We start from the raw sequence: 54,573 nt of genomic DNA on the forward strand, positions 1-54,573 counted from the left end.
GCGAACCGAACTTCAAACTCGAACGTGCCGCCGAATTCATCCGCCAGCGCTGCACCGACCTGCTCAGCCTGGACGACATCTGCGCTGCCGCTGAACTGTCGCCGTCGTACCTCATCCGCGCTTTCAAACAGCATTTCGGCATGACGCCTCATGCGTTTTTGGTCAACCAGCGCATTCAGTTTGCCCGAGAGTGCCTGAGGCGCGGGCAGTTGATTGCGGATGTGGCGCTGGAGGCGGGGTTTGCCGATCAGGCGCATTTTCAGCGGGCGTTCAAGCAGCATCTGGCGGCTACGCCGGGGCAGTATCGGGGTTAAACGAAAAAACGGCCCGCATTGGGCCGTCTCGGTTTGGAAGGGACGCGGAGCGTCCCGGGCTGCATTCCCACGCAAAGCGTGGGAACGATCAGGTTACAGAGGCGCCTCGGCCTTCAACTCCAGATTATCCAGCGCCCGATTCACCGCCAGTTCACCCAGCATGATCAATTGCGCAATCCCCAACAGCACATGCCGATTCGAGCCGTCCACCAGTCCGGCGAAGTCGGTGGCCATGGTTTTGGCCGAGGTCAGGGTTTCGCAAGCGTCGGCCAGCAGTTCTTCGCTGTCGATGCCGGGGGCGATGAGGTAGCGGGTGTTGGGTTTGAGCATCGGTTTTCTGGGGTGGAACGGATTGAGGTAGTGGTCGAGGGCGCGGTCGGCGGCTTCGTGGAATTTCTTGGAGTCGAGGGTTTCGTAGGGCGAGGTCGGGTCGGTTTCGGGTGGGTTTGGTGTTGGTTTGATCATGATTGAATTTCCAGAGTCATGGAGCCGCCACGATTCGCTGCGATACGAAGAGGTGGCAGCTATACGCGGGTCGCAGACCGGGACTCTAGAACCGGCAGACCCGAGGGTCTCCCACGTACAGCCGCCATAAAACTGGAGGGTGTTGTGCGTCTAGAGATCGCGGGCTGCGAGACCCGATCGCTGATTCGTCAGCGACCGGCAAACAATAGAACCCGCCCCCAAGGCGCACAAGCCGGCGGATTCTGGCGGATGCGTAGGCAATGGCGCAAGTTCGCGTGGTTTGTCGGACCCATCCTTAAACACCTTTAAACCCAAGCCCCGTCACACTCACGGCAGCAACAGATACCCCGCACTCACCGCCAACAGCAACGCCATCACCCGGTTGAACAAGCGCATCCCCGCCGGGTTGCCAAGATAACCGCGCAAGAACGTCCCGGCATACGCCCAACAGCCGACCGACAGATAACAGATCACCAGATACACCGCCGCAAACTGCCACACCAGCCGCGCCTCGCCATCGGCGACAAACGCGCCCATCCCCGCCACGCAGGCCAGCCAGGCCTTGGGATTGAGCCACTGCATCACTGCGCCGTAGAGCATCGACGGCGCCCTGCCCGATTCTCCCGCATTCAACTGGCCGTCATCCGTGGCCAGTTTCCAAGCCATGAACAGCAAAAACGCCACCCCGGCCAGTTGCACCACGCGGGTCAGCGCCGGCCACAGCTTGAGCACTTCGTGCAGCCCCAGCCCCATCAACACCAGCAACAACACAAATCCCAGCGTCGCCCCGGCCACATGCCTCTGACTGGCGCGAAAGCCGAACTGCGCCCCCGAGCTCAACGCCACGATATTCACCGGCCCCGGGGTAATGGACGCGGCCAGGGCAAACGCCGCCATCGACACAATCAGACTCATCGCACACCTGCTTCAAATCGAGGAACAAGGCGCTCACGGTAGCCGGCGCACGGCAGGCGGTATTGAAGGAAATTACCCCCGCACGCGCAGACCCACTACGCTCTGGCTATGCGATCACTTTTGACCAGGAAGTCTGCCCTCGATGATCTTGATTCTGCTGCCCTGCGCCGATTACGACCCCACCGAAAGCAGCGTGCCCTGGCAGGCCATGCGCGACGCGGGGATCGAGGTACGTTTTGCCACCCCCCAAGGTTTGCCCGCCCACGCCGATCCACGGCTGGTGGATATCGGCTTCGGCCTGTTGAGTTCGATGCTGATGACGCGCAAGGCCGATCTGGACAGTTACACGCAGATGATCGAGTCCGAAGCGTTCAGGCAGCCGCTGGCGTATGCCGATGTCGACACGAATCGATTCGATGGTCTGCTGATCCCCGGCGGGCATGCCAAAGGCATGCGCACGTTGTTGGAATCCACGCAGGCCCAGCAGATTGCCCTGCAATTTTTCAAAGCCGAAAAACCCGTGGCGGCGGTGTGTCATGGAGTGCTGTTGCTGGCGAGGACGCTCGACCCCGATACCGGGCGCTCGGTGTTGTTCGGGCGCAAGGTGACGGCATTGCTCGCGGCAACCATGGAGTTGTCGGCGTGGCTGATGACAGCTGCGTGGCTGGGGCGCTACTACCGCACCTACAAGCAGACCGTCGAAGCGGAAGTGAAAACCGCGCTGGCCCGCAAAGCCGACTTCAAACGCGGACCGCTGATCGCCAAACGCGATTGTGTGCAGAAACTGCAAACAGGATTTGTGGTGCGCGACGGCCAACTGCTGACGGCGCGCTGGCCCGGCGATTGCCATCGATTCGCCGCCGAGTGGGTGGCCATATTGCAGCCACCCGAGCGCTGATCCGCGTTTCAGTCCAGACGCGGCACGGTGAAGCGGAATTCACTGCCCTGCCCCGGCTCACTCTCGGCAACGATCTGCCCGCCATGGGCCTCGACGATGCCCTGCGTGATGTACAGGCCCAGCCCGGTGCCGGTCGGATTGCCTTCCTTGACCGTCCAATAACGGTCGAACACGTGCGGCAAGTGATCCTTGGGAATGCCTTCGCCGCTGTCGCGCACCGTGAAGACGATGTCGTCACCGACCGATTTGGCATACACGTCGACCGTACCCAGGCGCGGGGTGAATTTGATCGCGTTGCCGACCAGATTCGACAGCACCTGAAACAACCGCTCGGGGTCGGCATGGATGCTCAGGTCGGGATCGGCCTCGAACGAGATGCTGATGTCCTTGTCCAGCGCCAGCGGCGCCAGCAGCGATTGCGCCTCCTCGAACATCTGCGCGACATCGAGTTTCTGCGGCGCGATGGTGTAGCGACCGGCGTCGATTTTCGAAGTGTCGAGCAAGTCTTCCAGCAGCGTGTTCATGCGCCCGGCGGCTTGCTGCATGGTGTCGATGGCGGTCGAAATGCGCCGCGAAGTGTGCGGCCCGTCCGAGCTGAAGGCCTTCTGCATCATGCCGCAGAGCATCGAGATCACGGTCATCGGGTTGCGCAGATCGTGGGAAACCACCGCTACCAGCTCGTCGCGGGCACGCACTGCTTCCTGCTCGCGGCGTACCTGGCGGGCCAGATCGTTTTCCAGCGCCGAGCGACGCAGGTCGTTGGCGGCAAACAGATCGCCGTGGCTCCATTTGGTGGAAATCCCGGCCATCTCGACCTTCCAGATTTCGAACGAGGTACGCGGCCGCAGACGAAGGCCGGCGTCAGAGTTTTCCAGATCCAGCGGCTTGCGCGGGTCGCCGCTCCAGTTGATGTTCTCTTTGACTTCGGGGCGGAACCACAGCACGCCGTTGTCCACCGGTTTGGGCAGGCTCATGGCGAGCACGCCGCTGGCGACCTGCTGATAGTGCGCGGCCGGCGGGTAGACGCTGGCCAGGTGATGACTGGCAAACACCGGCTCGCCACGCTCCTGCAGCCATTTGTGCAGGGCACGGATCTCTTCCGGCTCCGGGCAATTACCGTAACGGTGCAATTGCTTGTCTTCGATGATCGCGATGCCGCCGGCATTGGCCAGCGCCATCAGAACCTGTGGCTGATTGGCCAGGCCATCGAAGACGTTCTGTGGCGAGTCGATCATCGCCTGATTGAGCAGCGCCAGCGCCTCGACCTTTTCCTCGCGTTGACGGCTGACTTCCAGCGCTTCCATCGCACTGATCTGCAACGACAGCACCTGGCCGATGGTCTGGCATGCCGTGCGCAACTCGTGCGGCACGTGCAGCGGCTGACGATTGCCGCAACTGATCAGGCCCCAGAGCTTGTCGCCCTTGAGCAGGGAAATGCTCATCGAGGACAGCACGCCCATGTTCTTCATGTACTGGCAGTGGATCGGCGACACGCTGCGCAGCGTCGCGAAACTCAGGTCCAGCGGGGTCTGGGTGTCCGGGCGCAACTTGGGCACCAGCGGCACCGGTTGGTAGTCGGCATTGGGGATGATCCGCAGCCAGTTGGTGCGGTACAGCTCGCGGGCCTGCTCGGGGATGTCCGAGGCCGGGAAAAACAGACCGTTGAAGACTTCCATCGACGGATCGGACGCTTCGGCGATGACCTGACCGTGGCCCTCTTCCTCAAAACGGTAGATCAATACCCGGTCGTAACCGGTCATGGCCTGGATTTCCTTGACGCTGATGTCGTAAAGCGCCTGCAGGCTCTGGGCCTTTTGCAGGCGCGCGAGCATCCGCCCGAGGTGAGTTTCGGTGCCGGCGACATTGCGCGGCTGGAAATTTTCGACGTGGATTTCCAGCTCCAGAATCAGCACATCCTGATGCCGGTGCACCAAGCCCTCGAACGCGGTGCCGTTGAGGCGAAAGTGCAGCGGCGGCGCATCGGACAAGGCCGGTTGCTGCAAGGCCTCGCGAACCTGCGCGGCATGGGTATCGCCGATCAGGCTTTGCAATGGCTGGCCGATCAGTTCTTGTGCCGGTCGGGCGAGCAAGGTCTCGACGTTGGCGCTGATCTGAATGATCGAAAGGTCCGGCTCGCTCAGGGTCAGCAGCAAACCGTGCGGCTGGATCGCGCCGGGAAAGCGGATCGGCTCGTCGGCGCAGTTGGCCAGCAACTCTTCAAAGGCTTCTTTGTCTTGCGGGTTCATACCAGAACCTCCTGACTTTCGAGCCACTGCTCGAAACAACTGAATGTAGTGTGGGCCGCCGCCACGACGGTTTTACGCTCGTCGGCGTCCATCGGGCGACTGCCCAGGTATTCGATGAAATCGCGCCAGCGCCGGCCGGTGGCAGCGCCGTAGATGTCCAGAAACGCTGCGCCGTTGTCCGCGCCAAGGCTCAACCGCGTGGCGATCTCCCGGCGCAGGATTTGCCCGCCGAGGGTTGCACCTTCCAGTACGTACAGCACACCCAGGCACGCGGCGGCGGAGTCGATGACGGGCAACCGGCGGCAGATCGGAAAATCGCCACCATTTGCGCCCAGCGCTTGCAGATCGCGTTGCAGGGTCGGTGTCTTGAGGCGGGAAGCCAGATCAAAATCAGCGGGAATCGCGTCGCTGTCCTGCAGCACGGCTTCCAATGGCTGATAGAAGCCGTAATAGGCGCGCATCAGTCGCTCGAAAGCGTGCAGATCAAGGGTATCGGAGAAAAAAGGAAGGCGCTTTTCAAGTGCAATGTGCAGTTCGGCCGTGCCGGCGCGCAGATCCTGCAACACCGGTGGTACATGAATCTCGCGGGCCTTTGCTTGCATGTAGTCGCTCGTACAGTGGGCCGCCTGGGGCCATGGGGGAATGGAGAAGCATGGCGCGAAAGCTTACACGGCAATGGTAGTTTCTGACCCGGCAGATGGGATTCTCTGATGAATTCATCAACCTGTGAAGGGTTAAGAGCTGACCGGACGGCAGAAAGTTCGAAGGAATTCACTGCCGATAGTCGCTGTACCGCGACACTGGCGCCTGACTGTACGGTTCAGGCCCGCACACCCGCGTGATAAAAATAACCCTCCCGTCACCGGAGCCCGAGCCATGGATATCGCCACCCTCTCCCTGTTTCTGCCCGCCTGTTTCGCCCTGAACATGGCACCGGGGCCGAACAATCTGCTGTCGGTCAGCAACGCCACCCGTTACGGCTATCGGCGCGCCTGCGTGGCCGGGATCGGGCGATTGCTGGCGTTTGCCGGGATGATCGCCCTCGCGGCGGCGGGGCTTGCGGTGGTGCTGCAAACGTCCCAGCTGTTGTTCTACGGGATCAAGATTGTTGGCGCGGGGTATCTGTTGTATCTGGCGTGGCAACTGTGGCGGGCCAATCCTGCCGCCGAAGACGCGGTGACTGCGCCGACGAGCGGGATTCTGGCCCTGGCGCGTCAGGAATTCCTGGTGGCAGCGGGAAATCCAAAAGCAATCCTGATCTTCACCGCATTCCTGCCGCAATTCGTCGACCCGAACCGCGCCATTACTCCGCAGTTCATGCTGCTGGGCGTGCTGTTCCTGCTGCTGGAATGGATCGCCATCAGCGCCTACGCGTACATGGGGCTGCACATGCGCCGCTGGTTCGCCGAGCCGCGCGGCAAGCGGATTTTCAACCGTTGCTGCGCGGGGTTGCTGTCGGCGGCGGCTTCGGTGTTGCTGATGGCCAAACGGGCCTAGGCTTCGGACGGGCCTTTGAGTTCGACCTGATTGCCGTCCGGGTCGAAGCAGTACAGCGACAGGCCGTAACCCTCGGCGCCAAAACGGGTGGCGGCTTTTTCGACGCTCAGGCCGCAGGCTTGCAAATGACTGATCAGCGCCGCTTCATCGAACGGCTCGATGCGCAGGCAGAAGTGATCGACATTGCGCCGTTCGCTGCCGGCAGCGGCGCCGCCCTTGCGGCCGATTTCGCCGTCGAGGTCGACCAGATCGATCATCGACGTGCCGGCGCGCAGGTGCACCAGACCGAACTTTTCGTTGCGCTTGACCACTTCGGCGCCGAAGACCCGGTCGTAGAAATCAATGCTGCGTTGCAGATCGGCGACGCGCAGCACGATGTGATCGATGTGTTGAATCGTGAACGGTGGCATACCTTCATTTCCCGAGTTGTAGCGACCCGATCACTGTAGTGCAGCGGCCCGAAAATTCACTGTCGATTTTTCGGTGGAGCCATCGAATAACTGGTTTTATCCTCGGCCCATGAACATACAGACCGCTGTCCTGCCCCCTCACGCCGAAATGGTCCGCGCCATGCTCGCAAGCGACACCGCCTATGAAGGCGTGTTCTTCACGGCCGTGAAAACCACCGGGATCTTTTGCCGCCCGACCTGCACGGCGCGCAAGCCGAAACCGGAAAACGTCGAGTTCTTCGCCCACGCTGACGACTGCCTGTCCGCCGGTTATCGCGCCTGTCTGCGCTGCAAACCGCTGGACGCTGCGGCCATCGCTCCGGACTGGGTGCAGCGACTATTGAAAGCCGTCGACGCCGATCCCGAGGTGCGCTGGAGCGATGCGCAATTGCTCGCCGAGGGCATCGAACCGTTGAAGTTGCGGCGCTGGTTCAAACAGCATTTCGGCATGACCTTCCATGCGTGGCTGCGCACGCGCCGGCTCGGTGTGGCATTGGGCGGGATCAAGCAAGGCACGTCCATCGACCACGCGGCGTTCGACTCCGGTTATGAATCCCTCAGTGGTTTTCGCGATGCGTTTCAGAAGTCGTTCCACATCACGCCGGGACGCGCAGCGGCCAGTGAACCGCTGCTGTTCACCCGCCTGACCACGCCATTGGGTCCGATGATTGCCATGGCCGAGCGGCGCGGGCTGGTCTTGCTGGAGTTTCTCGATCGCCCGGCGCTGACCCGCGAAGTCGAGGAACTGCAAAACCGATACGGCTACGTGGTGGCACCGGGGCAGAACGCGCATTTGCAGCAGATCGACAACGAGCTGGCGCTGTACTTCGCCGGCAAGCTGAGCGAATTCAGTGTTCCACTGCACCTGCCCGGCAGCGAGTTTGCCCGGCAGGTCTGGAGCGAACTGCGGCAAATCCCCTACGGCCATACCAGCACTTACGGCGCCATCGCCGCACGCTTGGGCAAACCCGGCGCCAGCCGAGCAGTGGGGCTGGCCAACGGGCACAATCGGCTGTCGATCGTGGTGCCGTGCCATCGGGTGATCGGTGCGGACGGCTCATTGACGGGCTATGGTGGTGGGCAACCGCGCAAGGCGTTTTTGCTCCGGCTGGAAAACGCCGCCGTGCAGCTGACGCAACAACTGGCTTTCTGACAAATCGACACCCACGCCCCTCCCGGCTTTCAAATCAACGGATCACCGAAGTTGCCGATACCCGATCCCTATCAACCGGCCAGCGAGTTTCTGGCCAGCCTCGACGCCGACTGGCAGCGCCACATTGCTGCGGTTGGCCCCTGCCTGCATCAGCCGCATCCGGCGCGCGATCCCTATGAGTCGCTGGTGCGGGCGATTGCCTATCAGCAACTGCATGCCAAGGCTGGCGATGCGATTGTCGGGCGGCTGGTGGGGTTGTTTCCCGGGCAGACGTTTCCGCGTCCGGAGCAGGTTCTGGCGACGGACTTCGACCGATTGCGCAGTTGCGGGTTTTCGGCGGGCAAGATTGCGACGATTCAGGGGATTGCCCAGGCGACTCTGGACGGCGTGGTGCCGGATTACTCGACCGCGCTGGCGATGGAGGATGAGGCGCTGATCGAGCGGTTGGTCAGCCTGCGCGGGGTTGGGCGCTGGACGGTGGAGATGTTGCTGATCTATAGCCTGGAGCGGCCGGATATTCTGCCGGCCGACGATTTTGGGGTGCGCGAGGGGTATCGGCGGTTGAAGGGGCTGGAGGTGCAGCCTGCACGCAAGCAGATGATTGAGATCGGGTTGGCGTGGAGTCCGTTTCGGACGGTGGCGGCGTGGTATTTGTGGCGGGTGCCGAAAAGCCCCTCACCCTAACCCTCTCCCGGAGGGAGAGGGAACCGATCGGGGGATATTGGAGAGCTCCGCCGACCTGAAACATCAACTCTGAATCCATAGGCGCCAAGACGTGAGCGAACCCATAGTTGCCAACACGTTGGTGAATCCATAGTCGCCTCGGTGTTTCAGGTCGATGTGTAGCGTAAGACACCTCGGTCGGCTCCCTCTCCCTTTGGGAGAGGGCTGGGGTGAGGGGCTTGGGCTACAGACCGGATTTCAACCGACTGAACGCGCGAATCAAAGCCCGGTTGAACGCCTTGCCATTGTCATTCTTGCTGTACAGCGAAGCCCTCACCGCCTCCGGCGGATAAGTCCCCGGATCATTGCGTATCGCCGGATCAACCAACCCGTCCGCCGCCGTGATCGCATTGGCGTAATGAATCGTATCGGTAATCGGCGCGATCACCTCGGGCGTCATCAGGTAATCCATCAGCGCCAATCCGGCCTCGGGATGCGGTGCATCCTTGGGTATGACCATCGCGTCGAACCAGATCAACGTGCCCTCCTTCGGAATCCGGTAATTCAACTTGAACGGCTTTTTCGCCGCTTCAGCCTGACCTGCCGCGATGGCAACGTTGCCGTTCCACGACATCGCCACGCAGGTGTTGCCGTTGGCCAGGTCGCTGATGTTCAGGTCATTGTCGAAATAGCGGATGTACGGGCGGATCTTCGCCAGTTGCTGCTCGGCGAGTTTCAGGTCGTCGAGGCTCTGGCGGTTGATGTCCAGGCCCATGTACTTCATGACTGCCGCGAACACTTCGTTCGGGTCGTTGAGCAGGCTCACCCCGCAATCGGCGAATTTCGACACCACTGCCGGATCGAACAGCATCGCCCAACTGTCCCTCGGCGCGTCCGGCAGGCGCTGCTTCACGGCCTCCTCCTGATAGCCGACGCCAGTGGTACCCCAGGCGTAGATCCCGGCGTAGCGGTTGCCCGGATCGAACACCGCCATGTGCTGACGGAACTCCTCGCCGACCCCGGCAAAGTGCGGGAGCTGCTGCTTGTTCAGGGTCTGGATCGCGCCGCTCTCGATAGCCCGCGACAGGTGCTGGCCGGCGGTCAGCACCAGGTCGTAACCGCTGCGCCCGGTGAGCAGTTTGGTCTCGACGGTTTCCAGCGAATCGAAGTGATCGGCGACCACCCGAATCCCGGTTTTCGCCTCGAAATTCTTCAGGGTATCCGGGGCCAGGTACTCGCCCCAGATGTACAGGTTGACAACCGGTTTCGCCGTTTCGGCAGCCTGCACACACAGGGGTGCAAGCACCAGCAATAACGCTTTACTCAGTTTGTGCAGGCCCATGGTCAGGCTCCTTTTTTCTGGCCGGCGTATTGCGGCATGGTGATGCACGCGACGTTGCCGCCACCGAGCAGGATTTCCCGGGAGTTCTCGATGCCGACGATCTTGTGCTGCGGGAACAGTTCGGCGAGGGTCGCCAGCGCCACCTGATCGTTGCGATCACCGAACAGCGGCACCACGATCGAGCTGTTGCCGGCGTAGTAGTTGATGTACGACGCACAGATTTTCGTGCCGGTCTGACGGGTGTGGGTGCTGTCCTGCTGATCGAGGCCTTCGGCTTCTTCAGCGGTCCACTCCAGCACGTCCGGTTGCGGCAGTTTGTGCACGATCAGCTCGCGGCCACGGCTGTCGCGGGTGCTGCGCAGGATGTCGTAGGCCTCTTGATAGATTTCCCATTGCGGATCGTCGCGGTTGTCGGTCCATTGCAGCACCACTTCGCCGGGGCGCACGAAGCACGCGAGGTCGTCGACATGGCCGTCGGTTTCGTCAAACTTGCAACCGCGTGGCAGCCAGATCACTTGCTCGGCGCCGAGGTAATCGGTCAGCCGGCGGGTGACTTCGTCCTTGCCCAGGTGCTGGTTGCGATTGCGGTTGAGCAGGCATTGCTCGGTGGTGAGGATGCTGCCCTGACCGTCACTCTGGATACCGCCAAGCTCGGCAATCAATGGCGCGCGATAGCGGTCGAAGCGTTCGATTTCGAGGATCTTGCTGGCGATCTGATCGTCCTTGTCCCACGGGTAGTAGAGCCCGCCGTCGAGGCCGCCGTAGGCGTTGAATTCAAAGTCGACACCACGCACTTCACCGCTCTGGTCGTTGACCACGAAGCACGGGCCGCTGTCGCGGAACCAGGTGTCGTTGCAGGTCATTTCCACCACCCGCACTTGTGGCGGCAACTGGCGGCGGGCCGTGGCGAACTGGGAGGCCGATGCGCAGACCGTCACCGGCTCGCTCTGGGAGATCGCGGTGACAATCTGCACCCAGACTTTCTGTGCAGGCTTGGCGCCGTTGCGCCAGACGTCGGTGCGCTCCGGCCAGCCGAGCCAGCAGCCGGACTTGGCTTCGAATTCGCCGGGCAGACGGAAGCCGTCCTGTTTCGGGGTGGTGTCGAGCAAACGTGCCATGGTCAAACCTCGTCGTCGGGATGGGAATGACCTCAGGCTACGGTCGCGGGCAGTCGGGCCGCCAACGATGATTATTTCGGAACAGTTGAATTCAACTCATCAATCCGCCAGTTGATCGTTGAACCATTCCAGCATCTGCGCCACCGCCGGACGCTCCAGCCGCACCCGCTCGCAGACCAGCGCGTATTGCCCCAGCGCGGTCATGCTGGAGGTGAACGGGCGCACCAGACGCCCGCTCTGCAAATCCTCCTGCGCGGTGAGGTTGTCGCCCATCGCAACGCCCTGCCCTTGCGCCGCCGCCTCCAGCGCCAGACCGGCGTGGGCAAAATACAACTGGCGCTCCGGACGCAGGTCGCCGGCATGGCTGGTCAGCCACGCGGTCCAGGTCTTGCCGTCCTGATCGTCGTGCAGCAGGCAATGGCGGGCCAGGTCCTTCGGGGTTTTCAGGTTGCCCTGGTTGAACAGGCCGGGGCTGCACACCGGAAAGAACTGCAACGCCGGCAACGGGCGGACGAAGTACGCGCTGCTGTCCACCGGACCGGTGCCGTAGGTGATCGCCAGATCGATGTCTTCGCCGGGTGCGGTGGCGTCGATCGGTTGTTCGTAGAGGTGCAAGGTGATGTGCGGATAACGCGCGTAGAAATCGGTGAGACGGCTCATCAGCCACTTCTGCGCCAGCTCCGCCGTGACCGCCAGCCGCAACACGGCGAGCGAGGACGGATCGCGCAACTCGTCGCAGGCATCGCCGATCAGTTCGAAGGCCTGTTGCAGGCTCTGCATCAGTCGCCCGGCGGCGATGGTCGGGCGAATCTGCCGGCCCTCGCGGATGAACAGCGACACGCCCAGTTGCTCTTCGAGCTGGCGGATCTGATGGCTGACGGCGCTGTCGGTGACACACAGCTCAGCGGCGGCGCGGCCGAAATGCGCGTGGCGGGCGGCACACTCGAAAGTTCGCAGGGCGGCCAGGGAAGGTAGTCGGCGCATGGGTGTGGATCCCTTTTTTGCGGACATGCTGACCGGGCTTTTCGCAGGCGTCCATAGCGGCGGCACAGGCAAGAGATCTCTTCTAGGCTGAATCGCACCAACAAAAAACACCGGAGGCCACTCATGCACCTCGAAGGCTCCTGCCACTGCGGCGCGGTTTCATTCACCCTCGACAGCGCCCACCCCTACCCTTATCAGCGCTGCTACTGCTCGATCTGCCGCAAGACCCAGGGCGGTGGCGGCTTTGCGATCAACCTCGGCGGCGACGCAGCCAGCCTCAAGGTGCGCGGGCGCAAACACATCACGATCTACCACGCGAAAATGAAAGACGAAGGCGATGCCCGCGCCCACCGCAGCAGCGCCGAACGGCACTTCTGCTCGCAGTGCGGCAGCGGCCTGTGGCTGTTCAGCCCGGAATGGCCGGAGCTGATCCACCCGTTCGCCTCGGCCATCGACACGCCGCTGCCGGTGCCGCCGGAACACACTCATTTGATGCTCGGTTCGAAGGCACCGTGGGTCGAAGTGCAGGCGAGCAAGAAGGATCAACAATTCGAGGTCTATCCCGAAGAATCCATCGCCCAATGGCACGAACGGCTGGGACTGAGCCGATAACCGCCTTCACAGTCTTTGACAGTTTCCCGACAAAGCTGCCAAAGATTGCCGGCCGCCCCCTCACTAGCATGGGCGCATCCAATCTCCCCTCGGGTGCCCCATGTCGGTTTCGCTACGCACATTTTCGCTGTCCCTGACTTCCCTCTGCCTGCTGCTGCCGGGCGATTCGCTGCGCGCCGAAGACTGGCACGCCACCCTGCGTGCCGGGGCCGCCAGTGCGCCGCGTTACAGCGGCAGTGATGAACGGGTAGTGGCGCCGTTGGTGGGCGTCGAAATCGTCAGCCCTTACGGCGTGTTTCTCGACAGCAGCCGAGGCCTCGGCTGGGGCTTCGACGAGGAGGACTTCGGCCTCAGCGTCTACATCGGCGCCAGCGACGTGCGCAAGGATCGCAAGACCGGATTCAAAGGTTCGGACGAGCTCAACGGCATGGGATCGATCAAGTCGCGCCCGGTGATCGGGCTCGACGGCACGTATCACATGGGCCCGATCATCCTCGGCGCGAGTTTCGAGCATGCGCTGGAAAAGGACGACGATGACCACGACACCGGCTCGTCGTGGAACCGCCTCAAGCTGAGCATCAGCGCGCCGTTCTACGAAGGGCGTTACGGCAAGGTTACCGGCGGCCTGAACAGCCAGTTCGGCGACAGCAACTACATGCGCACCTGGTACGGCGTCAGCGATGCCCAGGCCTCGCGCAGCCAGTTTCGCGCGTATAAGGCCCGGGCCGGGTTGGTCAGTCGCGGTGCGGATCTGACCTGGTCATTGCCGCTGGATGAACAATGGAGCGTGTCGACCGTTCTGGCGGTGCAGTACCTGAGCCACGAAGTGGCCGACAGCCCGATAGTCGAGCGCCGCTTGCAGACCTCACTCGCCGGGCAAGTGGTCTACACCTTTTGATCGCGCTCAGAACAGCTCGCTGAACGGGATAAAACGCAGCGGATCGCCAATCTGCAAGGTGCTGTTCTCGGGAATTTCCACCAGCCCGTCGGCCCAGGTCGCCCCAAGCAGAACCCCGGAACTCTGGTTCGGATACAGCGCCGCCTGCCCGCCCTCCAGACGCACGCGCAGGTATTCGCGGCGGCTGCCGGGTTTCGGCCAGTCGAACCCGGCGTTGACCGTGAAGCTCAGCGGCATCACCTCTTCCACGCCTTGAACGCGCAGCAAGTACGGGCGCGCCAACAGGCCGAAGGTCACCAGCGCCGAGGTCGGGTTGCCCGGTAGGCCGATCACCGGCACCGTGCCGAAATGGCCGACTGTCAGCGGTTTGCCGGGTTTGATCGCAAGCTTCCACAGCAGCGGTTTACCGTTGTCACGCAGCACCTGACCGAGGCAGTCGGCATCACCGGCAGACACGCCGCCCGTAGTCAGAATCAGATCGGCTGCCACTTGCAGTTGCTCGAGTTTGAGCCGGGTCTGCGCCGGGCGATCAGGCAGGATCCCGGCGTCGATCACCTCGCAACCCAGTTCGCGCAACCAGTGATCGAGCAAGGTGCGGTTGCTGTTGTAAATGCTGCCGGGACGCAGCGGTTGACCCGGTTCCACCAGCTCATCCCCAGTCGACAGCAATGCCACGCGCGGACGACGCACCACCGGCAAATGGGTCATGCCCTGCCCAGCGGCGACGGCCAGTTCGAACGGGCCGAGGCGTTTGCCGGCGCGCAGCAAGGTGTCGCCGACGCGGTTCTCCTGGCCTTGGGCGCGGATGTTCTGGCCGGCCTTCAGCGGTTGCAGGAAATGTACGCGACCGTCCTCCAGCACTTCGACGTTTTCCTGCATCTCTACGCAATTGGCGCCGGGCGGCAACGGCGCACCCGTGAAAATCCGTGCGCAGGTGCCGGGCAGCAAGGCGTCCGGCGCCATCCCGGCGTAGACCCGCTGTGACACGCTCAACGGCTGGCGATGCAGGTCGGGGAGGTTCAAGGCATAACCGTCCATGGCGCTGTTCGGCCACGGCGGCAGATCAAGTGTGGCGACCAGATCGCTCGCCAGCACCCGCCCGCGCGCTTCGTTGAGCGGCACCGATTCGCTGTCCGGCAGACGTTTTTCATCAGCCATCGCCAACAGTTGGTCGAGGGCGTCCTCGACCGGCATCAACCCCGGCTTGCTCATCCGCGCGGCCCGCAGGCTTGCACCGGCTTGAGGTGCGGAACGAAGTTGCACGGGCGGTGACGGTTATCCAGTTGTTCAGCGAGGATGCCTTCCCACGCTGTGCGGCAGGCGCCGGTGGAACCCGGCAGGCAGCACACCAGCGTGCCGTTGGACAGGCCGGCCAGCGCGCGGCTTTGCACGGTCGAGGTGCCGATATCGAGAATCGAGATGGCGCGGAACAGCTCACCGAAACCGTCGATCTGCTTGTCCAGCAGGCAAGCCACGGCTTCCGGGGTGCTGTCACGCCCGGTGAACCCGGTGCCGCCGGTGATCAGCACCACTTGAATGCCGTCGTCGGCGATCCACTGCGCGACCTGGGCGCGGATCTTGTACAGGTCGTCCTTGAGCAGGTTGCGTTCGCTCAAGGTGTGGCCGGCCTCCAGCAGGCGGCTGACCAGCAACTGGCCGGAGGTGTCGCTGGCGTAATCGCGGGTATCGCTGACCGTCAGCACGGCAATATTCAGGGGAACGAACAAGGCATCCGATTTAACACTCATGGCACTCTCCGGCCGTCGTCAATTCAATGGATGACGAGCCTAAGTGCCGCTTGTGAGGACTGTCTAATCACTCTGGCCAACCACACTATCGACCTGCTCTATCGGTGAATTTTTTCAGCTCCTCGACCGCTGTCCGGCCCAATGAAACCGGGGGTCATCGAAATCCTCGATAGGCTCTTAGACACTGCCGATTGGACGAAAAAAGCCCTCGGTGGGATCGTCGCTTGCAGCGCTTTCCGTGCGCCGTACGCATCTGCGTCAATACTCAATCAAAATTCCTTATCGAGCAGGTGCCGTCGTGGACATCAAACAACTCAAGTTCCTGATCGCGCTGGACGAAACCCGCCACTTCGGCCAGGCCGCCGCGCGCTGCCACATCACCCAGCCGACCCTGTCGATGCGCCTGCGCAATCTGGAAGACGAGCTGGATCTGGTGCTGGTCAATCGCGGCCAGCGCTTCGAAGGGTTCACCCAGGCCGGCGAGCGCGTATTGGCCTGGGCCCGCACCCTGCTGGCTGCCCATGACGGGTTGTTTGCCGAAGCCGCGGCTTGCCGCGGACAATTGGTCGGTAGCCTGCGCCTGGGGCTGGTGCCGCTGAGCAACTTCAATCCGGTGAATTACATTCAGGGTTTGTCCGGGACTTACCCGGAGCTGAAATACAGCCTGTCGTCGCTGAGTTCGGACGAGATCATCGAAGGCCTGGGCAACAATCAGCTGGACCTTGGCGTGTGTTATCTGGATCACGTCAACCCGAACTATTTCGAGTTTTTCGAGATCGGCGAAACCCGCGTCGGCCTGCTCTATGACACCCGTCACTTCCATTTCGAAGGCCCGGAAATGAGCTGGGAAGACGCCGCCGAACTGCCGCTGGGGATGATCACCACCGGCATGCACTACCGCAAATCCATCGACCTGAGCTTCCGTAGTCGCGGGCTGAATCCGCAACCGATATTGGAAAGCGACTCGACCTATCAACTGCTGCAGGCGATTCACCAAGGCTTCTGCTGCTCGATCATGCCGCTGGACAGCGGGCTGGAGGAGCCGATCGAACATCTGGCTTTCATCAACCTGCCGGATGCCAGCGTGCTCGCGCCGCTGGGGCTGGTGATGCGCAAGACCGAACCGCGCTCGGCGATTGCCGAGAAGTGCTTTGCCGAGGCGCGCAAGATGTTCGGGGTCGAGGCGCCTGCCGAATAAATGTGTTGAATGTCAGGCCGCCATCGCTGGCAAGCCAGCGATGAGGCCTTATCAGTCAACACCTATTCTCGGCCTGAAAGCGGTCATCGACCAATCCAATCACTGCATCGGAACAAGCGATTGGACGCACTTTTCCCTGCCCCGTAGCCTGAACCCACTTCAGCGCTTCGGGGACTTTCAGGATGCTGTGCCAAGTTGAACAACTCATCGAACCGGGCGACGCCAACGCCCCCGCGCCACAACCGGCGCAAGTGGCTTATCGCGAATACCTGGACGACGCGCCAGTGTCCCACGCGGCGCTGGCGGCGGAAATCGCCCTGGCCATCAGCTACAACGGCCTGAATCAGGCGGTGATGATGGTCTCGCCGGGCAACATCGAGGACTTCATTCGCGGGTTCAGCCTGAGCAACGCCATCGTCGACCGCCTCGACGATATCCACGACATCCGCCTGACCCATTTCGACCAGGCCTGCCAGGCCGACGTGCAGATTTCCAGCCGTGCGTTCTGGGCCCTGAAAGATCACCGGCGGCAGATGGCGGGCACCAGCGGCTGCGGCCTCTGCGGCGTGGAAGCCCTTGAGCAGGCGCTGCCGCAACTCGAGATCCTGACCCCGACACCGTTGCCACCTGCCGCACATTTCGAGGGGATCCGCCAACGCATCGAACAGGCCCAGCAACTGGCCCGCAGCAGCGGCGCCCTGCACGCGGCGTTGTACTTCGACGCCGACGGCGAAGCGCTGCTGTGCCGCGAAGACATCGGCCGCCACAACGCCCTCGACAAGCTGATCGGCGCACTGCAGTTCGAAGGCCTCGATGCGCGTCAGGGTTTCGTCGTGGTCACCAGCCGTTGCAGCCTCGAACTGATCCACAAAGCCGTGCGCGCCCGCCTCGGCACCCTCGTCAGCCTGTCCGCCCCCACCGCGCTGACCGTGCGCTGGGCGCTCAAGCACCGCCTGAACCTGATCCACGTCCCGCACCGCAATGCCCCGCGAATCTACAGCCCGATCCAGGAGCAAACCCCATGAGCAACACCCTCACCCACCTCGACGATCAGGGCCGCGCCAACATGGTCGACGTCAGCGACAAAGCCGCGACCCGCCGTGAAGCCACCGCCCAGGCCTGGGTGCAGATGCGTCCGGAAACCCTGCAAATGATCCAGTCCAACGGCCACCCCAAGGGCGATGTGTTCGCCGTGGCGCGGATCGCCGGGATTCAGGCGGCTAAGCGCACTCATGAGTTGATTCCGCTGTGTCATGCGCTGCTGCTCAGTTCGATCCACGTCGAGCTCGAGGCCTGCGAGCCGGACCGCGTGCAGATCACCAGCACCTGCCGCCTCACCGGCCAGACCGGCGTCGAACTCGAAGCCCTGACCGCCGCCAGCGTCGCCGCGCTGACTATCTACGACATGTGCAAGGCGGTGGACCGGGCGATGGTGATCGGCGACATCCGCCTGCTGAGCAAACAGGGCGGCCGCTCCGGCCACTTTCAATGGGAGAACCCGCAATGATTCTGATCAACTACTTCGCCAGCTACCGTGACCGGCTCAATCTGGGGGGTGAAAAGATTCCGGCCAGCGACACCCTCGCTTGTGTTGAAGACGTGCGGCAGATGCTGATGCAACGTGGCGATGTGTGGCGTGAAGTGCTCGGCGCCGGCAACCTGATGTGCGCGGTGAATCAGGAGCTGTGTCAGCCGGATCAGACGATCGAGGATTTCGACGAGATCGCGTTTTTCCCGCCGGTCACGGGGGGTTGAGGCATGGGTGTTCGAGTCCAGCGTAAAGGCTTCGATGCCGGTCAGTTGATTGCCGACCTGCATGCGCGCAATCCACGGGTGGGCGCGGTGGTGAACTTCATTGGTTATGTGCGGGATCTGAACGTCGGGCAGTCGGTGACCGAACTGTTTCTGGAGCACTATCCGGGCATGACCGAGAAGGCTCTGGAGCAGATTGCCGAACAGGCCCGCGAGCGTTGGCCGTTGCTGGCTGTGGAGATTGTGCATCGGGTCGGTGCGCTGTCGGTGACCGAGCCGATCGTGTTTGTTGGCGTCAGCAGCAAGCATCGGCATGCGGCGTTCGAGGCCTGTGCGTTCATCATGGATGTGCTGAAGACGCGGGCGCCGTTCTGGAAGCGTGAGACTACGCCGGAGGGTTCGCATTGGGTCGAGGCGCGGGAGAGTGATCAAAATGCGGCGTTTCGCTGGAGTCTGGCGCATGCCTGACCGGGTACTGTCGAATGCGACAAAAGCCTGATTAGATAGCAGCTCCCGCCGATTCGAACGTGGAGCCACACTTGAGCCAAACGCCAAAAGACTTGCCCCGTCCTCAACCCATCACCCTGCGCCAGGCCTGGCCGTTCTGGCTCAAACTCGGCTGCATCGGCTTCGGCGGCCCTGCCGGGCAGATCGCGATCATGCATCAGGAACTGGTGGAGCGCCGGCGCTGGATCTCGGAGCGACGTTTCCTGCATGCGCTCAACTACTGCATGTTGCTGCCAGGCCCCGAGGCCCAACAACTGGCGACTTACATCGGCTGGCTGCTGCACCGAACCCGTGGCGGCGTGCTAGCCGGTGCGCTGTTTGTGTTGCCTTCGCTGCTGATCCTGATCGCTCTTTCCTGGATTTATATTGCGCTTGGCGACGTGCCGGCGGTGGCCGGGGTGTTTTACGGAATCAAACCGGCGGTGACCGCGATTGTGCTGCACGCGGCCCATCGCATCGGCTCCCGAGCCTTGAAGAACAGCTGGCTGTGGGCGATCGCCGGGGCAGCGTTCGTGGCGATTTTTGCCTTCAACCTGCCGTTCCCGCTGATCGTGCTCGGCGCAGCACTGATCGGCTATTTCGGCGGACGCTGGGCGCCGCAGCGCTTCAGCAACGGCGGCCATCGCGGCGGCGAAAAATCCTTCGGCCCGGCGCTGATCGATGACGACACACCGCCGCCCGAGCATGCGCGGTTCCGATTGCCGAGGCTGCTGCGTCTGGCGCTGATCGGTGCGTTGCTGTGGTGCCTGCCGATGGCGTTGCTGACCGCGTTGTTCGGCTGGGACGGCACCTTCACGCAGATGGGCTGGTTCTTCACCAAAGCGGCGCTGCTCACCTTCGGCGGCGCTTACGCTGTGCTGCCTTACGTGTATCAGGGCGCGGTCGGGCATTACGGCTGGCTGACGCCGACGCAGATGATCGACGGCCTGGCCTTGGGCGAAACCACGCCGGGGCCGCTGATCATGGTCGTGGCGTTTGTCGGGTTCGTCGGCGCTTACGTGCAACCGACGTTCGGCCCGGAACACGCATTCGCCGCCGGTGCATTGGCCGCGACGCTGGTGACCTGGTTCACCTTCCTGCCCTCGTTCCTGTTCATCCTCGCCGGCGGGCCGTTGGTGGAGTCGACGCACAACGAACTGAAATTCACTGCGCCACTGGCCGCGATCACCGCAGCGGTGGTCGGGGTGATCCTCAATCTGGCGTGTTTCTTTGCCTGGCACGTGTTCTGGCCCAATGGATTCGCCGGGCAACCGGACGTTTTCTCGATCCTGCTGGCCCTGGCTGCCGCCGTCGCCCTGTTCTTTTTCAAGCGCGGCGTGATCGAGGTGTTGATCGTTTGCGCCCTCGTCGGGCTGGGGTTTTACCTGCTGCGCTGAACCGGGGGGCACGCCACCGCTCGCGGAATCAGGCGTTTACTTATCCGGGGATTCCCCCTTACTATCCAGCCACACCGGCAGGGCGGGACTCTCCCGCCGCCGACGTTTTCCGCCAACGGAAACACGCGTCATGAGCACGTCACTCCAACAATCAGAATCGTTGAACGTCTCTGCACTGTGCGCCCTCCTTCACAGGGGCCGCGCATGAATCGCATCGTCAATCTCCCCATGGCCCTGAGCCGTTCCAAGCTGCGTCACTCCGCACGCCCGCCGGATATCTGCCTGCCCGTCTGATCGCGCCGGTAAAAAATCGCGACAGCTCCCCCTCTTTTTTCGATATCCCTGCCAGGACGCCCGCGCCTTTTGCCGAGCTGCGTCCGGCCCGAATCTGCGCGCCTGTGCGGCGCCATCGTGAGTGATTGATTATGAAATTCGCAGCCATTGAAGACGCTCGTAACTTTCTTGAGCAGAACCCCGACATCGACATGATCGAGCTGTTCATCCTCGACGCCAACGGCGTGCCGCGCGGCAAGCTGTTGCACCGCGAAGAACTGCTCGCCGTATACGAAAGCGGACGCCCGCTGCCAAGCACCATTCTCGGCCTGACGGTGCACGGCGAAGACGTGGAAAACTCCGGTCTGGTGTGGGACGTCGGCGATATCGACTGCCGCGCCTACCCGCTGGAAGGCAGTCTGGTGCGCTTGCCGTGGCGGCAGATTCCGACCGCTGCAGTGCAGGTCAGCATGCACCCGGAACAAGGCATGCCGGCGAGCATTGCCGACCCGCGTCACCTGTTGATCAAGGTCATCGACCGTTTGAAAGCCGAGGGATACCACCCGGTAATGGCCTGCGAGCTGGAGTTCTATCTGCTCGACGCCAAACGCGATCACAACGGTCGCCCGCAACCGGCGCTGGATGCCGACGGTGGTCGACCGAGACACACGCAGGTCTACGGGTTGCGTGAGCTGGAGCAGATCGAACCGTTCCTCGCCGACCTCTACAGCGCCTGCAAGCTGCACGGCATTCCGGCGCGCACGGCGATCTCGGAATACGCGCCGGGCCAGGTGGAAATTACCCTCGAACACGGCGATGCACTGGAGGCGATGGACCAGGCCGTGCGCTACAAACGACTGGTCAAAGCCGTGGCGCACAAGCACGGGATGCAGGCGACGTTCATGGCCAAGCCGTTCGATCACCTGGCTGGCACCGGCATGCACATGCACGTCAGTCTCGCCGATGCCGAGGGGCGCAATCTGTTTGCCTCCGAAGATCCGGCAGGCACCCCGCTGCTGCGCACGGCGATTGGCGGGATGCTCGCCTCGTTGCTCGATTCGCTGCTGCTGTTCTGCCCGAACGCCAACTCCTACCGGCGTTTTCAGGCCAACAGCTACGCGCCTCTGGCACCGACCTGGGGCGTCGACAACCGCACCGTCAGCCTGCGCGTTCCGGGCGGCCCGGCCAACACCCGACACATCGAACACCGCATCTGCGGCGCCGATGCCAACCCGTATCTGGCAGCGGCGGCGATCCTGGCGGGCATTCATCGCGGGATAAAAGAAGACATCGATCCGGGTGAGCCGGTGGAAGGCAACGGTTACGCGCAGGCGAAAGAATTGCTGCCGACCGACTGGCTGACGTCGCTCACAGCACTGGAAAATTCGGTGTGGGCGCGGGACGCGCTGGGGCAGGAATTCCTCGGGGTGTATCTGGCGGTAAAACGTGCGGAATACCGGCAGTTCATGGCCGAAGTGGGTGAGCAGGACTGGCGCTGGTATTTGACCGAAGCCTGATCCTTTTTTCCTCTTTTTGCCTTGGATACTGAGATGACTGAACGCAGCAATTCCTACTACACCGCGACCCTCAACCGCGACACCGACTACCCGACCCTGCAAGGCCGGCACAAGGTCGATGTGGTGATCATCGGCGGCGGTTTCACCGGCGTCGCCACCGCCGTCGAGTTGGCCGAAAAAGGCCTGAAAGTCGCCATCGTCGAAAGCCACAAGATCGGCTGGGGCGCCACCGGGCGCAATGGTGGGCAGGTCACCGGCAGCCTGTCCGGCGACGGTGCGATGCGCAAACAGATGCGCAACACCTTGGGCGATGAGGTCGATGATTTCATCTGGCACCTGCGCTGGCGCGGCCACGAAATCATCAAGCAGCGGGTCGAGAAATACGCCATCGATTGCGACCTCAAGCACGGCCACTTGCACGCCGCGTACAAGCCGAGCCACATGGCCGGTTTGCGCAGCGACTACGACGAAGCCGTGCGCCGAGGGATGGGCGACGAGGTAAGCCTGCTCGACCGCAGCCAGGTACGCGATCTGCTGCAAAGCGATCTCTACCACGGCGCAATCAAGAACACCCGCAACATGCATTTGCACCCACTCAACCTGTGCATCGGCGAGGCGCGGGCGACGGAAAGCCTCGGCGCGCTGATCTTCGAAAACAGCGAAGTGCTGGAAATCATTCACGGTGACAACCCGGGCGTGCGCACGGCCCACGGCCAGATCGACGCCAATCAGGTGCTGCTGGCCGGCGACGTCTACCACAAGCTCGAACCGGGCCAGCTCAAGGGCAAGATCTTCCCGGCCATGGGCGGCATCGTCACCACCGAACCGCTGGGGGATCTGGCCAAGCAAATCAACCCTGAAGACCTCGCCGTTTACGACTGCCGTTTCGTCCTCGACTACTACCGCCTCACCGCCGACGGTCGCTTGCTGTTCGGCGGCGGCGCCAACTACAGCGGCAAGGACTCACGGGACATCGCCGGCGAACTGCGGCCGTGCATCGAACAGACTTTCCCGGCGCTCAAAGGGGTGAAGATCGATTACCAGTGGAGCTGCGCGATGGGCATCGTCATCAACCGCATCCCGCAACTGGGCAAACTCTCGGACAACGTCTGGTATTGCCAGGGCTACTCCGGCCACGGCATCGCCACGACCCACATCATGGGCGAGATCATGAGCCGCGCGATCACCGGGCAGATGCAGCAGTTCGACACGTTTGCCGCGTGCACGCACATTCGCGTGCCAATGGGCGATCTGCTGGGTAATCCGATGCTCGCGGCCGGCATGTGGTACTACCAGATGCTGGAAAAACTGCGCTGATCGAACAGGCCCCATCGCCAGTGATGGGGCCTTTTTTTGCCACAAATCCTCAGTCGGGCAACTGCTCCACCTCAATCCCCAACCGCCGATAATCCTCGACACTCCCCGACGCCACATGCCGCTCGGTGATCAGCGTGTGCAAGCGCTCGCACGGCGCCACCACAAACGGCTCCACCGCGCCGAGCTTGTCCGCCGTGGTCACGGCAATCACCCGCGCCGCACAGTCGAGCAGCGCCTGCTTGACCGGCACCTCATCGAAATGCAGCGAGGTGATGCCCACCTCCGGATGAATCGCGCAGACCCCGGTGATCGCCAGATCCGCCTTGATCCCCGACAGCAGCCGCAGCGCCTCGTGACCGCCGGCGGCCATGGTTTTCGGATTGAGCTGCCCGCCCGCCAGAATCACCTTGATGCCCGGGTATTCGGATAGCGCGATCGCCGTCATCGGTGACGCCGTGACCGCCGTGAGGCTGATGTCCCTGGGCAACGAGCGCGCCACCTGCAACGAGGTGGAACCAGAGTCGAACATCACCGTTTGCCCATTCCGAATCTGCTGCGCCGCCAATTGCGCCAGACGAATCTTCACCTCGTCGATCTCGTCCAGCCGGGTGAAGTAATCCTTGCCAGTGTCCTTGGGCCTCGGCAGCGCGCCGCCGTGCACTCGCTGCACCAGTCCGGCGTTGTCCAGCTCGGCGAGATCGCGGCGGATGGTGTCTTCGGACACCGCAAAATGCTGGCTCAACTCGGACGCCATGACCTTGCCGTCACGTTCGAGGATCAGAAGGATTTTCTGCCGGCGCAGGGAGGGAAGCTCGGATGCGGAATGATCGTGCATGGTTTTGCCTGTTTGTGCTTGTCGTTGCAGGTTTGGCGAGATTAGCCAAGCCGGTCGGTAAACACAACGCAGGTATCAACGGCTTCGATCATTGGAATCACGAAGCCGAATTTTTTCTTTTGACCCGCCCCCGGCAGAATGGCCCCACTTTCAAAAGGACCAGGATCAACACCCCATGAACCTCAATTTCGCTTTTGCCTGCATGGTCGTCGTATCGTTTGCCATCGCGCTCGGGCACGCCTGATCGAAGTCAGTGCTCAGTTGGCGGTCATTCCGCCACCACCCGCGCCTTGCGCACGAACAACGCATGAACCTTGTCCCAGAAATTGCCGCCCAGCACAAAAAAGCTGCCGACGAACATCAAGTCGCCCAGCGCCTGCATCTGCCAGAGGTTGGGCCGCACGCCCGGGAAGAAGTTGTCGAAATACGGCTCCAGGAATGACGACAGCAGCGGCAGGCAGAACATCACCACGCCGATCTTGTGGCGCAGCGGGCTGACTTCGGTCACCGGGGTCGGAATCACGCCGGAAATGTAGTGGCCGATCGTGCGCTTGAGTTCGGCGAACCCGGCCTTGCCCATCACCGCGATCACCAGCAGCAACAGCACTTTATTGCTGATGAACAGCACCCCGGTCAGCGCCGCGACTTTCGAGCCCGGCACGTCGAGGGCGGCGGCAATCGGCACCATCAGCCATGAACCGAGCATCAGGCAGATGATTGCCACGCCGACCTTGAAACGCCAGCTGGCGCTGGTGGGGACAAGCGGTTCTTGAGCAGTGTCCATGGCTTCCTACCTTTTCGTCGGGGGCGGTTCAGGGGAGTTCGCCTGAAAAAGCGTAGCAGCTGATTGCTTCGATCAACCCGCAATCTGCGGTCTATGCTCCAGTGACATTTCCCGCTGGGGCCTCCCGGTATGCCTGCAACGCCAGCCCTGCTGATCCGTCCCGGCCACCTGCTGCTGCTCGGTGCGCTGAGCCTTGGCGGCTGCCTGCGGCTGGGCCCGGATTTCCAGCCACCGGCCGAAGCCTGGAGCAAGCAGTGGCAAAGCCCGGCACTGGAGCAGGCCAGCGAACGCGGCACCGTGCCGGATCTGCGCCAGTGGTGGCAGGTGTTTGCCGACCCGATCCTCGACCGTTTGATCAGCGACGCCGAAGCCCGCAACAGCAGCCTGAAAATCGCCGGCCTGCGGGTGCTCGAAGCCCGTGCGCAACTGGGCATCGCCGACAGCGGTCGCTACCCGCAACTGCAACAGGCCAGCGCCGACAGCCTGTACATCGACCGCCACCAGTCCGGCGGCAGCAATCCGCAGGACTTGCACTTCTGGCAGCACAGCGCCGCGTTCGATGTCGGCTGGGAACTGGATTTCTGGGGGCGCTTCAGCCGTGCCATCGAGTCCGCCGACGCCAGCTACTTCGCCGCCCAAGCCAACTACGAAGACGCCCTCGTTCTATTACGCGCTCAAGTGGCTGACACCTACTTTGCCCTGCGCACCACCGAAGCCCGGCTACGGGTCGCCCGGGAAAACGCCGCCCAGCAAAAGCGCAACTTCGAGATCACCGAAAAGCTCTTTCGCAGCGGCCAGACCGCCGAACTCGATTTGCAACAAGCCAGAACCCAATACCTCGGCACCCTGAGCAGCATTCCGGCGTTCGAAGATCAGTTGCTGCGCACCCGCAATGCGCTGGCGGTGTTGGTCGGCCAGCCGCCCGGTGGCGCGGCGTTTCTGGCGGAACAACCGGGGCTGATTCCGCTGGTGGATCGCGCCGTGTTGCAGGACGTCCCGGCCAACCTGCTGCTGCGCCGTCCCGATGTGCGCGCGGCGGAGCTGAACGTGGCCGCGCAATCGGCGCTGGTCGGCGTGGCGGAAACCGATCTGTACCCCTCGCTGACTCTGCTCGGCAGCATCGTCTGGTCCAGCGACACCCTCGGCGCCACCCCGCGCAGCTTCGACCTGATCGGCGGCCCGAGCCTGCGCTGGAACCTGTTCGACTACGGCCGCATCCACAACAACATCCGTGTGCAGGACGCGCGCTTGCAGCAACTGATCGAAGCCTATCGCGACAAAGTCCGCCAGGCTGCCCGCGAGGCCGACGACGCCGCCAGCGGCCTGACCAAAGCGCTGGAACGCGAGCGCATTCTCGGCGAGGCCGAAGGTGCGGCGCGGCGTTCGCTGGTGCTGGCCAACACCCAATACCGCGAAGGCTATTCGGACTTTCAGCGGGTGCTCGATGCCCAGCGTGCGTTGCTGGAGCTACAGGACAACTATCTCGTCAGCCGCAGCAACGCCGTGAGCAACCTCATTGCTTTGTACCGCGCCGTCGGTGGCGGCTGGCAAAGCGCCGGGCCGCAGATTGATTCAGCGACCCAGCAGCAGATGCAGCAACGCACCGACTGGGGCGATCTGCTGAGCGCCCCGCCGCCCCAACCGACCTATCCGATTCCCTCGCAGGTAGACCGCCATGAGTGATGAAGCGCCGCCGGATCCGGCGAAAAAAGGCATCCGCTGGGTGCTGCTGGTGATTGTGCTGAGCCTGGTCTGGTATCTGCTGGCCGACCGTTTTACGCCCTACACGCAGCAGGCGCGGGTCGGCGCGTTCGTGATTCCGGTGGCGGCGGAAGTCGCGGGCCGGGTGATCAAGGTCAACGTGCGCAACAATCAGGACGTGCAGGCCGGCGACATCCTCTTCGAGCTCGATCCGCAGCCGCTGCAGATCGCCGTCGACCGGGCCCGCGCCGATCTGGAAAACACCCGGCGCACGGTCGGCGCCAGCACCGCCGGCATCGCGTCGGCCCAGGCGTCGTTGCGGGCCGCGCAAGCCAATGAACTCAAAACGCGCCAGGACAATCGGCGGCTTGAAGGCTTGTACAAAGAGGATCCGGGCACGGTTTCGGTTCGGCTTCTCGAAGTGTCCCGCGCCAACCACGAGGCCGCCGTCAGCCAAGTCGCCGCCGCCCGGGCCGAAGTGCTGCGCGCGCAGGAGCAGGAAGGCGGCAACACCGACACCAACGCCAAGCTGCTCAGCGCCGCCGCCACACTGGCGAAGGCTGAACTGGATCTGGCCAATACCCGCATTGGTGCGCGTTCGGCGGGCCTGATCACCGACCTGCGCACCGATGTCGGCCAGTTCGCCACTGCCGGCAGCCCGGTGATGACGCTGATCACGATCCAGGACGTGTGGGTCAGCGCCGACCTAACCGAGAACAACCTCGGCCGGATCAAGCCCGGCACACCGGTGTCGATCATCCTCGACGCCCTGCCCGGCGAAGTCCTAGACGGCCGGGTGCGCAGCGTCGGTTATGGCGTCAGCGTCGGCCAGACGCCGCCGCCCGGCACACTGCCGACGATCCAGAACAGCCGCGACTGGCTGCGTCCGGCGCAGCGTTTTCCGGTGATCATCGAGTTCAGCGAAGAGGCGAAAAAGCGCCTGTTCGAGAGCCGTTCGATTCGTGCCGGCGGTCAGGCGGAAGTCATGGCATTTCCCAGCGAGGGCAATCTGCTCAATCCGCTGGGCCGGGTGTTTGTCTGGCTGATGAGTTGGCTGTCGTATGCCTATTGAACGCAGCGTTCCGGCGCAACGGGCCTTGCGCCTGGCTTGCGGCACGGCGTTGTGTACCGCCGCCAGTTACGGCCTCGCCTTGCCGCTGTCGTTTTTGTCTCCAGTGCTCGCGGTGTTGCTGCTGGCCAGCATGCCTCGGCCGTTGCCAGTCAAAATGGCGCTGGTACTGACCTTGGTCGCCGCATTTACCACCAGTCTCGGCCTGTTGCTGGTGCCGTTGCTGCGGTATTACCCGGTGTGCGGCGTGCTGTTGATCGCTATTGGGCTGTTTCTGGTGTTCACCTACGGCTTGCGCGGCGGCAACGTGCTAATCATGACGTTTCTGGTGATCGGCATGACCATGATCTCCGCCGCCGGTTTCGCCTCATTCGAGCTGGCGATGGCGGTGATCGGCGCGCTGGTCAAAGGCCTGTTGCTGGCCGTCGTCATCGTCGGCCTGAGCCACGTCCTGTTCCCGGAACCGGCCAACAGCCCCGCGCCACCACCCGCTCCCGCTCTGCCCGCCGAAGACGTGCCCCGCGTAGCAATGCGCGCAACATTGATCGTGCTGCCGACCTTCCTGCTGGTGCTGATCGACCCGGCCAGCTACCTGCCGATCATCCTCAAAGCCGTCAGCCTCGGCCAGCAAAGCACCACCACCCGCACCCACCACGCCGGGCGCGAACTGCTCGGCTCGACCTTGCTCGGCGGACTGCTGGCGGTGCTGTTCTGGTGTGCGTTGAGCCTGTTCGTGCACCTGTGGATGTTCTTTCTGTGGATGCTGCTGTTCGGGCTGTTCGTGGCGCGCAAACTCTATCGGCTGCACCCGACGCAACTGACGCCGGGGTTCTGGCTCAACACTCTGATCACCATGATCATCCTGCTTGGCCAATCCGTTGAAGACAGCGCAGCGGGCAAGGACGTCTACACCGCGTTCGCGGCGCGCATGGGCTTGTTCATTCTGGTGACGCTCTACAGCGGCGTGATGATGCACCTGCTCGTCGCGCACCGGGAAAGCCGTCAGGGCGTGACCTGATAACCCCGCCCCTGCAGGCAACCGGTGTAGGCACTTGAACTGGCTGAAGCATCGGTCCGCCGCTGCTCGCGCCGATCCTGCCGCTGCCGCGCACCGCCGACTACCGCACCGGCGGCAGCCGTCTCTTTGGCGCGGTTCTGGCGATAATCCTGCTTGCGGTCATCATCCACGGCTTCGTAAAACTCGTCGTGCTGACGGCCGCGCACTTCAGCTGCGGTGGCGCCGGCAGCGGCTCCCACTGCAGCGCCCTTCAACCGACCGCCGGCCTGGGGTGTCGACGTGGTTGAGGTGGACGCGATGGAATGGCAATCGTTGATGTCGATCTGGGTTTGCTGGGAAGTCTGGCCCTTGAGCGGGACGACGGATTCGGCGCTGGCCTGTGTGGCACACAGGAACGCTGCGATGAACAGTGAATGGCGGAACATGATGACCTCCGACGCGGCGGGGTTTGCCTGGGGGGCGGGGTAATCTGGGAGTGTAGTTCACGGGGGTTCACAACTCCGGGCGAACGCATCAATGGTTCATACCCCGCTTGTTGGGTACCATCCCGGCACGCCAATCTCTTTGTGTCCCCCATCCCGATGAATCTACTCAGCCGAATCATGGCTTTCGTGAAACCCGCAAGACGAAAGCTTTTTGCCGGTTACAGCGAGCAAGCGCTCAAGACCCGATTCGCCTCACCGTTACCAAGCGCCAGCCTGCCGAAACTATCGACGGTGGTATCTGTAGCAGCGTCCGGGATCAATGCTTATTACAGCTCCCTTCTGATGGTCGCCGATGACTTTTGCAAGTTTCAGCGACTGGTGGAATCACATTTCCAAAAGATCGACGAGCGCAGATTCAAAGACCTGACCGTTTTTGAATACGAAGATGTCACGAAGCAGGAGCTGTTGATTTACTTCCCCTCCACCACCGAGTTCAACGCGCTGACCATTCGTATCTTGACCAACAGCGTCGAGTTTCTGAGTAGCCTTGGAAATCAGACCTTTTGCGTGCCTCCGCCCTGGATTGCCTTCGACGATTACCCCGCCTCGTGGTGGGGCGGCAATATGCAGGGCACGCAGGGTTTCTATAACGACAACTACTTTCTTCCGTATTTCATCCGACTCGGTGACGCTGAGAAACAAGCGTACTTTGCAAGATTCCAAGCCCCTACCGAGTGGATTGAACAGTTAGCGCTGATGTATGCCGACGGATGTTGAACCCTGAAGGTGGCTATCGAAGTCCCGGTCAGACGCCCTCCCACACCCGCCGAACCTGTACCAACAACGCCGGTGCAAAGTGCAACACCACCATTCGCGCCAGATGGTGAGTCAGGATAAACACCACATTCAGCCCGCCCGCGAACGCCACAATCGCGATGGTTTCGATGGCCCCCGGCATGTAGGCCAGCCACAGTGACAACGCATCGCTGCCCAGCAACCGTGCCGCCGCCAATGCAAAAATCGCCGCGACCAGAATCATCAACCCCACCGATACCAGAGCCGTGCGACCATGACGTCCCAGCTCCGCGAGGCCGAGCCCTTGGAATCGCGAACCGATCCGCACACCGAGAATCAGCGCCGCCAGATTCAGGCTCCAGTCCGGCATATGAAAGCCCTGCAGCCATCCTGATTTCACGAACACGGCGGTGATGATGATTGCCGTCAACATGAACGGCGCCGGCACGCCAACGGCGAGCAGCAAACGCCCGACCACCACGCTCAAACCGATCACTGCCAGCACGGTCAACGCCATGCCCGTCGACAGCGGATCGACCTCGGTCACGGCAACCGGCGCCATTCCGGGAATCAGCAAACTCACCAGCACCGTGATCAGCAGCAGGCGCATCAAGTGCACGATGATCACCTTGCTCGACGCCTGATGCGATTCCAGCAAATCGAACACCGCCGCCAGCGCCCCCGGATACACCGCCAGCAAGGCATCCGTGCGATTCCACCCCGCACCGCGCGACAGCCACCACGCGGCCAGCGCCACTTGCACTGCCAGGCACAACAGCAACACGCCGAGGCTCGGCAACATCGTCGAGACGGTCGCACTGTCCCACGCTTCAAACATCAACCCGGTAGCGATGCCCAGCGTGACCTGAATGTAGCCCAGGCCATAAGGCGTTGCCGGCACGATGCCGAATCTGGTGACTACAAGCGCGGTGACAAGGATCGAGCCCAACAGCAAACCGTGGGGCACGCCTTCGAATTGCAACAGTGCGCCGAAGCCGGCAGCAATCGCCAAACACAGAATGGATTTCATGGTCGCCTTCCTGGCTATTCAATTTGAGTTACGCGCGCAACCGTCCAATCGCCCGCCGATATTTTTCGATCCGCTCCAGATCCTCCCAACTCGGTGAGGCAATCCGTGACAGGTCGCTGTTCTCTTCCAGATCCGCCAGTTTCACCACCCGCCCGATCGGGTTCTGCGCCGCGCGCTCGACGAAGTCCTCGTAGGATTCGCCCGGCACTTTGGTCACCGATTCGATGGCGGACAAAACGGCTTCGCTGAAACCTTCCTTGCGCAAATCCTCCAGGCTGATGCCGCAGTCCTCGACCACATCGTGCAGCACCGCGACGATGCGTTCTTCCAGGCTGCTCATGCGCAACATGACCTTTAGCGGATGCAAAATATACGGCGCACCGCCCTTGTCCACCTGCCCCGCGTGGGCTGTGGCGGCAATGGCGATGGCGCGTTCCAGAGTCTGAGTCATGGGTGTTACCTCGGGTCAGACGCCGTACCGGCCGCCAATATAGAAGTGACGCTTGAACCAGCGCCCAATCGCCTGTAAACGCCCGGCTGGCTGCGCCGGCTCGGCGTAGCGCTGAAGGATCAGCGAGACCAGATCAGCCTGACTCTCCCCCGAATGCTCGTCCATCAATTCGGCCACCCACGCACATCCGGCCTTCTTCAAATGCTCGCGCCACTCCCCGGGCCAGCCATCCAGCTCATCCAGCGCCAACCACCGCGCACCGCCCTGCTCGACATGCCCGCCGCCAATCGATTGCTCGAAACAGAACGGCGTCGCCGGGCGGGACAGGTCGATGCTGAAGATGTAGATGTCCTGGGTTTTGTGCTGCGGCGTGGGGGCGTTGTTGCGGCTGCCGATGTGAATCATGCGCACTGCTCCAATCCTTGGGTGCTAAGTGTGTCCGATTGTTTCTCACTCTGTGCGCCCGGCGCAAATCAAAATCCTGATGGAACCTCCCGCGCCCGCCCCATCTCGAAACCATAAGCGCCCCGCTCACGATCAAACACGGGGCCATGGGAGAGTTCCGCGATGAACATCCGACTGTTGCTCCTGATCGCCACCTTCAGCTTCATCCCCACCTGCGTCATGGCCGAGGGCTGCGACGTCAAGACCCGCTCCTCCAGCCCCTCGGTGCCCGCCGTCGAGACGCACAGCTGCTACGAATACGAAGGGATGCCGGTCAACGCCATCGACTGGTCATGCAGCAACGAAAGCAAGGACATGCTCAATAGCAGCAAAACCAAGGTCGAACACTGCGCCGACCACTATCAGGCCTCGTGTATCGCCACCCTCACCCAGGAATCCCTGGCCAACCCGCACTCCACCAGCAAGGACAAAAACGCCAAGGCCCTGAACATTCCGGACAGCGCGCAAGTGACCACCTATTACTACGACGTGGAGCATCTGGCGCAGGCGCGGATTGATTGCGAGAACGGGGGTGGGCATTGGAAGGCGAAATAGCAGCGTTCAAGCGCGCATGAAAAAGGGACACCGATGGGTGTCCCTTTTGGTTCTAGATGGCGGGTGGATTCAGCGTTTCATGGCCTCACACTGACTGCGCAGATCATGATCGCCAATTGACGAACAACTACTGCCCTTCTTCGCTTCACAAAACGCCCGCTGGTCATGATCACCAATGCTTGAACATGAACTGCCTTTCTCCGCTTCACAGGCCGCGCGCAGGTCGTGATCGCCGATGGAAGAACAACTGCTGCCCTTTTTGGCTTCGCAATAAGCGCGCTGGTCATGGTCGCCAATGCTTGAGCACGAACTGCCTTTCTCAGCTTCGCAGGCCGAACGCAAATCGTGGGCGCCGATGGAAGAACAACTGCTGCCTTCCTCCCTGGCCTGGCAGTAACTGCGTTTGTCGTGATCACTGATGCTGGAGCAACTGGCGGAAACGTAACCGCTGAACAGCAACAACATCGCAAGAATCAGTTTCATCTCACACTTCCTTGGGCTTGCCGGAAAACAGCCAGCACTGGGTGACGCAATCAAAACCAGATCAGCGCTTCATGGCCTCACACCGCGCACGCAAATCATGATTTTCGATATTCCCGCAACTACTGCCGCCCGTGGTGGCATTGCAGTAGGCACGCTGGTCATGATCATCGATGTTGCCGCAGGAACTGCCACCCTGCTCCGCGTTGCACCGCGCACGCAGGTCATGATCATCGATGTTGCCGCAACTGCTGCCGCTCTTTTTGGCATTGCAATAGGCGCGCTGGTCATGGTCGTCAATGTTGCCGCAGGAACTGCCGCCCTGCTCCGCGTTACACGCCGCCCGCAGGTCGTGATTATCGATGTTGCCGCAACTGCTGCCGCTCTCCCTTGCATTGCAATAGGCACGCTGATCGTGGTCATCAATGTTGCCGCAACTGGCAAAGCTGTAGCCGCTGAACATCAACAACATTGCGAGTAATAGTCTCATCACACACTTCCATGGTTGACCAGGAACCAGCCTGGCACTGCTTGAGCCGATGAATGAGCGTCGCGACACGCCATCAAATTGACATCGGTTTTGAGGAAAGTTCCGGGGCGGGGATGTGTGATGATTTTTTTGATCTGAAAACGCCGTAGGAAATTACTCCGCGTGGTGAGGGAGCTTGTTCTTTTGGGGCTGCGAAGAGGGCCGAAACCTGGCAAGTCGTTTTCCCCTGATACGCCGCAGCCCTTGATTTACATGGGTCACGCCCCGAACGGGAACGAACTCTCTCGCCAGACGTAGTGATTTTGCGTCCTACAGGCTGATTGCGACGCTGGGGATCGGTGCCTAGAGTGGGTCTGTCGCTGAACGAATTTGGCGATAGGGTTTCGCAGCCCTGACGATACGTGTAGTAACCTGACGCCCCCCAAAACGGTGGCGGTCGCAATCGCGTCCGACAACCACGCAATGGTGGCTGTGTGTGGGAGATCTTCGGATCTGCCGGGTTCCTCGTATCCTCGGTCTGCGAACCCGCACATGGCTACCACCCTTCGACTCGCAGCGAACGGTAGTAGCTCTTCTCACGGATACGAGGAAGCTTTACTTATGCCGATGGATAAAACGCTCCGCAATTACGCGAATATGTCCCACCCCGCCACCGATCAGCCCGTCCTGTTCATTGATGCTGATGCACCATTGCGCGACTTGCATGCATGTGCCAGTGAGCGTCTCAACGCAGTTCTCAAATACCTGGATCTGATAGCCTGCATCCACCTCCCTGACCACGCCGAACACGACATCAACACCGTCAGCACCATCGCGAGACTCATGGTGCAAGACGTAAGTGACGTGTTTCGAGTTATAGAGCAACGAGGGTTTGATGTTACTGGGTAGAACATTTGAAGGTGACAGATTCACATAAATAAATCTGTCACCTTTTCTCTTGTCACCTTTTCTCTTGCAAAGCAGACTTAGTAATCGGGAGCAAACACCACAATAATTTTCAACTTATCTGAAGCCGCGCAAAACTCCTTTTTCAAGGCAGCCGGGTTTCTTATATGACCGTCCGGATCATATACAAAAAATATAATTGTCTTGCACGCCGTGTGCGACTGATACCTGGCGATATCCAGAATCAACTCATCACCAAGCGAGCGATCAGTCATACTTTCTCGTGCCATTTTGACTTCCACCACCAGTTCCTCATCGGGAATCGAGAAGTCCACCCTTGACCCTCCACCTAGGACATTTGGCGCGATATCCTCTGATTTGACATTTGAAAAATACATTCTCAACAATGCGAAAACCAGATACTGAACATCGTACTCATCCTCCACCAAAAGTGCCGGACGCTTTTGCTTGCGTACACTCAAGTCTTTCGCGAAACGATGAAATTTCCGAAGAAGCAACTCTACACGCTCCTCCACGCTCAAGTTGCTGGGGGCGTTTTCACCCGTTTCAAAAGCAAAAAAATTCCTTAATACATCTTCTTCAAACTCAATCTGCGCCGCGGGCGGCTTCCAAAGAAGAAAATACCAGCCGAACAACAAAATACAGGCTTCAATGATCAAAAACACAACCAGGTGAACGAAGTTCAAACTCAACCTGTAAACACTCTCATACTTGTATTTATGTCCTCCTCCAGACCTTTCTTCCGACACAGGAACAAGATTAAGGTCAAACTTTACAATTACACCTTTAAAAGCCTGAACCCCATGAAGATCATACCTTACAAAATCATTTTCACTTAAAGACCCTTCATTATAAGAAGCGAGCTTTTCAAACTGCCCATTGGTGATCGATTGATACTCCTTTGAAGTCACAACACCCACCACTGCCGAATTTGTGATATCGACTTCTTCAAATACTGGATAAATCCAGAGCGAATAGGCCATCAACGTCAGAAAAAAAGAAAAACACAACAAACCTTTCGAGAAACGATTGAGTCGCCTTGTATTAAGTATGACAGCTGGAGTTGATCTGTCTTTACTCACGATCCCTAACAAACCAGCAATTTTCCCAAGCAAGACTCACCCCAATTACAAATTCAATCGAAATCCACTGACTCAACAATCCGAAAACCCGTGAAGAAGCTTTTCGTCGCTTTCATTTCAATCAATCGCCACGTCCACTTTCTCAAGACCTTACACGTGGAAGCCGCAGCAACGAGGGCAATAAATCACGCGGCTTTATCGCGAGCCTCAGCGATTATCTTCACTCTCGCCCTAAATGATGGCATATAGACATCGCCAAATTTATCACATGAACCGAAACGGGGTACTGAAAATCAGGCACAAAAAAACCGCACTTCTGCGGTTTTTTTATAGATCACTCGAAAGCGCTACGAAAAATCAGACTCAGAAATTCGCCGGCGTATTCGCACTAATAATCTCAGCCTCATCCGCCCCGATATTCCGAAACTTATGCGGCAGCGTCGTCGGAAAATAATACCCGTCCCCCGCACTCAACACGCTCACCTGCCCATCCACCGTCAACTCGACCGTGCCACGGGTCACCAACCCACACTCCTCACCTTCCGCGTGAACAATCGGCTCTTCCCCGGAACTCGCGCCCGGCGCGTATTGCTCGCGCAGCAAGCGCATCTGGCGGCTGGGGACCGAGGCGCCGATCAGCAGCAGGCGCAGGCCGTGGCGGCCGAGGTCGGGTTGTTCGTTGGCGCGGAAGACGTATTGGTGTTCGCGGGGGGGCTGGTCGAAGGTGAAGAAGTCGGCCAGGGACATCGGGATGCCTTCGAGCAGCTTTTTCAGTGAGCTGACGGAAGGACTGACACGATTCTGTTCGATCAGGGAGATGGTGGCATTGGTCACGCCGCTACGCCGGGCCAGCTCGCGCTGGGAGAGTTTGTAGCTTTCGCGTACTAGTTTGAGTCGAGAACCCGTATCCATGACAGCCTTATGTGAGAACGACTTAAGGGTAATGGGGGTGGGTGGCGGGGTGCCGCGCAGGTCGCGCGGATCACGTTGCTCCCGTGTCCCGGAACCGTGAAAGGCGGCTATTAAATCACGTTTGCTGGTGTTGCTCAGCAGGTTCGATGGACGGCACATGAAAAAGCCGGCGACGCCCTTTTTGGGGGCGCCGCCGGCGAGGTTAATCAGATGCCGAAACGGTCGCGCAGCGAGTAGTACACGGCGCCGAGGGCGGTCAGTGGCGCGGAGAAGGTGCGGCCGCCGAGCATCGGCATGTGTGGCAGGGAGGCGAAGGCGTCGAAGCGCTCGGCGTCGCCACGGATCATTTCCGAGATCAGTTTGCCGGCCAGGTGCGAGCACGTGACGCCGTGGCCGCTGTAGCCCTGCATGTAGTAAGCGTTTTTCTCGATGCGGCCGAATTGCGGCATGCGTGACATGGTCAGCAGGAAGTTGCCGGTCCAGCGGTAGTCGATTTTCACGTCCTTGAGCTGCGGGAAGGTCTTGAGGATCTTCGGGCGGATCAGGGTTTCGATGTCGTCCGGTTCACGGGCGCCGTAGACCACGCCGCCGCCGTAGAGCAGACGGTTGTCGGCGGTCAGACGGTAGTAGTCGAGCAGGTAGTTGCAATCTTCGACGCAGTAGTTGTTGGTGATCAGGCTGCGCGCCTGTTTCTCGGTCAACGGTTCGGTGACGCAGATCTGCGAGCCGCACGGCATGCTCTTGGCGGTCACGCGGTTGTCGAGGCCTTGCGGCAGGTAGGCGTTGCCGGCGATCAGCAGGTACTTGGCGCGGACCTGGCCTTTGGCGGTGCGCACGACGTTGGGCTCGCCGTATTTGATTTCGACGGCAGCGGACTGCTCGTAGATCTTGCCGCCCAGACGCACGATGGCCGCGGCTTCGCCGAGGGCCAGGTTCAGCGGGTGGATGTGACCGCCCTGCATATCCAGCAGACCGCCGACGTAGGCGTCGGAGCCGACTTCGCGGCGGATGTCCGCAGCGTCGAGCATTTTCAGGTTTTTATTGCCGTAACGTTCCCAGCTACGCTTTTGTTCGGCCAGGCCCCTCAGTTGTTTCTTGTTCATCGCTGCGAAGATACCGCCCGGGCGGTAGTCGCACTTGATGTCGTATTCCTTGATGCGCGAACGGATGATGTCGGCGCCTTCGAAGATCATGCTGCCGAGGATTTCGGCGGTCTTGTCGCCGTAGCGCTCTTCGATCACGTCGACGTCGCGGCTGTAGGAGTTGACCAGTTGGCCGCCGTTGCGACCGCTGGCGCCGTAGCCGACTTTCGCCGCTTCCAGCACCGTCACCTTGTAGCCGGCTTCGCTCAGGAACAGTGCCGAGGACAGGCCGGTGTAGCCGGCGCCGATGATGCAGACATCGCACTCCACCGACTCTTCGAGGATCGGGAAATCGATCACTTCGTTGCGGGTGGCGGCGTAGTAGCTGTTCACGTGTTGTTGTTTCATTTTTTTATTCTCCGAGGGTCGCCGGTTGCAGGCGACCACCGCTGTAAAAGAGTCAGAGCTTGATCCAGGTCGCTTTCAGCTCGGTGTACTTGTCGAACGCGTGCAGCGATTTGTCGCGACCGTTGCCCGACTGCTTGAAGCCACCGAACGGTGCGGTCATGTCGCCGCCGTCATACTGGTTGACCCACACGCTGCCGGCGCGCAGGCCACGGGCGAAGGTGTGGGCCTTGCTCAGATTGCTGGTCCAGACCCCGGCGGCGAGGCCGAAGATGCTGTCGTTGGCGATGTGCAGCGCTTCTTCAACGGTGTCGAAGGTGATCAGCGACAGCACCGGGCCGAAGATTTCTTCCTTGGCGATGGTCATCGCGTTGGTCACGCCGTCAAAAATCGTCGGCTCGATGTAGGTGCCGCCGGTTTCTTCGAGGGTGCGCTGACCGCCGGCGATCAGCTCGGCACCCTGCTCCCGACCGATGCTGATATAGCGCAGCACGTTGTCCAATTGGCGCTGATCGACCACGGCGCCGACGGTGGTGGCCGGATCCAGGGCGTGCCCCGGTTTCCAAGCTTGCAGCGCTTCCACCAGCAGCGGGATGAATTGCTCGCGGATCGAACGCTCCACCAGCAGGCGCGAGCCGGCGGTGCAGACTTCGCCCTGGTTGAACGCAATGGCGCCGGCCGCCGCTTGTGCTGCCGCGCGCAAGTCCGGTGCGTCGGCAAACACCACGTTCGGGCTCTTGCCCCCCGCTTCGAGCCAGACGCGTTTCATGTTGCTTTGGCCGGCATAAATCATCAGTTGCTTGGCAATCGCCGTGGAGCCGGTGAAGGCCAGCACGTCGACGTCCATGTGCAACGCCAACGCCTTGCCGACGGTATGGCCGAAGCCTGGCAGGACGTTGAACACGCCTTTCGGAATGCCCGCGTCCAGCGCAAGCTGCGCGATGCGGATCGCGGTCAGCGGGGATTTTTCCGAAGGTTTGAGGATGAACGAGTTACCCGCCGCCAATGCCGGGGCAAATTTCCAGCTGGCCATGATCAGCGGGAAGTTCCACGGCACGATCGCAGCAACCACGCCCGATGGTTCGCGAGTGACCAGACCGAGTTGGTCGTACGGGGTGGCGGCGACTTCGTCGTAGATCTTGTCGATCGCTTCGGCGCTCCAGCGGATCGCGTTGGCGGTCGCCGGGATGTCGATGCTCATCGAGTCGCTGATCGGTTTGCCCATGTCGAGGGTTTCGAGCAGCGCCAGTTCTTCCTGGTGTTGCAGGATCAGATCGGCGAAGCGAATCAGGATGCGCTTGCGCTCGGTCGGGGGCTTGTTGGCCCACTCGCCGGAGTTGAAGGATTGGCGCGCGGCCTCGACGGCGAGGTTGGCGTCGGCTTCATCGGTGCTGGCGACGGAGGCCAGGAAACGGCCATCGACGGGGCTCAGGCATTCGAAGGTGTCGCCGCTGATGGCCGGACGGTATTCGCCATTGATGAAGGCGCGGGATTCGAGGGTCAGGGACTGGAAGCGTTGTTCCCAGTCGTTGCGGGTCGTTGTCATGGTGGTGGCTCGACGCGGGGGAATTTGGGGGTGTCTGGTGTGTGTGTGTTCGACTTGAGATGGCTGCCCTCACCCTAGCCCTCTCCCGGGGGGAGAGGGGACCGACCGGGGGATGCTGGAGAGCTCCGCCGACCTGAAAAATCTCTACCGAATCCATAATCGACTGGATCGGTCAGGTCGCTGAATATCTCAAGACAACTCGGTCAGTCCCCTCTCCCTCCGGGAGAGGGTTAGGGTGAGGGGCTTTTGAGGACCTCACACCGTATGCAGATACCAGTTGTACTCAAGGTCAGAGATCGAGTTCTCGAACTCGGCCAGCTCGCTTTCCTTGCACGCGACAAATACGTCGATGTACATCGGATCGATGTAGCGGGCCATGACTTCGCTGTCGTCCAGCTCACGCAGGGCGTCGCGCAGGTTGTTCGGCAGGCTCTGTTCGTTCTGCTCGTAGCTGTTGCCTTCAACCGGCGCGCCCGGCTCGATTTCGTTGGTCAGGCCGTGGTGGATACCGGCCAGAACGGAAGCCATCAGCAGATACGGGTTGGCGTCGGCACCGGCGACACGGTGCTCGATGCGCACGGCATCCGGCGAGCCAGTCGGCACGCGGACGGCCACGGTGCGGTTGTCGATGCCCCAGCTCGGCGAGTTCGGCACGTAGAACTGTGCGCCGAAGCGGCGGTACGAGTTGACGTTCGGGCACAGGAAAGCCATTTGCGCAGGCAGGGTCTCCAGCACACCGCCGATCGCGTGGCGTAGCGCGGCGTTCTGCTCGGGATCCTCGCTGGCGAAGATGTTGTTGCCTTCTTTGTCCAGGATCGAAATGTGCACGTGCAGACCGTTGCCCGCCTGGCCCGGATACGGCTTGGCCATGAAGGTGGTGTCCATCTCGTGGTCGTAGGCGATGTTCTTCACCAGACGCTTGAGCAGGACGGCGTAGTCGCACGCCTTGATCGGGTCGGACACGTGATGCAGGTTGACTTCGAACTGCGCCGGGGCGCTTTCCTTGACGATGGCGTCGGCAGGAATGCCCTGCTCTTTCGCGCCTTCGAGGATGTCTTGCAGGCAGTCGACGTACTCGTCGAGGTCGTCGATCAGATAAACCTGGGTCGACACCGGACGCTTGCCCGACACCGGCGAACGCGGCGATTGCGGACGGCCGTTCACGTTGTCCTGGTCGATCAGGTAGAACTCGAGTTCGAACGCGGCGCAGATGGTCAGGCCCAGTGCGTCGAACTTGCGCACCACGTTGGCCAGTACTTCACGCGGGTCGGCGAAGAACGGCTCGCCTTCCAGCTCGTGCATGGTCATCAGCAGTTGCGCGGTCGGACGCTTCTGCCAAGGCTCGATGCTCAGAGTGCCGGGGATCGGGTAGCAGATACGGTCGGCGTCGCCGATGTCCAGGCCCAGGCCGGTGCTTTCCACCGTGGAGCCATTGATGTCGAGGGCAAAGAGCGAGGCCGGCAGGTTGATGCCTTTCTCGTAAACCTTGTGAAGACTGGTGCGCTCGATGCGCTTGCCGCGCACCACACCGTTCATGTCTGCAATCAGAAGGTCGACGTACAAAACCTCAGGATGTTTCTTAAGGAATGCGTTTGCTTCGTTGAGTTGAACGGCACGCAGAGGGACCGACATGATGCACCTATTTAGCTGTTAATTATTATGTTCACTGCTGTTTTGCCGAGCCAGTCAACCCGAACGGCAAAGTGAAGTCAATAGCGAACACAGGGCCGCTCAGCGTTTATTTTTCGGGCTTTTTTTAACACTCTCGTGCCAATGCAGGCGCCAGAGCCCCGGTCTTGATGAAGATTTGATGAACGGCGTTTAGAATTTTTTACATGGGAGTTGTTAATTAAAATCAACGAGGCTAAGCTCCGGAAAAGCTCGTTCAAGTGTCAAACTTCGAGGTGAATAAAAATGGCATTCAAGCCATTGATCGGCGTTACTGCGTGCGTCAAACAGATTGGCCTGCACCCCTATCACATCAGCGGCGACAAGTACGTTCGCGCTGTCAGCGTTGCGGCGCTGGGGTTGCCCGTCGTCATTCCTTCCCTTGGCAAACTGACTGAAATCGAAGACCTGCTGGGTCAGCTCGACGGTCTGTTGCTGACCGGCTCGCCGTCCAACGTGGAACCCTTCCACTATCAGGGCCCGGACAGCGCTCCCGGCACGGATCACGATCCGGCGCGGGATGCCACCACCCTTCCTCTATTGCGTGCAGCCATCGCGGCGGGCGTTCCGGTACTCGGCATCTGCCGGGGTTTCCAGGAAATGAACGTGGCGTTCGGCGGCAGCCTGCACCAGAAGGTGCATGAGCTGCCGGGCATGCTCGATCACCGCGAAGCCGACAGCCCGGATGTCGCCGTGCAGTACGCCCCGGCTCATGCCGTGACGGTGCTGACCGGTGGCGTGTTCGAAGCGCTGGAGCTGCCGGGTGAATTCCAGGTCAACTCGATTCACAGTCAGGGCATCGACCGCCTCGCTCCCGGCCTGCGCGCCGAAGCCGTGGCGCCGGACGGCCTGATCGAGGCGGTCTCGGTGGAGCACAGCCCGACCTTCGCCCTCGGCGTGCAATGGCACCCCGAATGGCAAGTGCTGGACAACCCGAACTACCTGCGGATTTTCCAGGCGTTCGGCGAGGCCTGCCGCCAGCGTGCGGCGCGACGCAACCAGCGCTGACGCCACCCAACGATTGCAAAACCATTTACTGCCCCCGCGGGGTCGGCGGCTGCGCGTTTGCGCATCCGTCATCCGCGATCAGCAACACACCGCGAAAACAAAAAGCACCACCCGGCAGCCAGGACGGCGGCGCCGAACAACCCGCACGGTGCGGGTCTGCAATCCACTCTTAAGCCAGGCCGCGTTGGCCCGGCGACTGAAACCTGTTGGGAGTTTCACATGGCAAACGCCTCCAGCACTTACAGGAAGGCTCTTGAAGGTCATCAGCAACCGAAAAAGGTTCTGGTGAAGGTCGATCGAGTTACCAAGAAGTTCGACGAAACCACTGCGGTGGACGATGTGTCCCTGGAGATCCATCAGGGCGAAATCTTCGCCCTGCTCGGCGGCTCCGGCTCGGGCAAATCGACCTTGCTGCGCATGCTCGCCGGTTTCGAACGGCCGACTGAAGGACGCATTCTGCTCGACGGTGTCGACATCACCGACATGCCGCCGTACGAGCGGCCGATCAACATGATGTTCCAGTCCTACGCCCTGTTCCCGCACATGACTGTTGCGCAAAACATCGCCTTCGGCCTCAAGCAGGACCGTTTGCCGGCCAGCGAAATCGACGCCCGCGTCGAAGAGATGCTGCGCCTCGTCCACATGACCCAATACGCCAAGCGCCGCCCGCATCAACTGTCCGGCGGCCAGCGTCAGCGCGTGGCCCTCGCCCGCTCCCTGGCCAAGCGTCCGAAGCTGTTGCTGCTCGACGAACCGATGGGCGCACTGGATAAAAAACTGCGTTCGCAGATGCAGCTGGAACTGGTTGAGATCATCGAGCGCGTCGGCGTGACCTGCGTGATGGTGACTCACGACCAGGAAGAGGCCATGACCATGGCCGAGCGCATCGCGATCATGCACCTGGGCTGGATCGCCCAGATCGGCAGCCCGGTCGACATCTATGAAGCGCCGGTCAGCCGCATGGTCTGCGAATTCATAGGCAACGTGAACGCCTTCGACGGCACCGTGGTCGAGGACCTTGAAGGTCACGCGATCATTCACAGCCCGGACTTGCAGCAAAAGATCTACGTCGGTCATGGCGTCAGCACGTCGGTGCAGGACAAGTCGATCACCTACGCGATCCGCCCGGAAAAAATGCTGGTCAGCACGATCAAGCCGGAGACCCGCTACAACTGGTCCGAAGGCAAGGTGCATGACATCGCCTACCTCGGCGGCCACTCGGTGTTCTACGTCGAGTTGCCGAGCGGCAAGATCGTCCAGTCGTTCATGGCCAACGCCGAACGCCGTGGCGCGCGGCCGACCTGGGACGACAAGGTCTACGTCTGGTGGGAAGACGACAGCGGCGTGGTACTGCGCTCATGAGAACCTTCAATCAGCAATTCCTGCGCCTGGTGCCCAGCGGGCGAAAGTTCGTCATCGGCATCCCGTTCATCTGGCTGTTCCTGTTCTTCATGCTGCCGTTCTTTCTGGTGATGAAGATCAGCTTCTCGGAAGCCGCGCTGTCGATCCCGCCGTACTCGGAGATCTATACCTACGCCGAACAGAAATTCCAGCTGTTCCTGAACATCGGCAACTACACCCTGCTCGGCGAAGACGAGCTGTACCTGTCGGCCTACCTCGGGTCGTTGAAGGTGGCGCTGCTCAGTACGCTGATGTGCCTGGTGATCGGTTTCCCGATGGCCTACGCGATCACCAAGACCGGCAAGGAAACGCAAAACGTCCTGCTGCTGTTGATCATGATGCCGACCTGGACTGCGATCCTGATCCGCGTCTATGCATGGATGGGCATCCTCAGCAACAACGGTTTGCTCAACGCATTTTTGATGTGGACCGGGCTCACCGATCACCCGATCGAGATCCTCAACACCAACACGGCCGTCTACATTGGGGTCGTGTATGCCTACCTGCCTTTCATGGTGCTGCCGCTCTACGCCAACCTGGTGAAGCACGACGGCAGCCTGCTGGAAGCCGCGCAGGATCTGGGTTCGAGCAACTTCAACAACTTCTGGAAAATCACTGTGCCGCTGGCCAAGAACGGCATCATCGCCGGCTGCATGCTGGTGTTCATTCCGGTGGTGGGCGAGTTCGTGATTCCGGAACTGCTGGGCGGCCCGGAGACCCTGATGATCGGTCGCGTGCTATGGCAAGAGTTCTTCAATAACCGCGACTGGCCGGTGGCGTCCGCGCTGGCGGTGGTGATGCTGTTGATCCTGATTGTGCCGATTCTGCTGTTCAACCGCAGCCAGGCCAAAGAGATGGAGGCACGGGGATGAAACGCTTCGGTTTTGCAAAGTTCATGTTGATCTTCGGCCTGACGTTCATTTATCTGCCGATGCTGATTCTGGTGATCTACTCGTTCAACGCCTCGAAACTGGTGACGGTCTGGGGCGGCTGGTCGGTGAAGTGGTACGTCGGCCTGCTCGACAACACCCAACTGATGGGCTCGGTGGTGCGCTCGCTGGAAATCGCCTGCTACACCGCGATTGCCGCCGTGGCGCTGGGTACGCTGGCAGCCTTCGTGCTGACCCGTATCACCCGCTTCAAGGGCCGCACGCTGTTCGGTGGCCTGGTCACCGCGCCGCTGGTAATGCCTGAAGTGATTACCGGTCTGTCGCTGTTGCTGCTGTTCGTGGCGATGGCGCAACTGATCGGCTGGCCGCAGGAGCGTGGCATCGTCACCATCTGGATCGCCCACACCACGTTTTGTGCCGCTTATGTGGCGGTGGTAGTCTCCGCCCGCTTGCGCGAGCTGGACCTGTCGATCGAAGAAGCGGCGATGGATCTGGGCGCGAAACCGTTCAAGGTGTTTTTCCTGATCACCATCCCGATGATCGCGCCGTCGCTGGCGGCGGGCGGCATGATGTCGTTCGCCCTGTCGCTGGACGATCTGGTGCTGGCGAGCTTCGTGTCGGGCCCGGGTTCGACGACCCTGCCGATGGAAGTGTTCTCGGCCGTGCGTCTGGGCGTGAAGCCCGAGATCAACGCCGTGGCCAGCCTGATTCTGCTGGCGGTGTCGCTGGTGACCTTCCTGGTCTGGTACTTCGGCCGCAAGGCAGAAGCCAACCGCAAGCGGGCGATTCAGGAAGCGATGGATCAGACCGCCAACGAATCGTGGCAGCAACCGCAACCTCAACGAGTGGCAGCGACGGCCTAGGGCCGTCGCGTTTTACGGCTTTGCGCTTTGGCTTAAAAGCTTTTGAATAAAAAGAATGGAGTTTCACCGATGAAAATGTTTGGCAGGACTCTGCTGACACTGTCCTTATTGGGCGCAATCGCCACGGGCGCCCAGGCCAACGACAAGGTGCTGCGCGTTTACAACTGGTCGGATTACATCGCCCCGGACACCGTCAAGAAGTTCGAGGACGAGACCGGCATCCGCGTGACCTACGATGTGTTCGACAGCAATGAAACCCTCGAAGCGCGTTTGCTCGCGGGTAAATCCGGCTACGACATCGTGGTGCCGTCCAACAGTTTCCTGGCCAAGCAGATCAAGGCCGGGGTCTATCAGACCCTGGACAAATCGAAGCTGCCAAACTGGAAAAACCTCAATCCGGTGCTGCTGAAAAACGCCTCCGCCAGTGATCCGGACAACGCCCACGCGTTCCCGTACATGTGGGGCTCGATCGGCATCGGCTTCAACCCGGACAAGGTTCGCGAAGTGCTCGGCAAGAATGCGCCGACCAATTCCTGGGACCTGCTGTTCAAACCGGAGAACGCCGAGAAGCTGAAGGCTTGCGGTATCAGCTTCCTCGATTCGCCGACCGAAATGCTCCCGGCCGCCCTGCACTACCTGGGCTACCCTGTGAACGACAAGGACGTGAAGCACATCGCCGAAGCCGAAGCGCTGTTCATGAAGATCCGGCCGTCGGTGGCGTACTTCCATTCGTCCAAGTACATCTCCGATCTGGCCAACGGCAACATCTGCGTAGCGGTCGGCTATTCGGGTGACGTGTTGCAGGCCAAGGCTCGCGCGGTCGAATCGGGCAACAAGGTCGAGATCGACTACAGCATTCCCAAAGAAGGCGCCGGCAGTTTCTATGACATGGTCGCCATCCCTCGCGATGCCGCCAACGTCGAGAACGCCTACCTGTTCATGAACTTCCTGATGCGCCCGGACATCATCGCCGAGGTCACCAACAGCATCGGCTACAGCAACGCCAACGAAGCCGCGACGCCGCTGGTGGACGAAGCGATCCGCAACGACCCGGGCTCATACCCGCCGCAAGCGGTGATGGCCACGCTGTATGCGGTGCCGGATCAGCCGATTGCCACGCAACGGATCATGACCCGGGGCTGGACACGCGTGAAACTCGGCAAGTAATGGCACCACGATCGTTCCCACGCTCCGCGTGGGAATGCCTCAAGGGACGCCTCGACGTGGGAACGATCAGTCAGTATCGATTTCCGTTCATGCAGCGCCTTACCACCGCTGCCCCCTGCTCTGAACGGCCTCACCTGGCTTCCTCGGTTCAGGTGAATTCAGGCGCCCTCGGGCGCCTTTTTTTGTGGGCTCAGATCAGTGGCCAGTCGGCCAGCGAGCGATAGCGGCCCTTGTGGGATTCGAACAGCGCAAAGCGTTCAGCCCGCAGGAAGAACTCCGGCGGCGTGGCAGATTCCGGTTCCGGCGCCCGATAGTCCCGGGCCAGTGTCAGGTGCGGACGATACTCGCGCGTTGCCTCTTCAAATCCGAACGGCAACATCGCCTGCTCCAGCGCATACACCAGCCGCAACAATCCCTGCGGCGCCTGCTCGGGCGCCAGCGACAATACCCCGGCACGGCGCCAGACCTGCAACCGATCCAGTGAAATCCTCAGCGCCTCGCCCGGCGTGCGCACTTTTGCCGCCGCCTCGCAGACTTCGCCAATCTGCGCCAACGGCACCGCACCGAGAAACAGCAGCGTCAGATGAAAGTTGTCCGCCGGCACCGGTTTGCCGGTACGCAAACCCAGTTCGCCGCGCCACTGGGCAATCGCCTTGCGCTGCGCCGGCGGGCAGTCCAGGGCGAAGAACAGCCGCTTGAACGGTTGATCCCCGCGCGTTTCGTCCGTCATGGCCACGCTCCTTCGTTCGTCGAGATCCCTGGATTCTACACGCCCGTTTCTGGCGACTCTCGGCGTGGGGTTTATAGTTCAACGATTGCCATCAACCGGAGGACATCATGCGCGAGATCCTCAGCAAAGAACCCTGGTGGGCCCGACCGCCGAATCCCGGACAGGATGAGAGCGAACTGGAATGGGGCTGGCTGGTGCATTACAGCGAAGGTGAGCCGCGTTTCGAATTTGTGCGCGAGCGGCCGACGGACGAGCAGATTCGCAACCGCAAAGGCTGCCGGATCACCCCGTCGGCGGAGTGACCCGGCAACGCGGCATCAAGGCTCGAGAATGTCCTTGAAGCCACCGAAGATCATCCGCTGCCCATCGAACGGCATCGGATTGACGTCCGGCTGCATGCGCGGGTCTTCCATCATTTTCGCCATGCCGGCGTCGCGGGTGGCCTTGTCCGGCCAGACCAGCCAGCCCGCCGATACGGTTTCGCCTTCCTTGAGTTTCACCGCCATCGGGAATGAGGTGACCTTGCCGTCCGGCACGTCATCTCCCCAGCCCTGAATCACCTCCAGCGCGCCGTATTCCTTGAACAGCTTGGCGGCGATTTCGCAGTGCTTCTTGTACTGTTCGCGATTGGCATTCGGCACGGGCGCCACGAACACATCGATGTAAGCCATGATCATTCTCCTTGCAGGGTGGGTTCGATCTGCTGAGTAGTCGACTCGGGCGGCCGCCATTCGACACGGTTGACGCCCAACCCGACCGACGGCTCATCCCGCCCGCCCAGATTGCCCTCGACCTGCGCCGCCATGTGCAGCGTGCCGGCCATCACGCCGGTGGTCGGGTTTTGCAGCAGTTTCAGCCAGGCCTTGTCGAAGGTGTTGCCCAGGCTGCTGCGAATCAGCGCTTCGCTGTCCGGGCGGTCGTTGGCCTGAATGATTGCGCGCACGCCCGCCACGCCGACCGAAATCAGCGCCCCGGCCAGTTTGCCTGCCGCTGCCGCCACCGCGCTCGCGGCGCCGCGCGGGGCCATTTCCGCCTCCATGCGCTGGCTGGCACGCTTGGCCACCGGGGCCATGGCCGACTCCGTCGAGGTCACGCCTTTGGAGCCGCCGTCGGTGTGAATCTTGTCGATCAGCGCCGCGTAGGCCGGCAGCGTGTTCAACGGTTCAGTGCTGACAACCTGATACAGCGAAGCATCCCTCGCCGACGGCGGGCCAAGGGCGATGGCGGGGATTTTCTGCAACCGCCCGTTGAGCTGGGCGATGGGCACGCCGTGGCGCTGGGCGATGACCGGCATCTGCTGCGCCATCAGTTGCGCGTAGAACGCGGTGGACTGGCCGAGGATCGCGTCCGGGTCGATCTCCACCGCCACCGGCGCCAGTACGCGTTCCTGATATTGCTCCAGCAGATAGGCCGCCAGACGCTTGGCCGAGGCATCCTGCTCGCCGCTGGCACTGATCGTGTACCAGCTGACCTTCATCGACAGCCATTCCTGGGTCCAGTAGCTGCTGAACCACGGGATGAAATTTTCTTCAGTTTGCTCATAGACCCGAATGCGCCAATGTTCCATCGAGCCACGGGCGAACAGCTTGACCTGCTCGGTGGCCTGCTTCGAGGCACTGACGATTTCCCGGTCGATCTGCTGCCAGGTGGCCGGCGAGACCACCACCGCCGGCGCGCTCACCGGGGCCCGCGCCGTGGTGGCGCAGCCGGCCAGCAACACCAGTGCGGCGACGAGCAGCGCACGCAGGTTCACGGTGGCGGTCCTTATCTGTTCTTCGGGCGGGAGACCTGAAGAATCCGGGGGAGATGACATGAGTATAGGTGCGTGCGGTACGCCGTTTATCCGCTGGTCAGGGCTGCATCAGTCCAACCATCAATGGCGTCGATATTCACCATTGCGACGATTGCCTTCCGCCGACCGCTCGTCAAAGGCACGATTAACCCATCCGAAACACACCGCACGAGGAGTTCACATCATGATCAGTACCGTCACCCTCGCCGTGAGTTTCCCGGTCTTCGGCAGCAATTACTACGATCAGCACGTCGTGTCGCGCAAGACACAAGCGCTGGTGTTCGACGAAGCCTTCGAAGATCTGTTGATGCCCGCCGCCAGCAATCATTTCAGCAATGAAGTGGTCGGTCTCAACGATCAGTTCCGTTTTCTGAGCGACATTCTCGCCACCCATTTGCTGGACATCGAGGCCTCCGTGCCTGCGCGATCCAGCGTCCGGGCGAGCGCTCATTTTTAATGCCAGAGGGCGCTCCCGCAGGGGAGCGCCCTCTTCGTTTCAGTCAGTCATCATCCCGGTCGCGGTGATAACGACGCCCGTCGCGGCGGTCGTCGTCGCGGTCGTCCCAGCGTCGGTCATGATCGTAATAACGGCCATGATCGCGGTCGTAATGCCGGCCATGGCGATGGTCATCATCGAAATCCGCCACACAGCCGCCCAGCAGTACAGCGGCGGAAACGGTCAGCAGCAGGCTTGTTGCACGCATCATTCAGAATTTCCCTAAAACCAAGGTCTTGACGACGGAAACGGCAGCGCTGCCCGCACCGAAGAGGCGCGGTGTGCGCTGCCGCAGATACGACCGGGGAAAACGACGATGATTCACAGACCGCCGATGACCGTTGATCGCCTCGCCCGCCTCGCCCGAGCGCCGGCCAAATGCCACCTATACTGCTTGCAACGCGCAAAGGATCTGCCCCTCAAGAACAACAAGCAGAGGTGCGACATGGTCTGGCAACAAGTCTATGACCCGTTCGGCAATCCGGTGATTTCCACGATCATGGCCGCCGTTCCCGTGGTGGTGATGCTGGCGGCGCTGGCCTTCTTTCACGTAAAGGCTCATCTGGCCGCACTGCTGGCGCTGGCCTCAGCGCTGTTGATCTCGATCTTCGCCTTCGGCATGCCCGCCAACATGGCCGGTTCTGCGGCGCTGTTCGGGGCGGCCAACGGGCTGCTGCCGATTGGCTGGATCGTGCTCAACATCATTTTTCTGCATCGTCTGACCACCGAGAACGGCTCGTTCAAGGTGTTGCAGGATTCGCTCGCCCGCATCACCGACGACCGGCGCCTGCAATTGCTGCTGATCGCCTTTTGTTTCGGTGCTTTCTTCGAAGGGGCCGCCGGGTTCGGTACCCCGGTGGCGGTGACCGGGGCCATTCTGATCGGTCTTGGTTTTTCGCCACTGGCAGCGTCCGGTCTGGCGCTGATCGCCAACACTGCGCCCGTGGCCTTTGGCGCCCTGGGCACGCCGATCATTACGCTGGCCAAGGTCACCGGGCTGGATGAAATGGAGTTGTCGATGATGGTGGGACGGCAATTGCCGTTCTTCTCGGTGCTGGTGCCGTTCTGGCTGATCTGGGCATTCGCCGGTTGGCGCAAGATGCTGGAAGTATGGCCGGCGATTCTGGTGGCGGGCGTCAGTTTCGCCATCCCGCAGTTTCTGGTTTCGAACTTCCACGGGCCGATGCTGGTGGATGTGATCGCCGCGCTGATTTCCATGGCCTGCCTGACGTTGTTCCTCAAGGTCTGGAGGCCGGCGACTGTTCATACCTCGGCCGCGCTGACGGGACGGCATGACGACTCGAAGGTCGAAGAAGAAAAAATCACGGCCAGCGGTGCATTCAGCGATCAGGCGCGCCCGGCAGTGATGCGCGCGTGGATGCCGTGGATCATCCTCACGGTGTTCGTGTTTGCCTGGGGCACCCAGGGTTTCAAGAACATGTTCGACACCCGTCCGGCGATTGATCCCGTCAGCCAATCGGTCAGGCTCGATCCGCAGGGCAAACCGCTGCGCGAGGCCAATCCGGTGTTCGCCCCGGCCGTGACTTTCAGCTCCCTGCATCTGCAGATCGAAAAAGTCCCGCCGGTGGTCGCCGCGCCGAAAGCTGAAGAGGCGGTGTACAAGTTCACCTGGTTCACTGCCACCGGCAGCGGCATCCTGCTCGCGGCGATTGTCGGTGGATTGCTGATGGGCTACTCGATCCCGCAACTGATCAAACAGTACCTTCGCACACTGTGGGTGGTGCGCTTCTCGCTGATTACGATTGCCGCGATGCTGGCGCTGGGATTCCTGACCCGCTACTCGGGGCTGGACGCGACCATGGGGCTGGCATTCGCTGCCACGGGGATTTTCTACCCGATGTTCGGCACCTTGCTCGGCTGGCTTGGCGTAGCGCTTACCGGGTCGGATACCGCGTCCAACGTGCTGTTTGGCGGCTTGCAACGGGTGACGTCGGAGCAGCTGGGCATCAGCCCGGTCCTGATGGCGGCGGCCAACAGCTCCGGCGGAGTGATGGGCAAAATGGTCGACGCGCAGTCGATCGTGGTCGCCTCAACCGCGACACGCTGGTACGGCCATGAAGGGGAAATCCTGCGTTACGTGTTCTTCCATTCCATCGTGCTGGCAATCCTGGTCGGCGGTCTGGTGACGTTGCAGGCGTATGTGGCGCCGTTTACGTCCATGGTGGTCGGCGCACATTGAGAATCGCGGGTGCCTCGGTTGTGAGAGTGATCTGACTCACAGCCAAGGTACCCGCGTTCCTTCTGTCGATTCATGAACCGCGCGCATGAGGCCATGCGCAAATCAAAGAAAACCTTTTCCTCTCTAGCGTGGTCACTCCTAGAACAGAGCGAGACTGGCAACCACGCCAGCGTACCCGTGCAGGTCTTTCACACCCTGCCGACCTGATAGAGGAAGCCAAGCAAATGAATGACCATCCGCCAATGGCGATCTCCCGACGCCGTTTCCTGATTCTCGGTGCCGTGACCGCAACCGCGTTCGCGATGCCCCCTTTCATCAGCCTCAAGGCCTACGCGGCCAGCCTGGAGCAACCGGCCATGGCCAAAGTAACCATCGAAGTCAACGGCAAGCCACAGGCGCTGGAGGTTGATACTCGCACCACCCTGCTCGACGCCCTGCGCGAACACCTGCACCTGACCGGCAGCAAAAAGGGCTGCGACCACGGCCAGTGCGGCGCCTGCACGGTGATCGTCGATGGCCGGCGAATCAATTCCTGCCTGACCCTGGCGGTGATGCAGGACGGTGCCAAAGTCACCACCATCGAAGGCCTCGGCATGCCGGACCACCTGCATCCGATGCAGGCGGCGTTCATCAAGCATGACGGTTACCAGTGCGGCTACTGCACGCCGGGACAGATCTGTTCGGCGGTCGCCGTGCTCCAGGAAATCCGCGACGGCATCCCCAGCCACGCCAGCGCCAGCCTCACCGAAGCACCGCAACTGATCGCCAGCGAATTGCAGGAACGCATGAGCGGCAACATCTGCCGCTGCGGCGCCTACTCGAACATCATCGAAGCCATCAGCGAAGTCGCGGAGGTGCCAGCATGAGAGCATTCAATTACAGCCGCGCCGACTCCCCTGCCGCAGCTGCTGCCCAAGCCGCGCAAATCGAAGGCGCACGTTTCATTGCCGGCGGCACCAATCTGCTGGACTTGATGAAACTCGACATCGAAACGCCCCAGCAGCTGATAGACGTCAATCACCTGGGGCTCGACCGGATCGAAGCCACCGACGACGGCGGCTTGCGCATCGGCGCACTGGTGCGCAATACCGATCTGGCCGCCGACAGCCGCGTCCGGAAAGACTACGCGCTGCTGTCCCGCGCCTTGCTTGCCGGTGCATCGGGCCAGTTGCGCAACATGGCGACCACCGCCGGCAATCTGCTCCAGCGCACGCGCTGCCCGTATTTCTACGACACCAATCAAGCCTGCAATAAACGCAATCCCGGCAGTGGCTGCGCGGCGATTGGCGGGGTCAGTCGACAACTCGGCATTATCGGCGTCAGCGATGCTTGCATCGCGACCCATCCGAGTGACATGGCGATCGCGATGCGGGCGCTGGATGCCCAGGTGGAAACGCTCAAAGCCGACGGCAGCACGCGGCGCATCGCTATGGCGGATTTCCATCAATTACCCGGCACCACGCCGAATGTCGAAACCAGCCTGACACCGGGCGAGCTGATTACTGCCGTCACCCTGCCCGCGCCGGTGGGCGGCACCCATGTCTATCACAAGGTGCGCGACCGCTCGTCGTACGCCTTCGCGCTGGTCTCCGTCGGCCTGATCCTGCAGAAGGATGGCAGCGGGCGCATCGCCGTCGGTGGCATCGCGCCGAAACCCTGGCGAGTCGAAGCGGCGGAAGCGCTGCTGCCGCAAGGCGCGAAAGCCGTCAGCGCGCGCCTGCTCGACGGCGCCACGCCTACTTCTGACAACCAGTTCAAAGTGACATTGGTCGAGCGCACGATTGCCTCGGTGCTGGCCCAAGCGAGGGACGAAGCATGAAATTCGACACGCCCGCCACGACCAACCCGATTGATCAGTTGAACGTCATCGGCAAACCCACCGACCGCATTGAAGGCCCGCTGAAGACCAGCGGCCAGGCGCCTTACGCCTACGAGCAACATGAGGCGGTCGAGAATCAGGCCTATGGCGTCATGGTCGGTTCGGCCATTGCCAAAGGTCGCATCACCCGCATCGATCTGGAGGCCGCCCGCGCCGCGCCGGGGGTGCTGACCATCGTCACCGCCGCCAATGCCGGCAAGCTCGGCAAAGGCCAATACAACGCCGCGCACCTGCTGGCCGGGCCGCAAGTGCAGCACTATCACCAGGCCGTGGCGCTGGTGGTCGCCGAAACCTTCGAACAGGCGCGGGCTGCCGCGCAGTTGGTCAACGTCGAATACGCGGCCGACAAAGGTCAATTTGATCTGGCCAGCGTGCGCGACCAGGGCGTGGAACCGAAAGACGATCTGCCGGACGTCAAGCACGGCGATTTCGCCAGCGCCTTCGCCGCCGCGCCCGTGCAGTTCGACCAGACCTACACCACGCCGGATCAATCCCACGCGATGATGGAGCCCCACGCGACCCTCGCCGCCTGGAAAGGCGATCACGTGACGCTCTGGACCTCCAACCAGATGATCGCCTGGAGCGTCGGCGATATCGCCGCCACCCTAGGCCTGCCCAAGGAAAACGTGCGGTTGATCTCGCCGTACATTGGTGGCGGTTTCGGCGGCAAGCTGTTCATTCGCGCCGACGCGATCCTCGCCGCCCTCGGCGCACGCCTGGCGAACCGACCCGTGAAGGTCGCCCTCGCCCGTCCGCAGATCGCCAACAACACTACCCACCGTCCCGCCACGATTCAGCGGATTCGCATGGGAGCGACAGCGGACGGCAAACTCACCGCCATCGCCCATGAAGGCTGGTCGGGCAACCTCGCCGACGGCAAGGTCGAAGTCGCGGCGCAACCGAGTCAATTGCTTTATGCCGCTGAAAATCGCTTGGTGACCATGCGCCTGGCGCCGCTGGATCTGCCGGAAGGCAACGCCATGCGCGCGCCGGGTGAAACGCCGGGGCTGATGGCACTGGAGATCGCCATGGACGAGATGGCCGAACAGCTCAAACTCGATCCGATCCAGTTCCGCATTCTCAACGATACGCAGGTCGATCCGGTGAAAACCGAGCGGCCGTTCTCCCAGCGGCGTCTGATCGAATGCCTGCAAACCGGCGCCGAACGTTTTGGCTGGGATAAGCGCAATGCGACGCCCGGCACCCGTCGCGAAGGTCGCTGGCTGA

The 54,573-nt window shown here is 61.5% G+C and carries 59 protein-coding genes (2 of these 59 running past the window's edge); 32 read left to right on the forward strand and 27 right to left on the reverse strand.

Features of this window, described 5'->3' with window-relative positions; genetic code table 11:
* Positions 1-314 carry the end of an AraC family transcriptional regulator gene (locus C1X29_RS14575; RefSeq protein ID WP_102717742.1) on the forward strand. The gene continues 520 nt to the left of window position 1, outside the view, so only the last 314 of its 834 coding nucleotides appear in the window; its start codon lies off the left edge, out of view; its stop codon occupies positions 312-314.
* A 93-nt stretch (positions 315-407) separates the two neighbouring features.
* Here C1X29_RS14575 and C1X29_RS14580 read toward each other — a convergent pair whose 3' ends face one another.
* Both C1X29_RS14580 and C1X29_RS14585 read right to left on the reverse strand, forming a co-directional pair.
* Complete coding sequence (locus C1X29_RS14580; RefSeq protein WP_102717743.1) at positions 408-779, reverse strand: DUF6124 family protein; 372 nt, start codon at positions 777-779, stop codon at positions 408-410.
* A gap of 327 nt (positions 780-1,106) precedes the next feature.
* Entirely contained in the window at positions 1,107-1,694 is a 588-nt protein-coding gene (locus C1X29_RS14585; RefSeq protein ID WP_102717744.1) for a LysE family translocator, read from the reverse strand.
* 142 nt (positions 1,695-1,836) lie between these two features.
* Between C1X29_RS14585 and C1X29_RS14590 the strand changes: the two genes are divergently transcribed.
* Positions 1,837-2,592, forward strand: coding sequence for a type 1 glutamine amidotransferase domain-containing protein (locus tag C1X29_RS14590; protein WP_102717745.1), 756 nt, complete (start codon positions 1,837-1,839; stop codon positions 2,590-2,592).
* Positions 2,593-2,600: 8 nt separating this feature from the next.
* On the opposite strand, the gene C1X29_RS14595 is transcribed toward C1X29_RS14590, so the two are convergent.
* Positions 2,601-4,838: an ATP-binding protein gene (locus C1X29_RS14595; RefSeq protein ID WP_102717746.1), complete on the reverse strand. Its 2,238-nt coding sequence runs from the start codon at positions 4,836-4,838 to the stop codon at positions 2,601-2,603.
* Entirely contained in the window at positions 4,835-5,440 is a 606-nt protein-coding gene (locus C1X29_RS14600; protein WP_102717747.1) for a biliverdin-producing heme oxygenase, read from the reverse strand. Before C1X29_RS14600 ends, C1X29_RS14595 begins: the two co-directional genes overlap by 4 nt.
* A 274-nt stretch (positions 5,441-5,714) precedes the next feature.
* Between C1X29_RS14600 and C1X29_RS14605 the strand changes: the two genes are divergently transcribed.
* The gene (locus C1X29_RS14605; protein ID WP_102717748.1) at positions 5,715-6,335 is read left to right on the forward strand and encodes a LysE family translocator; all 621 of its coding nucleotides are present in this window, start codon (positions 5,715-5,717) and stop codon (positions 6,333-6,335) included.
* Here C1X29_RS14605 and C1X29_RS14610 read toward each other — a convergent pair.
* Positions 6,332-6,745 carry a VOC family protein gene (locus C1X29_RS14610; protein ID WP_102717749.1) on the reverse strand — a complete coding sequence of 138 codons (414 nt, stop codon included), beginning with the start codon at positions 6,743-6,745 and terminating at the stop codon, positions 6,332-6,334. The genes C1X29_RS14605 and C1X29_RS14610 overlap by 4 nt on opposite strands.
* Before the next feature lie 109 nt (positions 6,746-6,854).
* Between C1X29_RS14610 and C1X29_RS14615 the strand changes: the two genes are divergently transcribed.
* Together C1X29_RS14615 and C1X29_RS14620 are read left to right on the forward strand one after the other, a co-directional pair.
* Positions 6,855-7,937 (forward strand): bifunctional transcriptional activator/DNA repair enzyme AdaA, encoded by a 1,083-nt coding sequence (locus tag C1X29_RS14615; protein WP_102717750.1) that lies wholly within the window; start codon positions 6,855-6,857, stop codon positions 7,935-7,937.
* A 57-nt stretch (positions 7,938-7,994) separates the two neighbouring features.
* Positions 7,995-8,621 (forward strand): DNA-3-methyladenine glycosylase, encoded by a 627-nt coding sequence (locus C1X29_RS14620; RefSeq protein ID WP_085748316.1) that lies wholly within the window; start codon positions 7,995-7,997, stop codon positions 8,619-8,621.
* 223 nt (positions 8,622-8,844) lie between these two features.
* Here C1X29_RS14620 and C1X29_RS14625 read toward each other — a convergent pair whose 3' ends face one another.
* From C1X29_RS14625 to C1X29_RS14635, 3 genes are all read right to left on the reverse strand, one after another.
* A complete protein-coding gene (locus tag C1X29_RS14625; protein ID WP_102717751.1) occupies positions 8,845-9,942 on the reverse strand; it encodes an extracellular solute-binding protein in 1,098 nt (365 codons plus the stop codon).
* A gap of 2 nt (positions 9,943-9,944) precedes the next feature.
* Complete coding sequence (aguA, locus tag C1X29_RS14630; RefSeq protein WP_102687390.1) at positions 9,945-11,060, reverse strand: agmatine deiminase; 1,116 nt, start codon at positions 11,058-11,060, stop codon at positions 9,945-9,947.
* Between the two features lie 99 nt (positions 11,061-11,159).
* Positions 11,160-12,044 (reverse strand): LysR substrate-binding domain-containing protein, encoded by an 885-nt coding sequence (locus tag C1X29_RS14635; protein WP_102717752.1) that lies wholly within the window; start codon positions 12,042-12,044, stop codon positions 11,160-11,162.
* Between the two features lie 123 nt (positions 12,045-12,167).
* On the opposite strand from C1X29_RS14635, the gene C1X29_RS14640 reads away from it, so the two are divergent.
* A complete protein-coding gene (locus C1X29_RS14640; protein WP_102717753.1) occupies positions 12,168-12,656 on the forward strand; it encodes a GFA family protein in 489 nt (162 codons plus the stop codon).
* A gap of 100 nt (positions 12,657-12,756) precedes the next feature.
* Positions 12,757-13,554 carry a MipA/OmpV family protein gene (locus tag C1X29_RS14645; protein WP_102717754.1) on the forward strand — a complete coding sequence of 266 codons (798 nt, stop codon included), beginning with the start codon at positions 12,757-12,759 and terminating at the stop codon, positions 13,552-13,554.
* Positions 13,555-13,560: 6 nt separating this feature from the next.
* Here C1X29_RS14645 and glp read toward each other — a convergent pair whose 3' ends face one another.
* Both glp and moaB read right to left on the reverse strand, forming a co-directional pair.
* Entirely contained in the window at positions 13,561-14,766 is a 1,206-nt protein-coding gene (gene glp, locus C1X29_RS14650) for a gephyrin-like molybdotransferase Glp (protein ID WP_102717755.1), read from the reverse strand.
* Positions 14,763-15,302, reverse strand: a complete 540-nt coding sequence (gene moaB / locus C1X29_RS14655; protein WP_039770868.1) for a molybdenum cofactor biosynthesis protein B — start codon at positions 15,300-15,302, stop codon at positions 14,763-14,765. The genes glp and moaB overlap by 4 nt, the downstream gene beginning before the upstream one ends.
* Positions 15,303-15,600: 298 nt before the next feature.
* Between moaB and C1X29_RS14660 the strand changes: the two genes are divergently transcribed.
* From C1X29_RS14660 to C1X29_RS14695, 8 genes are all read left to right on the forward strand, one after another.
* Entirely contained in the window at positions 15,601-16,500 is a 900-nt protein-coding gene (locus C1X29_RS14660) for a LysR family transcriptional regulator (RefSeq protein WP_102717756.1), read from the forward strand.
* 182 nt (positions 16,501-16,682) lie between these two features.
* On the forward strand, positions 16,683-17,525 hold the full coding sequence (gene fdhD / locus C1X29_RS14665; RefSeq protein WP_102717757.1) for a formate dehydrogenase accessory sulfurtransferase FdhD: 843 nt from the start codon (positions 16,683-16,685) through the stop codon (positions 17,523-17,525).
* A complete protein-coding gene (moaC, locus tag C1X29_RS14670) occupies positions 17,522-18,007 on the forward strand; it encodes a cyclic pyranopterin monophosphate synthase MoaC (protein ID WP_102717758.1) in 486 nt (161 codons plus the stop codon). Before fdhD ends, moaC begins: the two co-directional genes overlap by 4 nt.
* Positions 18,004-18,255 carry a MoaD/ThiS family protein gene (locus C1X29_RS14675; RefSeq protein ID WP_074687836.1) on the forward strand — a complete coding sequence of 84 codons (252 nt, stop codon included), beginning with the start codon at positions 18,004-18,006 and terminating at the stop codon, positions 18,253-18,255. The genes moaC and C1X29_RS14675 overlap by 4 nt, the downstream gene beginning before the upstream one ends.
* Positions 18,256-18,258: 3 nt before the next feature.
* Positions 18,259-18,720: a molybdopterin synthase catalytic subunit MoaE gene (gene moaE, locus C1X29_RS14680; protein ID WP_102717759.1), complete on the forward strand. Its 462-nt coding sequence runs from the start codon at positions 18,259-18,261 to the stop codon at positions 18,718-18,720.
* 71 nt (positions 18,721-18,791) lie between these two features.
* The gene (gene chrA, locus C1X29_RS14685; RefSeq protein ID WP_102717760.1) at positions 18,792-20,135 is read left to right on the forward strand and encodes a chromate efflux transporter; all 1,344 of its coding nucleotides are present in this window, start codon (positions 18,792-18,794) and stop codon (positions 20,133-20,135) included.
* A gap of 425 nt (positions 20,136-20,560) precedes the next feature.
* Positions 20,561-21,925: a glutamine synthetase family protein gene (locus C1X29_RS14690; RefSeq protein ID WP_102717761.1), complete on the forward strand. Its 1,365-nt coding sequence runs from the start codon at positions 20,561-20,563 to the stop codon at positions 21,923-21,925.
* Between the two features lie 33 nt (positions 21,926-21,958).
* Positions 21,959-23,242: an FAD-binding oxidoreductase gene (locus C1X29_RS14695; RefSeq protein WP_102717762.1), complete on the forward strand. Its 1,284-nt coding sequence runs from the start codon at positions 21,959-21,961 to the stop codon at positions 23,240-23,242.
* A gap of 49 nt (positions 23,243-23,291) precedes the next feature.
* Here the strand turns inward: C1X29_RS14695 and C1X29_RS14700 are convergent, their stop codons facing one another.
* Together C1X29_RS14700 and C1X29_RS14705 are read right to left on the reverse strand one after the other, a co-directional pair.
* Complete coding sequence (locus tag C1X29_RS14700; protein ID WP_085748295.1) at positions 23,292-24,077, reverse strand: DeoR/GlpR family DNA-binding transcription regulator; 786 nt, start codon at positions 24,075-24,077, stop codon at positions 23,292-23,294.
* 268 nt (positions 24,078-24,345) lie between these two features.
* Positions 24,346-24,861, reverse strand: a complete 516-nt coding sequence (locus C1X29_RS14705; RefSeq protein WP_102717763.1) for a transporter suffix domain-containing protein — start codon at positions 24,859-24,861, stop codon at positions 24,346-24,348.
* 129 nt (positions 24,862-24,990) lie between these two features.
* Here C1X29_RS14705 and C1X29_RS14710 point away from each other — a divergent pair, with 129 nt between their 5' ends.
* From C1X29_RS14710 to C1X29_RS14720, 3 genes are read left to right on the forward strand one after another with little or no spacing between them, the layout of a single operon-like run.
* Positions 24,991-26,544 (forward strand): efflux transporter outer membrane subunit, encoded by a 1,554-nt coding sequence (locus C1X29_RS14710; RefSeq protein WP_102717764.1) that lies wholly within the window; start codon positions 24,991-24,993, stop codon positions 26,542-26,544.
* Positions 26,537-27,634 (forward strand): HlyD family secretion protein, encoded by a 1,098-nt coding sequence (locus C1X29_RS14715; protein WP_102717765.1) that lies wholly within the window; start codon positions 26,537-26,539, stop codon positions 27,632-27,634. Before C1X29_RS14710 ends, C1X29_RS14715 begins: the two co-directional genes overlap by 8 nt.
* Entirely contained in the window at positions 27,624-28,649 is a 1,026-nt protein-coding gene (locus C1X29_RS14720) for a DUF2955 domain-containing protein (protein WP_102717766.1), read from the forward strand. The genes C1X29_RS14715 and C1X29_RS14720 overlap by 11 nt, the downstream gene beginning before the upstream one ends.
* Here the strand turns inward: C1X29_RS14720 and C1X29_RS14725 are convergent.
* Positions 28,634-29,074: a YMGG-like glycine zipper-containing protein gene (locus C1X29_RS14725; protein WP_102717767.1), complete on the reverse strand. Its 441-nt coding sequence runs from the start codon at positions 29,072-29,074 to the stop codon at positions 28,634-28,636. The genes C1X29_RS14720 and C1X29_RS14725 overlap by 16 nt on opposite strands.
* Positions 29,075-29,251: 177 nt before the next feature.
* Here C1X29_RS14725 and C1X29_RS14730 point away from each other — a divergent pair, with 177 nt between their 5' ends.
* Positions 29,252-29,851 carry a hypothetical protein gene (locus C1X29_RS14730; RefSeq protein WP_256584355.1) on the forward strand — a complete coding sequence of 200 codons (600 nt, stop codon included), beginning with the start codon at positions 29,252-29,254 and terminating at the stop codon, positions 29,849-29,851.
* Between the two features lie 28 nt (positions 29,852-29,879).
* Here the strand turns inward: C1X29_RS14730 and C1X29_RS14735 are convergent, their stop codons facing one another.
* From C1X29_RS14735 to C1X29_RS14745, 3 genes are read right to left on the reverse strand one after another with little or no spacing between them, the layout of a single operon-like run.
* A complete protein-coding gene (locus C1X29_RS14735) occupies positions 29,880-30,899 on the reverse strand; it encodes an AbrB family transcriptional regulator (RefSeq protein ID WP_102717768.1) in 1,020 nt (339 codons plus the stop codon).
* 28 nt (positions 30,900-30,927) lie between these two features.
* The gene (locus C1X29_RS14740; RefSeq protein ID WP_064382327.1) at positions 30,928-31,350 is read right to left on the reverse strand and encodes an HD domain-containing protein; all 423 of its coding nucleotides are present in this window, start codon (positions 31,348-31,350) and stop codon (positions 30,928-30,930) included.
* A gap of 15 nt (positions 31,351-31,365) precedes the next feature.
* Complete coding sequence (locus C1X29_RS14745; protein ID WP_102717783.1) at positions 31,366-31,755, reverse strand: hypothetical protein; 390 nt, start codon at positions 31,753-31,755, stop codon at positions 31,366-31,368.
* 162 nt (positions 31,756-31,917) lie between these two features.
* On the opposite strand from C1X29_RS14745, the gene C1X29_RS14750 reads away from it, so the two are divergent.
* A complete protein-coding gene (locus tag C1X29_RS14750) occupies positions 31,918-32,349 on the forward strand; it encodes a hypothetical protein (protein ID WP_085748286.1) in 432 nt (143 codons plus the stop codon).
* A 69-nt stretch (positions 32,350-32,418) separates the two neighbouring features.
* Here C1X29_RS14750 and C1X29_RS14755 read toward each other — a convergent pair whose 3' ends face one another.
* A complete protein-coding gene (locus C1X29_RS14755) occupies positions 32,419-32,832 on the reverse strand; it encodes a hypothetical protein (RefSeq protein ID WP_085748285.1) in 414 nt (137 codons plus the stop codon).
* 61 nt (positions 32,833-32,893) lie between these two features.
* Positions 32,894-33,319: a hypothetical protein gene (locus C1X29_RS29690; RefSeq protein ID WP_102717769.1), complete on the reverse strand. Its 426-nt coding sequence runs from the start codon at positions 33,317-33,319 to the stop codon at positions 32,894-32,896.
* A 600-nt stretch (positions 33,320-33,919) separates the two neighbouring features.
* Between C1X29_RS29690 and C1X29_RS29695 the strand changes: the two genes are divergently transcribed.
* Positions 33,920-34,207, forward strand: coding sequence for a fructose-bisphosphate aldolase (locus C1X29_RS29695; protein ID WP_102717770.1), 288 nt, complete (start codon positions 33,920-33,922; stop codon positions 34,205-34,207).
* Between the two features lie 77 nt (positions 34,208-34,284).
* Here C1X29_RS29695 and C1X29_RS14770 read toward each other — a convergent pair whose 3' ends face one another.
* From C1X29_RS14770 to C1X29_RS14790, 5 genes are all read right to left on the reverse strand, one after another.
* Positions 34,285-35,307, reverse strand: coding sequence for a hypothetical protein (locus tag C1X29_RS14770; protein WP_146023259.1), 1,023 nt, complete (start codon positions 35,305-35,307; stop codon positions 34,285-34,287).
* A gap of 363 nt (positions 35,308-35,670) precedes the next feature.
* A complete protein-coding gene (locus C1X29_RS14775; RefSeq protein WP_011333561.1) occupies positions 35,671-36,219 on the reverse strand; it encodes a cupin domain-containing protein in 549 nt (182 codons plus the stop codon).
* 206 nt (positions 36,220-36,425) lie between these two features.
* Complete coding sequence (locus tag C1X29_RS14780; RefSeq protein WP_102717772.1) at positions 36,426-37,709, reverse strand: FAD-binding oxidoreductase; 1,284 nt, start codon at positions 37,707-37,709, stop codon at positions 36,426-36,428.
* 52 nt (positions 37,710-37,761) lie between these two features.
* Positions 37,762-39,252 carry an aldehyde dehydrogenase gene (locus tag C1X29_RS14785; RefSeq protein WP_102717773.1) on the reverse strand — a complete coding sequence of 497 codons (1,491 nt, stop codon included), beginning with the start codon at positions 39,250-39,252 and terminating at the stop codon, positions 37,762-37,764.
* A gap of 255 nt (positions 39,253-39,507) precedes the next feature.
* Positions 39,508-40,884, reverse strand: coding sequence for a glutamine synthetase family protein (locus tag C1X29_RS14790; RefSeq protein WP_011333558.1), 1,377 nt, complete (start codon positions 40,882-40,884; stop codon positions 39,508-39,510).
* 282 nt (positions 40,885-41,166) lie between these two features.
* Between C1X29_RS14790 and C1X29_RS14795 the strand changes: the two genes are divergently transcribed.
* The 5 genes from C1X29_RS14795 (at position 41,167) to C1X29_RS14815 (ending at position 46,249) form a co-directional block, all read left to right on the forward strand.
* The gene (locus tag C1X29_RS14795) at positions 41,167-41,928 is read left to right on the forward strand and encodes a gamma-glutamyl-gamma-aminobutyrate hydrolase family protein (RefSeq protein ID WP_102717774.1); all 762 of its coding nucleotides are present in this window, start codon (positions 41,167-41,169) and stop codon (positions 41,926-41,928) included.
* Positions 41,929-42,147: 219 nt separating this feature from the next.
* Entirely contained in the window at positions 42,148-43,290 is a 1,143-nt protein-coding gene (gene potA / locus C1X29_RS14800) for a polyamine ABC transporter ATP-binding protein (protein WP_007957110.1), read from the forward strand.
* Positions 43,287-44,201 carry an ABC transporter permease subunit gene (locus C1X29_RS14805; protein WP_039770920.1) on the forward strand — a complete coding sequence of 305 codons (915 nt, stop codon included), beginning with the start codon at positions 43,287-43,289 and terminating at the stop codon, positions 44,199-44,201. The genes potA and C1X29_RS14805 overlap by 4 nt, the downstream gene beginning before the upstream one ends.
* On the forward strand, positions 44,198-45,082 hold the full coding sequence (locus C1X29_RS14810; protein ID WP_102717775.1) for an ABC transporter permease subunit: 885 nt from the start codon (positions 44,198-44,200) through the stop codon (positions 45,080-45,082). The genes C1X29_RS14805 and C1X29_RS14810 overlap by 4 nt, the downstream gene beginning before the upstream one ends.
* A 69-nt stretch (positions 45,083-45,151) precedes the next feature.
* Positions 45,152-46,249 carry a polyamine ABC transporter substrate-binding protein gene (locus C1X29_RS14815; RefSeq protein WP_007957121.1) on the forward strand — a complete coding sequence of 366 codons (1,098 nt, stop codon included), beginning with the start codon at positions 45,152-45,154 and terminating at the stop codon, positions 46,247-46,249.
* 190 nt (positions 46,250-46,439) lie between these two features.
* On the opposite strand, the gene thpR is transcribed toward C1X29_RS14815, so the two are convergent.
* Positions 46,440-46,979, reverse strand: a complete 540-nt coding sequence (gene thpR / locus C1X29_RS14820) for an RNA 2',3'-cyclic phosphodiesterase (protein ID WP_085748279.1) — start codon at positions 46,977-46,979, stop codon at positions 46,440-46,442.
* A 107-nt stretch (positions 46,980-47,086) separates the two neighbouring features.
* Here thpR and C1X29_RS14825 point away from each other — a divergent pair, with 107 nt between their 5' ends.
* The gene (locus C1X29_RS14825; protein WP_007957125.1) at positions 47,087-47,281 is read left to right on the forward strand and encodes a hypothetical protein; all 195 of its coding nucleotides are present in this window, start codon (positions 47,087-47,089) and stop codon (positions 47,279-47,281) included.
* A gap of 15 nt (positions 47,282-47,296) precedes the next feature.
* Here C1X29_RS14825 and C1X29_RS14830 read toward each other — a convergent pair whose 3' ends face one another.
* Both C1X29_RS14830 and C1X29_RS14835 read right to left on the reverse strand, forming a co-directional pair.
* A complete protein-coding gene (locus tag C1X29_RS14830) occupies positions 47,297-47,650 on the reverse strand; it encodes a DUF1428 domain-containing protein (protein ID WP_085748278.1) in 354 nt (117 codons plus the stop codon).
* A 2-nt stretch (positions 47,651-47,652) separates the two neighbouring features.
* Positions 47,653-48,732 carry a hypothetical protein gene (locus C1X29_RS14835; protein WP_085748277.1) on the reverse strand — a complete coding sequence of 360 codons (1,080 nt, stop codon included), beginning with the start codon at positions 48,730-48,732 and terminating at the stop codon, positions 47,653-47,655.
* 223 nt (positions 48,733-48,955) lie between these two features.
* Between C1X29_RS14835 and C1X29_RS14840 the strand changes: the two genes are divergently transcribed.
* Positions 48,956-49,228, forward strand: coding sequence for a hypothetical protein (locus tag C1X29_RS14840; RefSeq protein WP_102688489.1), 273 nt, complete (start codon positions 48,956-48,958; stop codon positions 49,226-49,228).
* 43 nt (positions 49,229-49,271) lie between these two features.
* Here the strand turns inward: C1X29_RS14840 and C1X29_RS14845 are convergent, their stop codons facing one another.
* Positions 49,272-49,478 (reverse strand): hypothetical protein, encoded by a 207-nt coding sequence (locus tag C1X29_RS14845; RefSeq protein WP_064382340.1) that lies wholly within the window; start codon positions 49,476-49,478, stop codon positions 49,272-49,274.
* Positions 49,479-49,712: 234 nt separating this feature from the next.
* Here C1X29_RS14845 and C1X29_RS14850 point away from each other — a divergent pair, with 234 nt between their 5' ends.
* The 4 genes from C1X29_RS14850 to paoC form a co-directional block, all read left to right on the forward strand.
* Positions 49,713-51,467, forward strand: a complete 1,755-nt coding sequence (locus C1X29_RS14850) for an L-lactate permease (protein ID WP_102688488.1) — start codon at positions 49,713-49,715, stop codon at positions 51,465-51,467.
* A gap of 224 nt (positions 51,468-51,691) precedes the next feature.
* Positions 51,692-52,333 carry an aldehyde dehydrogenase iron-sulfur subunit PaoA gene (gene paoA, locus C1X29_RS14855; protein ID WP_102717776.1) on the forward strand — a complete coding sequence of 214 codons (642 nt, stop codon included), beginning with the start codon at positions 51,692-51,694 and terminating at the stop codon, positions 52,331-52,333.
* On the forward strand, positions 52,330-53,286 hold the full coding sequence (locus C1X29_RS14860; protein ID WP_102717777.1) for a xanthine dehydrogenase family protein subunit M: 957 nt from the start codon (positions 52,330-52,332) through the stop codon (positions 53,284-53,286). The genes paoA and C1X29_RS14860 overlap by 4 nt, the downstream gene beginning before the upstream one ends.
* On the forward strand, positions 53,283-54,573 hold the 5' portion of the coding sequence (paoC, locus tag C1X29_RS14865) for an aldehyde oxidoreductase molybdenum-binding subunit PaoC (protein WP_102717778.1). 908 nt of this gene lie beyond the right edge of the window; only the first 1,291 of its 2,199 coding nucleotides appear in the window; its start codon is at positions 53,283-53,285; the stop codon falls past the right edge of the window. The genes C1X29_RS14860 and paoC overlap by 4 nt, the downstream gene beginning before the upstream one ends.

The organism is Pseudomonas sp. GW456-12-10-14-LB2, assembly GCF_002884345.1.
In the GTDB taxonomy this organism is placed as follows: Bacteria; Pseudomonadota; Gammaproteobacteria; order Pseudomonadales; family Pseudomonadaceae; genus Aquipseudomonas; species Aquipseudomonas paraglycinae.

What these genes read in the sequence shown, in the direction of transcription:
- C1X29_RS14580 (WP_102717743.1), bottom strand. Translation starts at nt 779, where the DNA reads ATGATCAAACCAACACCAAACCCACCCGAAACCGACCCGACCTCGCCC.
- C1X29_RS14585 (WP_102717744.1), bottom strand. Translation starts at nt 1,694, where the DNA reads ATGAGTCTGATTGTGTCGATGGCGGCGTTTGCCCTGGCCGCGTCCATT.
- C1X29_RS14590 (WP_102717745.1), top strand. Translation starts at nt 1,837, where the DNA reads ATGATCTTGATTCTGCTGCCCTGCGCCGATTACGACCCCACCGAAAGC.
- C1X29_RS14595 (WP_102717746.1), bottom strand. Translation starts at nt 4,838, where the DNA reads ATGAACCCGCAAGACAAAGAAGCCTTTGAAGAGTTGCTGGCCAACTGC.
- C1X29_RS14600 (WP_102717747.1), bottom strand. Translation starts at nt 5,440, where the DNA reads ATGCAAGCAAAGGCCCGCGAGATTCATGTACCACCGGTGTTGCAGGAT.
- C1X29_RS14605 (WP_102717748.1), top strand. Translation starts at nt 5,715, where the DNA reads ATGGATATCGCCACCCTCTCCCTGTTTCTGCCCGCCTGTTTCGCCCTG.
- C1X29_RS14610 (WP_102717749.1), bottom strand. Translation starts at nt 6,745, where the DNA reads ATGCCACCGTTCACGATTCAACACATCGATCACATCGTGCTGCGCGTC.
- C1X29_RS14615 (WP_102717750.1), top strand. Translation starts at nt 6,855, where the DNA reads ATGAACATACAGACCGCTGTCCTGCCCCCTCACGCCGAAATGGTCCGC.
- C1X29_RS14625 (WP_102717751.1), bottom strand. Translation starts at nt 9,942, where the DNA reads ATGGGCCTGCACAAACTGAGTAAAGCGTTATTGCTGGTGCTTGCACCC.
- aguA (WP_102687390.1), bottom strand. Translation starts at nt 11,060, where the DNA reads ATGGCACGTTTGCTCGACACCACCCCGAAACAGGACGGCTTCCGTCTG.
- C1X29_RS14635 (WP_102717752.1), bottom strand. Translation starts at nt 12,044, where the DNA reads ATGCGCCGACTACCTTCCCTGGCCGCCCTGCGAACTTTCGAGTGTGCC.
- C1X29_RS14640 (WP_102717753.1), top strand. Translation starts at nt 12,168, where the DNA reads ATGCACCTCGAAGGCTCCTGCCACTGCGGCGCGGTTTCATTCACCCTC.
- C1X29_RS14645 (WP_102717754.1), top strand. Translation starts at nt 12,757, where the DNA reads ATGTCGGTTTCGCTACGCACATTTTCGCTGTCCCTGACTTCCCTCTGC.
- glp (WP_102717755.1), bottom strand. Translation starts at nt 14,766, where the DNA reads ATGAGCAAGCCGGGGTTGATGCCGGTCGAGGACGCCCTCGACCAACTG.
- moaB (WP_039770868.1), bottom strand. Translation starts at nt 15,302, where the DNA reads ATGAGTGTTAAATCGGATGCCTTGTTCGTTCCCCTGAATATTGCCGTG.
- fdhD (WP_102717757.1), top strand. Translation starts at nt 16,683, where the DNA reads ATGCTGTGCCAAGTTGAACAACTCATCGAACCGGGCGACGCCAACGCC.
- moaC (WP_102717758.1), top strand. Translation starts at nt 17,522, where the DNA reads ATGAGCAACACCCTCACCCACCTCGACGATCAGGGCCGCGCCAACATG.
- C1X29_RS14675 (WP_074687836.1), top strand. Translation starts at nt 18,004, where the DNA reads ATGATTCTGATCAACTACTTCGCCAGCTACCGTGACCGGCTCAATCTG.
- moaE (WP_102717759.1), top strand. Translation starts at nt 18,259, where the DNA reads ATGGGTGTTCGAGTCCAGCGTAAAGGCTTCGATGCCGGTCAGTTGATT.
- C1X29_RS14690 (WP_102717761.1), top strand. Translation starts at nt 20,561, where the DNA reads ATGAAATTCGCAGCCATTGAAGACGCTCGTAACTTTCTTGAGCAGAAC.
- C1X29_RS14695 (WP_102717762.1), top strand. Translation starts at nt 21,959, where the DNA reads ATGACTGAACGCAGCAATTCCTACTACACCGCGACCCTCAACCGCGAC.
- C1X29_RS14700 (WP_085748295.1), bottom strand. Translation starts at nt 24,077, where the DNA reads ATGCACGATCATTCCGCATCCGAGCTTCCCTCCCTGCGCCGGCAGAAA.
- C1X29_RS14705 (WP_102717763.1), bottom strand. Translation starts at nt 24,861, where the DNA reads ATGGACACTGCTCAAGAACCGCTTGTCCCCACCAGCGCCAGCTGGCGT.
- C1X29_RS14710 (WP_102717764.1), top strand. Translation starts at nt 24,991, where the DNA reads ATGCCTGCAACGCCAGCCCTGCTGATCCGTCCCGGCCACCTGCTGCTG.
- C1X29_RS14715 (WP_102717765.1), top strand. Translation starts at nt 26,537, where the DNA reads ATGAGTGATGAAGCGCCGCCGGATCCGGCGAAAAAAGGCATCCGCTGG.
- C1X29_RS14720 (WP_102717766.1), top strand. Translation starts at nt 27,624, where the DNA reads ATGCCTATTGAACGCAGCGTTCCGGCGCAACGGGCCTTGCGCCTGGCT.
- C1X29_RS14725 (WP_102717767.1), bottom strand. Translation starts at nt 29,074, where the DNA reads ATGTTCCGCCATTCACTGTTCATCGCAGCGTTCCTGTGTGCCACACAG.
- C1X29_RS14730 (WP_256584355.1), top strand. Translation starts at nt 29,252, where the DNA reads ATGGCTTTCGTGAAACCCGCAAGACGAAAGCTTTTTGCCGGTTACAGC.
- C1X29_RS14735 (WP_102717768.1), bottom strand. Translation starts at nt 30,899, where the DNA reads ATGAAATCCATTCTGTGTTTGGCGATTGCTGCCGGCTTCGGCGCACTG.
- C1X29_RS14740 (WP_064382327.1), bottom strand. Translation starts at nt 31,350, where the DNA reads ATGACTCAGACTCTGGAACGCGCCATCGCCATTGCCGCCACAGCCCAC.
- C1X29_RS14745 (WP_102717783.1), bottom strand. Translation starts at nt 31,755, where the DNA reads ATGATTCACATCGGCAGCCGCAACAACGCCCCCACGCCGCAGCACAAA.
- C1X29_RS14750 (WP_085748286.1), top strand. Translation starts at nt 31,918, where the DNA reads ATGAACATCCGACTGTTGCTCCTGATCGCCACCTTCAGCTTCATCCCC.
- C1X29_RS14755 (WP_085748285.1), bottom strand. Translation starts at nt 32,832, where the DNA reads ATGAAACTGATTCTTGCGATGTTGTTGCTGTTCAGCGGTTACGTTTCC.
- C1X29_RS29690 (WP_102717769.1), bottom strand. Translation starts at nt 33,319, where the DNA reads ATGAGACTATTACTCGCAATGTTGTTGATGTTCAGCGGCTACAGCTTT.
- C1X29_RS29695 (WP_102717770.1), top strand. Translation starts at nt 33,920, where the DNA reads ATGCCGATGGATAAAACGCTCCGCAATTACGCGAATATGTCCCACCCC.
- C1X29_RS14775 (WP_011333561.1), bottom strand. Translation starts at nt 36,219, where the DNA reads ATGGATACGGGTTCTCGACTCAAACTAGTACGCGAAAGCTACAAACTC.
- C1X29_RS14780 (WP_102717772.1), bottom strand. Translation starts at nt 37,709, where the DNA reads ATGAAACAACAACACGTGAACAGCTACTACGCCGCCACCCGCAACGAA.
- C1X29_RS14785 (WP_102717773.1), bottom strand. Translation starts at nt 39,252, where the DNA reads ATGACAACGACCCGCAACGACTGGGAACAACGCTTCCAGTCCCTGACC.
- C1X29_RS14790 (WP_011333558.1), bottom strand. Translation starts at nt 40,884, where the DNA reads ATGTCGGTCCCTCTGCGTGCCGTTCAACTCAACGAAGCAAACGCATTC.
- C1X29_RS14795 (WP_102717774.1), top strand. Translation starts at nt 41,167, where the DNA reads ATGGCATTCAAGCCATTGATCGGCGTTACTGCGTGCGTCAAACAGATT.
- potA (WP_007957110.1), top strand. Translation starts at nt 42,148, where the DNA reads ATGGCAAACGCCTCCAGCACTTACAGGAAGGCTCTTGAAGGTCATCAG.
- C1X29_RS14805 (WP_039770920.1), top strand. Translation starts at nt 43,287, where the DNA reads ATGAGAACCTTCAATCAGCAATTCCTGCGCCTGGTGCCCAGCGGGCGA.
- C1X29_RS14810 (WP_102717775.1), top strand. Translation starts at nt 44,198, where the DNA reads ATGAAACGCTTCGGTTTTGCAAAGTTCATGTTGATCTTCGGCCTGACG.
- C1X29_RS14815 (WP_007957121.1), top strand. Translation starts at nt 45,152, where the DNA reads ATGAAAATGTTTGGCAGGACTCTGCTGACACTGTCCTTATTGGGCGCA.
- thpR (WP_085748279.1), bottom strand. Translation starts at nt 46,979, where the DNA reads ATGACGGACGAAACGCGCGGGGATCAACCGTTCAAGCGGCTGTTCTTC.
- C1X29_RS14825 (WP_007957125.1), top strand. Translation starts at nt 47,087, where the DNA reads ATGCGCGAGATCCTCAGCAAAGAACCCTGGTGGGCCCGACCGCCGAAT.
- C1X29_RS14830 (WP_085748278.1), bottom strand. Translation starts at nt 47,650, where the DNA reads ATGGCTTACATCGATGTGTTCGTGGCGCCCGTGCCGAATGCCAATCGC.
- C1X29_RS14840 (WP_102688489.1), top strand. Translation starts at nt 48,956, where the DNA reads ATGATCAGTACCGTCACCCTCGCCGTGAGTTTCCCGGTCTTCGGCAGC.
- C1X29_RS14845 (WP_064382340.1), bottom strand. Translation starts at nt 49,478, where the DNA reads ATGATGCGTGCAACAAGCCTGCTGCTGACCGTTTCCGCCGCTGTACTG.
- C1X29_RS14850 (WP_102688488.1), top strand. Translation starts at nt 49,713, where the DNA reads ATGGTCTGGCAACAAGTCTATGACCCGTTCGGCAATCCGGTGATTTCC.
- paoA (WP_102717776.1), top strand. Translation starts at nt 51,692, where the DNA reads ATGAATGACCATCCGCCAATGGCGATCTCCCGACGCCGTTTCCTGATT.
- C1X29_RS14860 (WP_102717777.1), top strand. Translation starts at nt 52,330, where the DNA reads ATGAGAGCATTCAATTACAGCCGCGCCGACTCCCCTGCCGCAGCTGCT.